General features: G+C 48.4%; 52 protein-coding genes, 2 tRNA genes, 3 rRNA genes and 1 pseudogene (1 of these 58 only partly in view). 21 read left to right on the top strand and 37 right to left on the bottom strand.

The window, feature by feature from the left end:
- Positions 1-480 precede the first annotated feature (480 nt).
- Entirely contained in the window at positions 481-1062 is a 582-nt protein-coding gene (locus tag O3276_RS16585) for a hypothetical protein (RefSeq protein ID WP_269672322.1), read from the top strand.
- Between the two features lie 320 nt (positions 1063-1382).
- Complete coding sequence (locus O3276_RS16580; RefSeq protein ID WP_269672321.1) at positions 1383-1682, top strand: group II intron maturase-specific domain-containing protein; 300 nt, start codon at positions 1383-1385, stop codon at positions 1680-1682.
- Between the two features lie 69 nt (positions 1683-1751).
- Here the strand turns inward: O3276_RS16580 and O3276_RS16575 are convergent, their stop codons facing one another.
- Complete coding sequence (locus tag O3276_RS16575; RefSeq protein ID WP_269672320.1) at positions 1752-2507, bottom strand: HNH endonuclease; 756 nt, start codon at positions 2505-2507, stop codon at positions 1752-1754.
- A gap of 103 nt (positions 2508-2610) precedes the next feature.
- On the opposite strand from O3276_RS16575, the gene O3276_RS16570 reads away from it, so the two are divergent.
- Positions 2611-2892, top strand: coding sequence for a hypothetical protein (locus O3276_RS16570; protein WP_269672319.1), 282 nt, complete (start codon positions 2611-2613; stop codon positions 2890-2892).
- 650 nt (positions 2893-3542) lie between these two features.
- Positions 3543-4805: a group II intron reverse transcriptase/maturase gene (gene ltrA / locus O3276_RS16565; RefSeq protein ID WP_269672318.1), complete on the top strand. Its 1263-nt coding sequence runs from the start codon at positions 3543-3545 to the stop codon at positions 4803-4805.
- Here the strand turns inward: ltrA and O3276_RS16560 are convergent.
- Positions 4783-5439 carry a pyridoxamine 5'-phosphate oxidase family protein gene (locus O3276_RS16560; RefSeq protein WP_269672317.1) on the bottom strand — a complete coding sequence of 219 codons (657 nt, stop codon included), beginning with the start codon at positions 5437-5439 and terminating at the stop codon, positions 4783-4785. The genes ltrA and O3276_RS16560 overlap by 23 nt on opposite strands.
- A gap of 331 nt (positions 5440-5770) precedes the next feature.
- Here O3276_RS16560 and O3276_RS16555 point away from each other — a divergent pair, with 331 nt between their 5' ends.
- The gene (locus O3276_RS16555; protein ID WP_269672316.1) at positions 5771-6127 is read left to right on the top strand and encodes a site-specific integrase; all 357 of its coding nucleotides are present in this window, start codon (positions 5771-5773) and stop codon (positions 6125-6127) included.
- A gap of 10 nt (positions 6128-6137) precedes the next feature.
- Positions 6138-6272 (top strand): hypothetical protein, encoded by a 135-nt coding sequence (locus O3276_RS16550; protein WP_269672315.1) that lies wholly within the window; start codon positions 6138-6140, stop codon positions 6270-6272.
- Positions 6273-6481: 209 nt separating this feature from the next.
- Here O3276_RS16550 and O3276_RS16545 read toward each other — a convergent pair whose 3' ends face one another.
- Positions 6482-6646 carry a hypothetical protein gene (locus O3276_RS16545; protein ID WP_269672314.1) on the bottom strand — a complete coding sequence of 55 codons (165 nt, stop codon included), beginning with the start codon at positions 6644-6646 and terminating at the stop codon, positions 6482-6484.
- 95 nt (positions 6647-6741) lie between these two features.
- Between O3276_RS16545 and O3276_RS16540 the strand changes: the two genes are divergently transcribed.
- Positions 6742-7020, top strand: coding sequence for a hypothetical protein (locus O3276_RS16540; RefSeq protein WP_269672313.1), 279 nt, complete (start codon positions 6742-6744; stop codon positions 7018-7020).
- A 275-nt stretch (positions 7021-7295) separates the two neighbouring features.
- Here the strand turns inward: O3276_RS16540 and O3276_RS16535 are convergent, their stop codons facing one another.
- The 7 genes from O3276_RS16535 to O3276_RS16505 all read right to left on the bottom strand — a co-directional run bounded on the left by O3276_RS16535 (position 7296) and on the right by O3276_RS16505 (position 13842).
- Positions 7296-8375 carry a hypothetical protein gene (locus O3276_RS16535; protein ID WP_269672312.1) on the bottom strand — a complete coding sequence of 360 codons (1080 nt, stop codon included), beginning with the start codon at positions 8373-8375 and terminating at the stop codon, positions 7296-7298.
- 335 nt (positions 8376-8710) lie between these two features.
- Complete coding sequence (locus O3276_RS16530; protein WP_269672311.1) at positions 8711-9841, bottom strand: permease; 1131 nt, start codon at positions 9839-9841, stop codon at positions 8711-8713.
- 343 nt (positions 9842-10184) lie between these two features.
- Positions 10185-10577 carry an ArsA-related P-loop ATPase gene (locus tag O3276_RS16525; protein ID WP_269672310.1) on the bottom strand — a complete coding sequence of 131 codons (393 nt, stop codon included), beginning with the start codon at positions 10575-10577 and terminating at the stop codon, positions 10185-10187.
- Positions 10574-11902 carry a TRC40/GET3/ArsA family transport-energizing ATPase gene (locus O3276_RS16520; RefSeq protein WP_269672309.1) on the bottom strand — a complete coding sequence of 443 codons (1329 nt, stop codon included), beginning with the start codon at positions 11900-11902 and terminating at the stop codon, positions 10574-10576. Before O3276_RS16520 ends, O3276_RS16525 begins: the two co-directional genes overlap by 4 nt.
- An 11-nt stretch (positions 11903-11913) precedes the next feature.
- Positions 11914-12282, bottom strand: a complete 369-nt coding sequence (arsD, locus tag O3276_RS16515; protein WP_269672308.1) for an arsenite efflux transporter metallochaperone ArsD — start codon at positions 12280-12282, stop codon at positions 11914-11916.
- Positions 12283-12359: 77 nt separating this feature from the next.
- Positions 12360-13391 (bottom strand): ACR3 family arsenite efflux transporter, encoded by a 1032-nt coding sequence (gene arsB / locus O3276_RS16510; RefSeq protein WP_269672307.1) that lies wholly within the window; start codon positions 13389-13391, stop codon positions 12360-12362.
- 118 nt (positions 13392-13509) lie between these two features.
- Positions 13510-13842, bottom strand: coding sequence for an ArsR/SmtB family transcription factor (locus O3276_RS16505; RefSeq protein ID WP_269672306.1), 333 nt, complete (start codon positions 13840-13842; stop codon positions 13510-13512).
- Positions 13843-14014: 172 nt separating this feature from the next.
- Here O3276_RS16505 and O3276_RS16500 point away from each other — a divergent pair, with 172 nt between their 5' ends.
- The 5 genes from O3276_RS16500 (at position 14015) to O3276_RS16480 (ending at position 22435) form a co-directional block, all read left to right on the top strand.
- On the top strand, positions 14015-14512 hold the full coding sequence (locus tag O3276_RS16500) for a phosphatase domain-containing putative toxin (protein ID WP_269672305.1): 498 nt from the start codon (positions 14015-14017) through the stop codon (positions 14510-14512).
- A gap of 376 nt (positions 14513-14888) precedes the next feature.
- Positions 14889-16253 (top strand): hypothetical protein, encoded by a 1365-nt coding sequence (locus O3276_RS16495; protein ID WP_269672304.1) that lies wholly within the window; start codon positions 14889-14891, stop codon positions 16251-16253.
- Positions 16243-17019: a chromosome partition protein MukE gene (locus tag O3276_RS16490; protein ID WP_269672303.1), complete on the top strand. Its 777-nt coding sequence runs from the start codon at positions 16243-16245 to the stop codon at positions 17017-17019. The genes O3276_RS16495 and O3276_RS16490 overlap by 11 nt, the downstream gene beginning before the upstream one ends.
- Positions 17016-21452, top strand: a complete 4437-nt coding sequence (mukB, locus tag O3276_RS16485; protein WP_269672302.1) for a chromosome partition protein MukB — start codon at positions 17016-17018, stop codon at positions 21450-21452. The genes O3276_RS16490 and mukB overlap by 4 nt, the downstream gene beginning before the upstream one ends.
- Positions 21449-22435: a Wadjet anti-phage system protein JetD domain-containing protein gene (locus O3276_RS16480; RefSeq protein ID WP_269672301.1), complete on the top strand. Its 987-nt coding sequence runs from the start codon at positions 21449-21451 to the stop codon at positions 22433-22435. Before mukB ends, O3276_RS16480 begins: the two co-directional genes overlap by 4 nt.
- Here O3276_RS16480 and O3276_RS16475 read toward each other — a convergent pair.
- The 13 genes from O3276_RS16475 to O3276_RS16415 form a co-directional block, all read right to left on the bottom strand.
- Positions 22424-23608, bottom strand: coding sequence for an iron-containing alcohol dehydrogenase (locus O3276_RS16475; protein WP_269672300.1), 1185 nt, complete (start codon positions 23606-23608; stop codon positions 22424-22426). The two genes, O3276_RS16480 and O3276_RS16475, sit on opposite strands and share 12 nt — an antisense overlap.
- Complete coding sequence (locus O3276_RS16470; protein ID WP_269672299.1) at positions 23605-24141, bottom strand: SCP2 sterol-binding domain-containing protein; 537 nt, start codon at positions 24139-24141, stop codon at positions 23605-23607. The genes O3276_RS16475 and O3276_RS16470 overlap by 4 nt, the downstream gene beginning before the upstream one ends.
- A 174-nt stretch (positions 24142-24315) precedes the next feature.
- Positions 24316-24431: ribosomal RNA gene (gene rrf, locus O3276_RS16465) — 5S ribosomal RNA — on the bottom strand.
- Between the two features lie 141 nt (positions 24432-24572).
- Positions 24573-27699 (bottom strand): 23S ribosomal RNA (locus O3276_RS16460).
- Positions 27700-27993: 294 nt separating this feature from the next.
- Positions 27994-28069: transfer RNA gene (locus tag O3276_RS16455), tRNA-Ala, on the bottom strand.
- A 41-nt stretch (positions 28070-28110) separates the two neighbouring features.
- Positions 28111-28187 (bottom strand) — tRNA-Ile (locus O3276_RS16450).
- 151 nt (positions 28188-28338) lie between these two features.
- A 16S ribosomal RNA gene (locus tag O3276_RS16445) occupies positions 28339-29896 on the bottom strand.
- Together the 16S, 23S and 5S rRNA genes with 2 tRNA genes alongside form the textbook arrangement of a ribosomal RNA operon.
- Positions 29897-30445: 549 nt before the next feature.
- Complete coding sequence (locus O3276_RS16440) at positions 30446-32512, bottom strand: heavy metal translocating P-type ATPase (RefSeq protein ID WP_269672298.1); 2067 nt, start codon at positions 32510-32512, stop codon at positions 30446-30448.
- Positions 32509-32808, bottom strand: a complete 300-nt coding sequence (locus O3276_RS16435; RefSeq protein ID WP_269672297.1) for a YtxH domain-containing protein — start codon at positions 32806-32808, stop codon at positions 32509-32511. The genes O3276_RS16440 and O3276_RS16435 overlap by 4 nt, the downstream gene beginning before the upstream one ends.
- Positions 32795-33106, bottom strand: coding sequence for a magnetosome protein MamC family protein (locus O3276_RS16430; protein ID WP_269672296.1), 312 nt, complete (start codon positions 33104-33106; stop codon positions 32795-32797). The genes O3276_RS16435 and O3276_RS16430 overlap by 14 nt, the downstream gene beginning before the upstream one ends.
- A gap of 5 nt (positions 33107-33111) precedes the next feature.
- Positions 33112-33465: a hypothetical protein gene (locus O3276_RS16425; protein ID WP_269672295.1), complete on the bottom strand. Its 354-nt coding sequence runs from the start codon at positions 33463-33465 to the stop codon at positions 33112-33114.
- Positions 33465-34004, bottom strand: a complete 540-nt coding sequence (locus tag O3276_RS16420) for a hypothetical protein (RefSeq protein ID WP_269672294.1) — start codon at positions 34002-34004, stop codon at positions 33465-33467. Before O3276_RS16420 ends, O3276_RS16425 begins: the two co-directional genes overlap by 1 nt.
- The gene (locus O3276_RS16415) at positions 33997-34332 is read right to left on the bottom strand and encodes an HMA2 domain-containing protein (protein ID WP_269672293.1); all 336 of its coding nucleotides are present in this window, start codon (positions 34330-34332) and stop codon (positions 33997-33999) included. Before O3276_RS16415 ends, O3276_RS16420 begins: the two co-directional genes overlap by 8 nt.
- Before the next feature lie 141 nt (positions 34333-34473).
- Here O3276_RS16415 and O3276_RS16410 point away from each other — a divergent pair, with 141 nt between their 5' ends.
- Complete coding sequence (locus O3276_RS16410; protein ID WP_269672292.1) at positions 34474-34833, top strand: HMA2 domain-containing protein; 360 nt, start codon at positions 34474-34476, stop codon at positions 34831-34833.
- On the opposite strand, the gene O3276_RS16405 is transcribed toward O3276_RS16410, so the two are convergent.
- The 7 genes from O3276_RS16405 to O3276_RS16375 all read right to left on the bottom strand — a co-directional run bounded on the left by O3276_RS16405 (position 34820) and on the right by O3276_RS16375 (position 39801).
- The gene (locus O3276_RS16405; protein WP_269672291.1) at positions 34820-35242 is read right to left on the bottom strand and encodes a hypothetical protein; all 423 of its coding nucleotides are present in this window, start codon (positions 35240-35242) and stop codon (positions 34820-34822) included. The two genes, O3276_RS16410 and O3276_RS16405, sit on opposite strands and share 14 nt — an antisense overlap.
- Positions 35243-35325: 83 nt before the next feature.
- The gene (locus tag O3276_RS16400; RefSeq protein WP_269672290.1) at positions 35326-35913 is read right to left on the bottom strand and encodes a protein-methionine-sulfoxide reductase heme-binding subunit MsrQ; all 588 of its coding nucleotides are present in this window, start codon (positions 35911-35913) and stop codon (positions 35326-35328) included.
- A 20-nt stretch (positions 35914-35933) separates the two neighbouring features.
- Positions 35934-36971 (bottom strand): protein-methionine-sulfoxide reductase catalytic subunit MsrP, encoded by a 1038-nt coding sequence (gene msrP / locus O3276_RS16395; protein WP_269672289.1) that lies wholly within the window; start codon positions 36969-36971, stop codon positions 35934-35936.
- 166 nt (positions 36972-37137) lie between these two features.
- Positions 37138-37350 carry a CDP-alcohol phosphatidyltransferase family protein gene (locus tag O3276_RS16390; protein WP_269672288.1) on the bottom strand — a complete coding sequence of 71 codons (213 nt, stop codon included), beginning with the start codon at positions 37348-37350 and terminating at the stop codon, positions 37138-37140.
- On the bottom strand, positions 37310-37966 hold the full coding sequence (gene pssA, locus O3276_RS16385) for a CDP-diacylglycerol--serine O-phosphatidyltransferase (RefSeq protein WP_269672287.1): 657 nt from the start codon (positions 37964-37966) through the stop codon (positions 37310-37312). Before pssA ends, O3276_RS16390 begins: the two co-directional genes overlap by 41 nt.
- A gap of 82 nt (positions 37967-38048) precedes the next feature.
- Positions 38049-38972 (bottom strand): LysR family transcriptional regulator, encoded by a 924-nt coding sequence (locus O3276_RS16380; RefSeq protein ID WP_269672286.1) that lies wholly within the window; start codon positions 38970-38972, stop codon positions 38049-38051.
- 109 nt (positions 38973-39081) lie between these two features.
- Positions 39082-39801: a cysteate racemase gene (locus O3276_RS16375; protein ID WP_269672285.1), complete on the bottom strand. Its 720-nt coding sequence runs from the start codon at positions 39799-39801 to the stop codon at positions 39082-39084.
- Positions 39802-39950: 149 nt separating this feature from the next.
- Between O3276_RS16375 and O3276_RS16370 the strand changes: the two genes are divergently transcribed.
- Positions 39951-40151: a YqaE/Pmp3 family membrane protein gene (locus O3276_RS16370; protein ID WP_269672284.1), complete on the top strand. Its 201-nt coding sequence runs from the start codon at positions 39951-39953 to the stop codon at positions 40149-40151.
- The gene (locus O3276_RS16365; RefSeq protein WP_269672283.1) at positions 40148-40801 is read left to right on the top strand and encodes a DUF2959 domain-containing protein; all 654 of its coding nucleotides are present in this window, start codon (positions 40148-40150) and stop codon (positions 40799-40801) included. The genes O3276_RS16370 and O3276_RS16365 overlap by 4 nt, the downstream gene beginning before the upstream one ends.
- Before the next feature lie 86 nt (positions 40802-40887).
- On the opposite strand, the gene ilvC is transcribed toward O3276_RS16365, so the two are convergent.
- Positions 40888-41904: a ketol-acid reductoisomerase gene (gene ilvC, locus O3276_RS16360; protein ID WP_101749131.1), complete on the bottom strand. Its 1017-nt coding sequence runs from the start codon at positions 41902-41904 to the stop codon at positions 40888-40890.
- Positions 41905-42098: 194 nt separating this feature from the next.
- Here ilvC and ilvY point away from each other — a divergent pair, with 194 nt between their 5' ends.
- A complete protein-coding gene (ilvY, locus tag O3276_RS16355; RefSeq protein ID WP_269676004.1) occupies positions 42099-42983 on the top strand; it encodes an HTH-type transcriptional activator IlvY in 885 nt (294 codons plus the stop codon).
- 227 nt (positions 42984-43210) lie between these two features.
- Here ilvY and O3276_RS16350 read toward each other — a convergent pair whose 3' ends face one another.
- Both O3276_RS16350 and O3276_RS16345 read right to left on the bottom strand, forming a co-directional pair.
- Positions 43211-43486, bottom strand: a complete 276-nt coding sequence (locus O3276_RS16350) for a hypothetical protein (protein WP_269672282.1) — start codon at positions 43484-43486, stop codon at positions 43211-43213.
- A 148-nt stretch (positions 43487-43634) separates the two neighbouring features.
- Positions 43635-44969, bottom strand: coding sequence for a hypothetical protein (locus O3276_RS16345; protein ID WP_269672281.1), 1335 nt, complete (start codon positions 44967-44969; stop codon positions 43635-43637).
- Positions 44970-45099: 130 nt separating this feature from the next.
- Here O3276_RS16345 and O3276_RS16340 point away from each other — a divergent pair, with 130 nt between their 5' ends.
- The 3 genes from O3276_RS16340 to O3276_RS16330 all read left to right on the top strand — a co-directional run bounded on the left by O3276_RS16340 (position 45100) and on the right by O3276_RS16330 (position 50593).
- Positions 45100-45294: a hypothetical protein gene (locus O3276_RS16340; protein ID WP_269672280.1), complete on the top strand. Its 195-nt coding sequence runs from the start codon at positions 45100-45102 to the stop codon at positions 45292-45294.
- A gap of 775 nt (positions 45295-46069) precedes the next feature.
- Positions 46070-48097, top strand: coding sequence for a hypothetical protein (locus tag O3276_RS16335; protein ID WP_269672279.1), 2028 nt, complete (start codon positions 46070-46072; stop codon positions 48095-48097).
- A gap of 471 nt (positions 48098-48568) precedes the next feature.
- On the top strand, positions 48569-50593 hold the full coding sequence (locus tag O3276_RS16330; RefSeq protein WP_269672278.1) for a hypothetical protein: 2025 nt from the start codon (positions 48569-48571) through the stop codon (positions 50591-50593).
- 96 nt (positions 50594-50689) lie between these two features.
- Here O3276_RS16330 and ilvN read toward each other — a convergent pair whose 3' ends face one another.
- Together ilvN and O3276_RS16320 are read right to left on the bottom strand one after the other, a co-directional pair.
- The gene (gene ilvN, locus O3276_RS16325; RefSeq protein ID WP_101748023.1) at positions 50690-51181 is read right to left on the bottom strand and encodes an acetolactate synthase small subunit; all 492 of its coding nucleotides are present in this window, start codon (positions 51179-51181) and stop codon (positions 50690-50692) included.
- Positions 51181-52912, bottom strand: a pseudogene (locus O3276_RS16320) (acetolactate synthase 3 large subunit). The gene ilvN and the pseudogene O3276_RS16320 overlap by 1 nt, the downstream one beginning before the upstream one ends.
- A 1078-nt stretch (positions 52913-53990) precedes the next feature.
- On the opposite strand from O3276_RS16320, the gene O3276_RS16315 reads away from it, so the two are divergent.
- Complete coding sequence (locus tag O3276_RS16315) at positions 53991-56474, top strand: YobI family P-loop NTPase (protein ID WP_269672277.1); 2484 nt, start codon at positions 53991-53993, stop codon at positions 56472-56474.
- A gap of 184 nt (positions 56475-56658) precedes the next feature.
- The gene (locus tag O3276_RS16310; RefSeq protein WP_269672276.1) at positions 56659-57165 is read left to right on the top strand and encodes a hypothetical protein; all 507 of its coding nucleotides are present in this window, start codon (positions 56659-56661) and stop codon (positions 57163-57165) included.
- 51 nt (positions 57166-57216) lie between these two features.
- Here O3276_RS16310 and O3276_RS16305 read toward each other — a convergent pair whose 3' ends face one another.
- Positions 57217-57528, bottom strand: a complete 312-nt coding sequence (locus O3276_RS16305) for a YqcC family protein (RefSeq protein ID WP_101748028.1) — start codon at positions 57526-57528, stop codon at positions 57217-57219.
- Between the two features lies 1 nt (position 57529).
- A protein-coding gene (locus O3276_RS16300) for a tetratricopeptide repeat protein (RefSeq protein WP_269672275.1) crosses the window boundary here: on the bottom strand, positions 57530-57671 show its final stretch. Its footprint extends 281 nt past the window's final position; 142 of the gene's 423 nt are visible here — the last part of the coding sequence; its start codon lies off the right edge, out of view; the stop codon is at positions 57530-57532.

Raw genomic sequence — 57671 nt, 5'->3', positions numbered from 1 at the left:
TGAGTTTTACCCGTATCAACTTTGCAATCCCGATTGTGTAGGCAAAGGAAATCATTGCTATACTGTCTCCCGAGCAGCAGCTCATTGCTATACAGAGAAGCCCGGTAGGAGCCGCTAACTCCGACGATCCGGGTTTTTTCTTGTGTGCGGGAAACCTAGACCACATACAGGAGATTGCAAGACAAATAGACCTTATTAGTTTCGACCCCAAAACATAGTGGTGAAACTAATACAAACAAGATAAAGAACAGTATCAAAAAACAAGTTGTGCGCTGCGGGCTGCATGGGTAAACATAACAGTCGTTTACACGGATCAATAGTCAGCAAGCCAAAAAATGGGACACCAAAGCAGTCTTACAACGCTGGACGCAGCTTTTTTCAGGCCCGCACCTGGTTCAGCGTTTTCTTGTCGGCGATCAGCTGGGCAAAGCAGAGCTGCTACGTGTCGAAGAATATGCCCAGGAGTACCGAGGTCGCTTAATGGATATCAGCTGGTTCATGCGCTGTCTCAACGAATATTTAGCCCGGCTGGCCAATAAAGAGGATGAGTGCAAAGGGCGCTTTTGGGAAGGTCGTTACAAAAGTCAGGCTCTGTTAGATGAGGCAGCATTGCTGACTTGCATGGCCTATGTCGACTTAAACCCCATCCGGGCAAAAATTGCCGCAACGCTGGAAACCTCAGAACATACTTCTATTAAAGAGCGCATTGAGTCATACGACAGCGCAAACGGAAAAAAACAAAAGGCACACTTGAAACCGTTAAAAGCTCAGGGTCAAAACCCGGAACAGGCGATTCCATACCCACTCAGTAGCTACTTTGAACTGGTTGACTGGTCTGGCCGAATTATCCGCAAAGGCAAACGTGGTCGTATAACTGACGATGTATCGCCTATCCTGGAGCGCCTGGGTATTGCCCCAAATGAATGGCTGCTGACTATGCGCTGGCATAATCGTTTTCACCGCGCAGTCGGCAAGCTGGCTTCACTAAAGGCTTATGCAGAAAGCACCGGAAAATGCTGGGTTCATGGGATGTCTGTGAGTAGTGCTCTCTATCCTGCCTGATCAACGTATTTTCATTGACTTTAATGTGGCCAGAATTTTCTGAATGCTCTTTCTTATATTGCTTTCTTATATTGTCTTGATAGTGTCTTCTATCTGGCTGTTACTGAGTGCTTTTTATACGCTTCCTGCTTGGTATTAATGATAATTTCTTAAAACGATCAATACTATCATTTAAAAAAAATGAATAAATGACGTACTCTCTTCACTTTTTAAAAAGTGGGTGTCCTTTTTATTTATAGGTGTCCTTTTTATTTGGTCGTCGCTGGGGTGTCTCAATGCTACATCGGTTACACAAACTGGCGCAATATATCCGGGGTTAGATGGGTTATTTCCGGTTATCGGAATATTACCGACCAATTCCCCTGCTGGATCAATGGATACATCGGCGAATCCGTTGCTGTTTTCTGAAGCAATGGCGCAAGCCGAAAACTCGTTTTAAGAATCTGGTCAGGTTAGGCGTTGATAAAGTGAACGCCGCCAAGATCGCAGCCAGCAGCAAAGGGTATTACCGTCTGAGTAAAACTTATGCGGTACAACAGGCACTGAATAACAATTACCTCGCGAAAATTGGGCTTGTTTCATTGAAAGACTTATGGATCAGGTTTCACCATCATCGTTGAACCGCCCGGTGCGGACCCGCATGCCGGGTGCTGTGGGGAGGGTTGGAGAAAGACCAGCCCTTACCCGATTTAGCCGTTGATTAGCACATTCTCTCGATGAAATGAGAGATACTCACGGTGTTTATCTGTAAGTAGTTTTTGTTTGATTTTCAGCTTTGGAGTAATACGCAGCGAATATGAATCAACAGCCTTGAAAGCACTTGATATAATTATTTTACCTTTTGAATCAAAGGAAATGTAACCAGAATCAAATGCCATATCTAAATTGGGCGCTAATAGAAAACCATTATACAGGTCTAATCTTTCCTGGTCGTTTGAATCTCTCCATGGCTTTATATGCGATGCTATTAGCATAGGAGCAAAACAACAATCTGTTACAGCACAACCTTTCCAATATTCAATCAAGGATTTTCTAAAAACCCCCTGACCAATTCTACTATTTACTATATCGTTCCTTTCTGTGCTTTGTATTAACTCTGCACTTTGAAGATCGTCAAGCAGTGATGGTGGCTCGATATGAGTTGAGTTTGCTATTTCATTTTTTAGTTCTTCAGGGATAACAAATAAACTATCGTATCCGTTTTTACCGAACTGACTATCTTTTAACTCATCTTCAAGACCTATTTCTGCAAGATCTGAAGTGATACTAATATATGCTCCCAAACCAGTTGCGCGAATAACTCTATAAATTTCTCCTTGTAGGTTTTGTACTCCAATAACCATTGTCTTTCCGCCACCATCAATTTGATAATTATCAATAGCTAACGATACTCTCACATCAAAAACTGGAATTTCTTTTCCTTGGAGATACTTTGATCTTATCATTTTTTTGTATGACCTCTGATTAAACGGCTAACCCCCGCTTCAACGGCGTAGTCCGTTGAAAGCTGTTGTTAGATTCACGATTACATGGAGCTGGAGAAGCAGAATGCCAAAATACAAAAAGAAACCTATTGTCGTTGAGGCTTTCAAATTTGAAGGTACGGCAGAACAGCACACGCCAGATCGGTTTTCAGAAGCGGAACAAAACCAAACCGTTCGTGTTCATTGGGCCTCCCCTAGTGGGTATCTGGACAGCGAGTGTGTTATTAAAACACTGGAGGGCACAATGACTGCTTATGAAGGGGATTACATCATCAAAGGTGTGAAGGGTGAACTTTACCCTTGCAAGCCTGACATTTTTGAAGCCACGTATGAACTCGCTGAGTGAATCTAACGCCAAATTCAGGGGCACCGTAGGCGTCCCCTGGAATTTCTTGGTACGCCCGGCATGGGCATGAACTGATGGGGTGAAAGTCCCCTGTGGGAGAACCTACATCTGACTGGCGGTAAAGACGCCTGCTGATGACAACCACTAGCTTAAGGCAAGTGCAGTCCCGCGAGGGGCTGTGCGGAGGCAGTCTGAGTGCAAAGGTGCGAGCCGACGTACAGAAATCGCATACAAGGCTGAGTCTCTGGGCGAGTGAGCCAAGGATCACAAAGCCCTCTGGTTCGTGAGACACGGTAAATGCGGCGGTTGTGCACTGAAAGTCCATGTTCTTATCCGGGGAGATCTGTTCAACATGCGATTGGTAAGTTCCCAGTTCTCAGCCACTGGTTACAACAGGCTCGGCGAACAGTGACTCATCATCCTGTTCGAGCAAACCCGATGGCAACCAATAGCGCCAGCAGAGGTAACCCTGCGTGGTGATTGGACAGAAGTCAGCAGAGGCCATAGTAGCTGTACGACAAAAGTCATTAATGGACGGGAAGTCGTCAGCGAAGGGCCGAACATCGATGACAAAGAGGAGACTGATTCCCTCAGGGCGATGCAGCCGTCCGGCGACTCACCGTACCTGGCGACAGAATCTTTGACCAGCTTTGAACCATGATCTACTAAATTGCGTACTTGAACCGGCTAATCTGGCAAGCGCATGGAAACAGGTCAGAAGCAACAAGGGTGCTCCGGGTATCGATGGAGTCACCATTGAAGCTTATCCAGACTTTGCCAAACAGCATTGGCCTTCAGTGCGTCAAGCCTTATTGGACGGAACCTATCAGCCGTCACCCGTGCGCCGGCATGTAATAGAAAAGCCGGACGGCGGTGAACGCTTGCTGGGAATCCCAACCGTGATCGACAGGGTCATACAGCAGGCCATTGTGCAGGTGCTGACGCCTGTCTTTGACCCGGGATTTTCCCCAAACAGCTTTGGCTACCGACCGGGACGGTCAGCACACGACGGAGTCCGTCAGGTTAAGCAGTTGATCAACGGGGGGCTACATTACGCCGTTGACGTTGATCTGAGTAAATTCTTTGATACGGTTAATCACGACGTTTTGATGTCGAGGGTCTCCCGTAAGGTCCGCGACAAACGCCTTCTGAAACTGATTGGTCGCTACCTGCGCTCCGGAGTCATGATTGAGGGCAATGTCTACCCGACCAGGGTTGGCATGCCACAGGGTGGGCCTTTATCACCCTTGCTGTCTAATGTGGTCCTCGACGAACTCGACAAGGAGCTTGAATATCGGGGTCATTGCTTTGCAAGATACTGTGATGATTTTGTGATTCTCGTCAAAAGTCAGCGTGCAGGGGATCGGGTGATGCACAGCATTACCCAATTCATTGAACGCAAATTGAAACTGAAGATTAACTCCCGGAAAAGTAAAGTTGTGAAAGCAACAGAAAGCGAATTCCTGAGTTTCACCTTCACAGGGAAGAAAGTTCGCTGGGCCCAGAAGTGTCTGGACCGATTCAAATACCGGATACTCAAGTTGACCAGTCGTCGCTGGGGTGTCTCAATGCAACATCGGTTACGCAAACTGGCGCAATATATCCGGGGTTGGATGGGGTATTTTCGGTTATCGGAATATTACCGACCAATTCCCCTGCTGGATCAATGGATACGTCGGCGAATCCGTTGCTGTTTTCTGAAGCAATGGCGCAAGCCAAAAACCCGTTTCAAGAATCTGGTCAGGTTAGGCGTTGATAAAGTGAACGCCGCCAAGATCGCAGCCAGCAGCAAAGGGTATTACCGTCTGAGTAAAACTTATGCGGTACAACAGGCACTGAATAACAATTACCTCGCGAAAATTGGGCTTGTTTCATTGAAAGACTTATGGATCAGGTTTCACCATCATCGTTGAACCGCCCGGTGCGGACCCGCATGCCGGGTGCTGTGGGGAGGGCTGGAGAAAGACCAGCCCTTACCCGATTTATGCCTGTTGAAGTTTTACTCAATTCTTTAATGTTTGTTGGTTTCCCGTCAAGGCTAGTTTGATTTCTATCATTCCAATATTCTTCAATGCCTTCTTGACCTTTATTCTTCGCCCACTTTAAAAGTGTTTTTCTATCTTGTTGATATTCATAAAGTGGTACAGAAAAACCACAAGATGATTGAACTAACTCTATGTTGAGAATGAAAAGTTGTCTTGCACCAATCGGTGAAGAGAATAGCTCAAGATATTCAGACCATTTCGAATTACCTTTGTGCAGGACTTCTGCTTTCCCATAAAGCCTCAGAATCTCAGGTTTTCCTGTGAACGCACAAAACATGATTGTCATTCTCGGGAGTTCTTGCACATGAGCAGAAGTTTCATTTCCACTCCCAGTCAAGTTCAACCACAAGACAGTTTTTTCATCGAGAACACGAAAAGAATCCATCCCTTTTGGTGAGATATTCACTTTTCCAGTACTTGCCGCTGTGCCAACAAAAAACATCTTTTGATCTGATATAAATTTTTTCTGTTCAATTGACAACTTTTCAAATTGCTTTCCCATAATTAATACCGATCAATTTTGAATATATTTTGATGTGTGCACCAAGGGCATAACAGTCGTTTACACGAATCAGTTTCACATAACATACTGTAGATTCGCTATACGCACCAGCCGATACCCCCATACAGCGTGACTTACATAGCGTTCTGCATTTTAAAGGCTATATCTTCTAATTCGCATTTAGTAATTCGTATATTTTTCGGTCAAGCAACCCGTGTGATTACAGACTGCTTTATTTTCATTCGAAACAACAGGTTAACCATTCAGTTGATTTTCTGCATATACGAACCAGCTTTTTCTGTATAAAAATACAGTAACAAGCAGGACTTATATGAGATTACAAGAACGTTTTCAAATTGCCATTCGCTCTGCCGGTTATTCTCTGTCTACCGAGCGCAGCTACTGGGACTGGATTAAACGCTTTATAAAATTTTATAAAATGCACCATCCCGATTTACTGGCTGGCGATGATGTCCGTGATTTTCTCACTTATCTGGTGATGAAAAAGCACGTTGCTGTCAGTACCCAGCAGCAGGCATTGAGTGCCCTGGTCTTTTTGTACAAACAAGTGCTGAGGCGTGACAGTTTCACGATCAATGACTGGCAAAAATCCAAACGCACCAAAAAACTTCCTGTTGTGTTTTCGGTGACTGAAGGAAGCTCTGCGTCTCAGAGTTCAGGATGTTGATTTTGGGCGCATGGAAATTACCGTTCGCCATGGCAAGGACGGTAAAGACAGAATGACTCTGTTGCCCAAAGCGTCTGTTGAAGCATTACAGACCCATGTACTCAATCGCGGTGGTAAAGCGGTTTTAAGCCCGGTTGATCGCTGATAAAAAATGATAAAACATTCCTGAAAGCACTCACACTACCGCCCCTCTATGCCATTTCCTTGAGTATTAAGGCAGTTGTACTTTACACGACAATTTGAAAATAGTTGTATAGGAGTAAAATGTTACCATCGAACTGTTTATCAAAATACCTTTTTAAATCAGGCCACCAGCGGTGACACCGAGTACAATTACCGGTTATCAAACAGTAATTAAACGACGAACGGCAACTTCATCCATGGCGTCGCCGGTTCCTGCCAGGGCAACCTCGCCTTGGTCCAGTATCCGCTGGCAAACTCAAAGAACGGCTCAACCAGCAGAATAGCCGTCTCACCCCGGTCACGGCCCAGACCAATGACCGACCCCTGCCCTGCCACAGGATTGTGCCAGAGGCGGGTGTTAGGTGTCTCTGTGCCAGTCTTTATTGTTTGCTATGCTCATGTCTCAAACAATAAACGTAATGGTATGCAGTATGTCATTGGAAGCCAGAGTGGAGAAACTTGAATCCCATTTTGATTCGCTGGACAGTGCAGTTCGTAATCTCTTCAAAATCACTGGTGATACCCATCAGGAGATACTGGCGACACGACAGGAGATGCGTACACGGTTTGCCCAACAAGATCGTGAGCTTGCGGGTGTTAAAGCCGATGTTTCTGCTTTGGCTGAAGCCATGCTTGCAGGTTTTAAGCGTACCGATGGAAAAATAGACCGGCTAGAACTTCTCATTCGTCAACACCATTTCGCCCCATAACGTTCGTCACCTGTCCCTTATGCACGGCAATGGATACCGACTTCAGGGCCTGGCTGGGCTGGCAGGAAAATGCACGGAGACCGGTGGCGTGAAGGTTTATCAGAAGAAGAAAGCACAGGGCCTGTTGAGCAGAAGAGCATCAGAGCCGAATTTCTCTGATGCTCTCAAACACGGTCTTACTCAGCTATCTCATCAGTTCCTGAGTTAACGGCTACAGGCGAACAGCAATATCATTAAACTCAACCAACGTGATCTGCTTCAATGCATGGGAGAACTCAAAGTGATTCTGAGTTTAAGCGTTTCAGCTCTACTTCCATTAAATCACTCCATTCACTGAGTACTTGCAATCTATTTTCATTACTGGCAATACGAACACCAGTATGGCCCACCCATAAAGACTCCTGTATGTCCTCTTTACTCATTGTCACTTTTTCTTCTTCAAACTTTTTGAGTTCAAGCCGGTCTTCTTTTAATGACTGGCTTACTGCTTGTTTCTCGTTTTCGATGAGAGTCCGATAATCCTGGTAACTTTCTATGGTTGTTTTGATAGCAACGTCAGGATTTTGCCCTGATGCTGAAGCAATATGGGCCAACGTAGTCTGGTAGAGCGGATCGGATGATGGTACCCCTTTTTCCTCCATTGTCTTTTTCAATATTTCCAGCTCCGAAGCTGGTAAATTTGCCACCATTACTACCCTTTGCAAATAGTCAGGTAAAACCTGTCTTATATGCTGAAAATACTCATGATCGTCAAATGACGGCTTGCCCATGCTGGAATCCGGTGTGCTCAGAACTTCCTGCACAACTTTTTCACACGCAGGGGTATTGTCCAAAAGTTTCATTTTCTGACTTATCAACCACTGATCAGCCAGAGTTCTGGCGGCTTCAGAGGAGTCAGGTATTTCTTCAATCAAGCGATTGACTTTGCCAAGAGGGTCAACCGAAGGTTCAGATTGATTTGATATTTTTTGTTCCAGATAATCGTTGAAAATTATTTTACCGATATCTGTTTCAAGCTTTAACTGGTCTGAATTCACACATTCAATAAATTCTTTATCTGATGCTGGCGACTGAAGTAACAGCAAGGCTTGTCCTACCGTGATTTCTCTTGCACTCAATGATTTATTAGAATATTTATTGATCAACTCAACCGCTTTTTCTCTCTGCTGACCTTCGCTAGAGACTGTTTTCTGAGGCGTTAATGATTGGACCTTGCGGCTCATCCAGTTCACTTTTGGTGAATCTGTTTTCAGTTGATGACTGCCACTCAGGCGGACTGGCTGATTAATGCCCCCTGTATTGGCAAGGTTTTGAAGCGTCTGACACACTTGATCCCTGGAAGGCAAAGAACGCATGGTAGATCCCCTGTGAATTCTGAAAAATCCGGTCAGAGAGTATCTTCGACAATGCTCCTGCCTTTTTTAGCAGGTGCTTTAAGGTAATGAGGGGCGACACCCCCAGACTGGCCGACTTCATCTTGATATTCTCAGGAAAGATCGGCAGCTGGGAGGCTGACCGAGAATAGACTGCCCTACTGCGGTGGCAGCAAATTGGTCTAAAAATCCGCTTTTGTTCGGCAAATAGCCCCGCTATTCACCTCACAAAACCGAATTTTTATCCTCAATTTTCTGCCATCCTCGTTACGGGCGCTATTCTCGGTCAGCCTCCCAGGGGAAATATTCAACAAGTGTCAGATAATGGTCATCACCAGACCCGCAGAGATCGCCATGGTGAAAATCACCACCAGGAAGGCAACAATCATCGGGTTACGGAACAGGCTCTTAAGCAGAATGACTTCTGTCAGGCTGGCTCCGGCACTGCCGATAATCAACGCCATCAGAGCCCCCATTCCCATGCCTTTAGCCGCCAGGGCAGACGCCAGGGGAATCACCGCTTCAGCCCGAATATACAGGGGCACACCAATAACCGCAGCAAATGGAATCGCCAGTGGGTTGTCCGGACCTGCATACTGGGCAATAAAGTCCGCAGGAATAAACCCATAAGTAAAGGCACCAATACCCACACCCAGCATCAGGATCGGGAAGATCTGCTTGAACTGACTCCAGGTTTCACCCCAGATGCGGCCCCAGCGATCATCACTTTTGGGCTTGCTGTCGCCACAGGCGGTTGCACAACCAGTAGACGTCACCGGAGCTGGTTTGGCATCACAGCAGCTGGTCTTCGGTGCTGGTTTGCTGTCACAACAGCTGCTGTTGTTATTCACAGATGGCGCGGTATCACAACAGCTGGTCTTGGGCGCAGGTTTGCTGCCACAGCAGCTGGCCGCTGCGGTTTCACCATAGACCACCTCTTTGCGTACAAAACGTTCAAAGCCCATTTTCTCCAGAATGTAACCACCGGCTACGGAAACGGTCAGGGCAATGGTGAAGTAAATGACCGTCACTTTCATACCAAAGGTTGCCAGCAACAGACCGACAATAATCGGGTTCATCAGTGGCGAGGTGAACAGGAAGGTAATGGTCGGACCAAACCCTGCCCTGGCTTTCAGAAGACCGGTCAACATCGGAATGGTAGAGCAGCTGCAAAAAGGTGTCAGCGCCCCCAGAAGGCCTGCGGAAACATAACCTTTGCCGCCCTTGGAACCGAGGATCTTCTGAATTTTTTCTGCTGGCATATATTCCAGGATCACACCAATAATAAAGCTGACAATCAGGAACAGAATGGTCAGTTCACCGGCCAGAAAGATAAAGGTACCCAGTGTATCCACCAGATTCCCGGCCATATCAGCGCCCACGCTGGATTCCAGTGCCGGTTTTATGATTGGCTCGATAGCATCGGTTATCCGCTGTTGTATGCTCATATCAATAATTCCAGAAAAGTAGAAATATATATTTAAAAAAAATCCTCTTGCTGATCTGCCTGATCGGTTATGAATATAAGATCAGTGTCCGCTTCCTCTTATGCGATCATCAGCATGCAGCTTGTTGGTGGGCGTATATTAGGTGAATAAAAAAACAGCTGCAACTATTATTCTAAAATTATAGAAATATTTATTACGGCTTTTATGGAAGAATGAGCTTAACCGGGTATCGATATAACACTGGAGTACCGATGGGAGGATTGCAATGGTTTCAATGGGCTTTGGGGTTGGCCGTGCAAGGCTGGAGCCACCGCCATATTTCTGCGATGGCCCCGGTTATTAATTAATGCAGCCCACCTTCCTGCCACGGAAGCAGATACATGACGTCACTGTGCCTGGCGGTAATCTCATTAAGGTAACCCGCCTCCCTCTTCCGACGGGATACCAACAGTGGATCCGTTACCTCCAGGGGCGTTAGTGACTGGTTGACCACCCAGCCGGCCGGTTGGATGCCGGCCCTGGCCAGATCTTCCTGAAGGTCAGCGGCCTCATGCACCGGTGTCGCTTCCGGTAACGTACAGATCAGCAGCCTGGCAAACTCAGGATCCCGCAATCGTGGCAGCAGCCCGGTCACCTCTTCTGAATGGGCATCGCCACGCTTCAACACTTCCCGGTGGTAGCTCTGGGCGGCATCCAGCAGCAAGATCGTATGCCCGGTGGGAGCGGTATCAATCACGGTAATGCGGTTATCGGCCTTAAACACGGTACGGGCAAAGGCCGAAAGACCGCAATCTCCTCAATACAGGGGGATCTCAGGTCCTCTTCCAGCAATGCACGTCCATCATCGTCAAGATGAGCAGCGTCGGCCAACACTTCGGTACGGTAACGTTCAATCTCTTCAACAGGGTTGATACGCTCAACCACCAGATTATCCGTCACCTGCCCTACAGCATCGTGCACATGGGCTGCCGGGTCCGTTGTCGTCAGTGTGACCGGCAAACCCTGTTCAGCCAGCCTTCGGGCGATCATAACGGCGATGGAGGTTTTGCCAACACCGCCTTTACCCAGGGTCATCACAATGCCACGGCCACTTTCTGCCAGTCCATCAATAAACCGGTTCAGATCGGCACTTTCCGACGTTGTGTCGAATCCTTCCTGTTCCGCTGTTGCCTTACCGGGGCTCTGATCAAAAAACGTTTTCAGCCCTTCAAGACCAATAGGAGGATTGGCCGACATGGCAATGGTCGACACCGGCAGATGACGCAACTGCCCTGGCATATCACTCAAGGCATTTCTGCCACGGGTCTGCAGGGCAATGGCAACGGGGTCATTGGCATCGGTGGCTGTGAATACGCCGTTCACCACCAGATGCTGATTGGTGATACCCAACTCCAGCAACTCGCCACTGGTGCGTGCGGCTTCTTTCAGGGCCGCGCCATCAGGGCGGGTGATTAACACCAACCGGGTCTGGCTCTCATCGGCCAGAATCTCCACGGCCCGGGCGTACAACGCTGTCTGTTTTTCCAGAGCCGCCAGGGGGCCAAGACAAGATTCACCTGTCGTACTGTCCTGCACAAAACCGGTCCATGCCTTGGGCAGAGAAAGTAACCGCAGGGTGTGGCCGGTGGGTGCCGTATCAAAAATGACCCGGTCAAACGCTGCGGTGACCTGCTCATCGGCCAGCAGTTCGGTAAAGGCATCAAAAGCAGCAACCTCAAGGGTACAGGCCCCGGACAGCTGCTCCTCCATATTCTCAAGGACCGCATCCGGCAGCACACCCCGGTATGGATCAATCGCCTTTGCCCAATAGGCGGCAGCGGCCGCCCGAGGGTCAATATTCAGGGCAAACAGGTTGTTAACCTGGTTTACTGCGGTCGGTTCACCACTTAACCGGGTTTCCAGTACCTCATCCACATTGGATGCAGGATCGGTACTCACCAGCAATACTTTTTCCCCGGCACTGGCCTGGCGGACAGCAGTAGCACAAGCGGTGCTGGTTTTTCCTACGCCGCCCTTGCCGGTAAAGAACAACACCCGTGGCATATTTTCCAGGAATTTCATCGCGTCTCTCCTTAACAGGCACCACTGCAACCACAACCACCGGCAGTTACCGGCTCAGCATCCGCTGTGGCAACCGGTTCACCAGCCGCCATGGCAACCAGTTGTTCACGGGTTGGGTAAGTTCCGTAGCTGACCATTTCGCCATCGCGCATAATGATGGGCAGCGCTTGTGTTTGATGGGCTTCCAGCAGGGCCCTGACCGTCAGGTTGGCGGCAAATGCAGCCGCTTCCTGCGCCAGGTTATGACGGATCACCCGGTGTCCCAGCGTTTCCAGGTAGCTCAGATCAGCAGAAAAAACAGACAGCTTCTGGTCCGGCTTTGGACCACAAACGCCAGAAGAGCAGCACATGGTAGGATCAAACACAGTAATAGACGACATCGTTTTGTCCTTATCTCTTTATATATTTTCAGGATGACTACCGAAACCTGTCGGTAGTCGAGTCAACGGGAAGATAATTAACTGGCGTGTGCAACCGGAAAACGATCGCGGGTACGATTGGCGTAAGCCACCAGCGCCAGCATGATCGGCACTTCAACCAATACACCGACCACTGTCGCCAGTGCAGCGCCGGAGTTCAGACCAAACAGACTGATCGCAACGGCCACTGCCAGCTCAAAGAAGTTGGAGGCACCAATCATCCCACCGGGGGCAGCAACACTGTGTGGTTCTTTCCACTTGTACATCCAGTAGTAAGCAATGGCGAAAATGAGCACTGTTTGAATAATCAATGGAATGGCGATCAGTACAATATCCACTGGATTGGCCAGGATACGAGGTGCCTGAAAACCAAACAGCAGCACCACGGTCAGAATCAAACCGAGCACTGACAACGGTTTCACCCGGTGACCAAAGGTCTGTAACGCCTGTTCAGAGCGCAGAACTTTTCGGGTGATCAGCCCGGCCAGTAACGGAATAACGATAAATAATACGACGGACAGAAAGAGCGTACTCCAGGGTACGATCACATCGGTAACCCCCAGCAGAAACGCAGCAATCGGCGCAAAAGCCACCACCATCACCAGATCATTCACCGCCACCTGAACCAGTGTGTAATTGGCATCACCTCGGGTCAGCTGACTCCAGACAAAGACCATAGCCGTGCAGGGCGCAACGCCCAACAGGATCATGCCAGCAATGTATTCGTCACCAAACTCTGGTGAAATAAGACCGGTAAAACTACCGAAAAAATAGCGAATAAACAGAATTGCCAGAAGCGCCATGGTAAATGGCTTAATCAACCAGTTGACGGTCAGCGTGACAATCAGGCCTTTTGGACGACGATGGATGTTTTTTACCGCAGTAAAATCGATCTGCATCATCATCGGATAGATCATCAGCCAGATCAGCACTGCAATCACAAAATTAATGCTGGCGTATTCCCAGCCTCCCAGGGTGGCAAACAGTGATGGAAAGAGTGTTCCACCGACCAGCCCTGCCACCATGGCCAGAGCCACCCAGACACTTAAATAACGTTCAAAAATACCCATGATTTGAACCTCTCCATACTATCGACAATCGTCGAAAAACGATAATAAAGCACCAAAAAAATCAACTTTCTTTCCTTGTTCCCACGTTGAACATGGGAACGGGGCCAACCAATTCGTATTAGCTGAAGCGGTTGAAAACGCCATCTATATCCGCCAGTAACTGCTGAACCCGTTGGATGGCCTCCGGACGAAGGCTGAAGCAGGTTTTGGGGTGCTTTACCTCGGCATGCACCAGTCCGGCCTCCCGCAGAATGCGAAGATGTTCTGAAACCGTGGACTGAGCAAGACCAAGCTGCCCCACCAAATCAGAACCCAGACACACCCGCCCCGCCAGTATCCGTAACAGCCTGACCCGTGCCGGATGCCCAATGGCTTTGGCATAAGCGGCCAACTCCTTCTCTTCAGACTCGTTAAATTGAAAGTCAGCGAGACTTTGCAGGCAATCCGTCATTGAGCTACCCAATTACAACTTAATCGTTAAATCACGATGAACGATACGCCTGTATTTTTCTCCTTGCAAGTACCCATAACAAAAAAATAAAAATACGACCGTATGATTAATACACCTGTTAATATACCGCCCCTAATATATCCCCAGTGTTTCTGCAACATAGAGCATTCACATGTCCCATCATCCTTTTGATATTCTGCCATTGCCCAATGGCTCAACCTTTATTTTTACACCTTGCCCGGGTACAAAAGCACAAAATCTTGCTGATTCGCTGAGTACGCTGAAAAAGGCAGGAGCTGACGCAGTTGTTACTATGCTGCCAGATACCGAAATCGCCCTTCTTGATGTTGCCCGTCTTGGTCAAGAGACTGAACATGCCGGAATGCAGTGGTTTCAACTCCCGGTAGAAGATGACTGTGCACCGGAAGCAGTATTTGCCGTTGCTTTTCAACAGGCCAAAGACTCCCTGCTCGCCCTGATTGCAAAAAAGGCGACAATTGCTATTCACTGTAAAGGCGGCTCTGGACGTACAGGGCTGATGGCAGCAGTACTGCTACTGGAAAGTGGCATGCAATGGAACGATGTAAAAACACTGGTTCAATCTATTCGACCAAATGCCTTAACCCTGCCCGTACATCTTGAGTATTTGCAGAAGCACTATGTTCTCTGAACGCAGATAGGAAGGTTGTTGCAAAGCCCGTAAAAAAGTCTCTCCACACAGGTCGGCTCGCTTGTGAACCGACCGACATCAAAGCGTAATCAGTTTATTGCTTTACGCTATTACCAGTTTTTCTCATAATAAATCTGGCTTAAATTCTAAGCTATAAGTAGCTGGCCATATGGAATCACATATTTCTGGCTACTTGGGCAGGTGCTATGCAAGGCACAACGGAGGGAGCATAGCCGTAGCTATGTGACCGGAGTTGTAACGAAGCAGAGTGCCTGAACAAGGAGTCAGAAATATATGATTTCATATGGTTAGCTACTTAACAGGGTTCTGCCCCACGTTCCCCCAATACAGCACCTTATGACTGATGGAGTAGTGATTGCCAGCATCAAAAAACATCCCGTCACTGATCAGCACCATCCTGACTCAGGGTATCAGCCTTAAACTGCAACCTGCTGATCTCGCCTACCTGGCAGCACTGCGCTATTGGAAAGAAACGGAATCACAACCGGAATTCAGTGAAGAAGAGCTGCATGTGGTATTCCAAAACGTGGAAAAAGCACGACTGGACGATAACAGTGAGGATTCTTCAAAACGCTGTAACGACGTGATCCGTCGTCTCCTTCAGCAGCATCTGTTGATCTGCCTGGAAGGCGGTGGGCATCGACATCACGCTTATCTGATCACACCGCTGTCCGAACAGATTGTCGATTCGGTGTGTGTCGGTATGGAAGCGTCAAAAGAAGCACTGAGTACCCTGTTTATGACGGTTGCCACGCACCTCAGAGAGATCAGGGATTCTGCGGAACAGGGGGGCAACGAACCGTTCTGGAAGCTTCAGGTAGAAGCACCACTGAACATTACCGTCAACCAGCTGGTCACCTCCATTGACCATCGTCAGCGTCAGCTGGACCAGGAAGCCATCAACACCCGCAAAGAAGTGGTGGAACTGCTGAAGCAGGACTGGCAAAACAGCATCAACCAGTGCGAACAGTTGCTGACCAGCACCCAGAATCATCTTCAGGATTTACAGCAACTGCTATTGGCCTCGTGCCACGAACTTCGCTCACTGCTGGACGCCATTTCCCGCTATTGTGAACAGGCCAGTCGACACGATGCCATCAACAGTGTTATCCGGCTGGAGCAACATCTTGACCGTATCGAGCACTGGAGCAGCGAACGCATGAACCACTGGGAAGGTTTCCACCACCGGGTTCATCAATACCTGCGACAGTTTGTCACCATGGATGAGCGTAAGGCGCTGATGGAGCGGGTGCGGGAAGGCATCCGAAGTTATCAGGCATTGCCCTGGTATCTGCGCTACGCCAATGAAGAATCGCTGGCCCGATTGCGGGATATTGAACCACCCCGGCCGAAAGAAAATCTGGCACGGGTAATCCATGATGAAGGTGAACTGACGGCCATCGAAGACTTTGATGCCCTGAAGCAACAGGTTAAGGAATGGCTGGTCAGGCAGGAGCAACAGTCCGGAATACTGCCATCCTACGAACAGGCACTGGAACAGCTGGCCAGCCAGTGGCCTATGGAAAAACTGAACATGGTCGCAGGCTGGCTGTTCAGCGCCCTGACTGAAATGGGCCACCAGCAAAACCGACAGAACATTGCAGATCATCAGTGGCATGCGGTTCTCCCGGCCATCGCTCCCGAGTTTTACGTGGAACGCCTGAGTCTGACCCCTAACACACTCCGCCTGGAAAGAGAGAAACCGATTGTTGACCGATAACCCCTACCAGCAGATCGCCGATCTGATCAATGATGAATGCTTCCCGGAACTGGATACCCGGCTGCGTCGGGGTGAACATATCGACGCTCGCCATCACCGGATTTTCAATATTATCCAGGACGGTTTTTCCCTGCTGGTCGAACACTACCTCCGCTATGGTATTGACCTTGTTCAGGCACCGGAAGCGTATTACTACCTCCGCCCCGGCACTGCCGGTAAAAGCCTGATTCGTGCCAGAAAACTGGATGAACTGACCATGGTCGTTGGTCAGGTGCTGGCCATGTTCCATCTCGACCCCGAGCAACTGGAAGGCAGTGGATGGATATCCGCCGATGCAATCTACGAGCGGCTGCGACTGCTGCTGGACAATGAATACCTTTGCCAACTGCTGGAACGAAAAAAAATCGAGACCCAGGCAGACCGTGAAAAAGCCATGGAAACCCTGCGTAAGGCCATCCGGCAGCTGGCCAGGCTGGGCATGGTAAGGCTGGAAGGCAACCAGGCCAGCCGTCTGCAGACCCAGGCACCGTTGCTGCGATTTATTGATCCTGTCCGCTCAACGGCTTCGTCACCAGAAGCCGCCAGGGCAGCCATGGCGCAGCTGGTTCGTGACGGTTATATCAGCCTGAATGACGATGAAGAACCTGTGATGCAGGAAACTTCTGATCCGGAAGATAATCTGGAAAATGCCCCACAAGAAAAGCGTCACGGTGAAGACGACACCGTTATATCTGAACAGGCCCTTGAACAAGAGCAGGAAGCATGAGCCAGAAAAGAACCCAGATCCGCAGCCTGACCCTGGTTAACTTCCGGGGTGTCTTCTTCAAGACTCTGGACATGCACCCATTAATGAGCAACCTCATCGGCCATAACGGAGCCGGTAAGACCACCATTATGGGTGCCTTGCTGATAAACCGGGTTCCCGACAATCGTCTGGTTCGCCTGCGTAACAATTCCGACAGCGGACAGGATCGCAGTGATAATGGTATCTGGGGACGCATCAGTGCCGGTACCTGTTACAGCCTGGTGGATTACGAACTTTACGACGGCAGGCGGGCAATAGCGGGGGTCCAGATTCGTCGTCTGAGCCAGCCAAAAGTCGAGCTGAAACTGTTTGCCATTACCGGTGTCGATGATGATGTTCCGGTGCGTGATCTGGTGATGAGGCCGGTGCCCGGCGAAAATGGCTTATACGAACCTCTGGATGGCAAAGCCCTGAGAAATCAGGTCACTATGATGGGCGGTGAACTGCAAAGCTTCAACACCACCGCCCAGTATATGAACTGGCAGTTTGAGCAGCGGATTATTCCCCGCCGAATGGAAAACAGCCAGGATCGCCAGCGTTATTACCGCATGCTGGAAACCAGTCTCTACGGCGGCTTGTCGTCTGAGCTGCAAAAAGGACTGAGGGATTATCTGCTGCCAGCGGATGATCAGGTGCGCCAGTCCATTGGCTCCATGCAAAGTGCCTTGCAACAGACCCAGCGAACCCGTCGCCAGATAGAAAGCACCCGAAGTGACCGGAAAGTCATCCGGGAGATTCTGGAGTCCAGCTATGCCCTTGGCGAACATGTTCTGGCATGGTCAGAAAAACAACAGGCCAAACTTCAGGCTGAGCTGAAAGATAAACGCCAGCAGGAGCACCAGGCACAACTGGAGCTGGAAACCAAAAAACAACAGCTGTCAGCCATTGAAGCACGATTACTGACCCTGGATACCCTGGACAGTGAACTGGCAAGCCGTGAAGAAGATGCTGACGAGCGTCTGGATCATGCCAAAAACCTTGAACGACTGCATACCGATCTGCACAGACTGGAAAATGAGCAGAACAACCATAACCAGCAGCTGGAAGAGCTGAGCGAACAGAACGCATTACTGGAAAGCCAGTATGCAGAAGAGTCCGCTGAGCTTAAGCGCCTGCAGGATGATATTGCACAACTGGTAAAACAGCTGACCAGTGTCGAGCAGGCCTATTCTGAAGAAGCCCGAAAAGCCGGATTATACCTTGCCGCCCTCAGGGCGTTGAATGAAGTACGTGACAGCTTTAACCAGCCAGACCTGCCGGCAGATGCACTCACTCCGTTAATGGGAACGTTGCTGCAGGCTGAAAAGGACGTTTCCGGCCGCTATTACAGCCAGAAGCCACTACTGGATGAGGCGGAAACCATTCGCGGGCATTTCGAGGCAACCCTGTCTCTGCTGGCGACGTTTGGTGATACCGATATTGACCTGAAACAGGCAGCCAGCCGCAGCGACCACTGGCGACATCACCATGAGCAACAAACAACACTGGCTACACAGATACCGGTATTGATCAGACAGCAGCAACAGCGCCAGAAAGAAGAAGAACAACTGAAGAAGCTGCAACAGGCCGTTGCGATGCTTCCCGAAGAATGGCGCAACCGGATTCAGGATGAAGCCAGCTGGAACACCAGCCTGAACACCGCCACTCATGAGCAACAATTCCAGCAACAGAAAATAGATACCCTTGGCGGACAAATCCAGCAATCCAGACAGACAATGGTACAAATCCAGGGCAGCCTTACCCAGGCCCGTCAGGATAATATTCACTGGCTGGATGCTCGCAGACTGGGTCAGGCGATTCAAGCCATCCGCCCGGCTGCCCTGATGGAGAGCCACAATGACTTTATCACCCTGCGCCAGCAAATCAGCCAGGAACAGCAGGAAAACCTGCAGGCCAATGTGCAGCTCGGCAAACATCTGGAAGAGCTGCGCTCCCGCATGGCACAGCTGGAAATCAAGGCATCAAAAGAGCTGCAACAACTGCAAAAGCTGGCAGAGATGACCGGCGGAGTGGTGATCAGTGACTATTTTGATAACGATGATATCTCCCTGGAAGAGGCGGCCTGGCTGGAGGCCAAGTTTGGCCCGTTACGCCACGCCATCCAGGTTCGGGACATCAGCAAAGCTGCCGCTATTATCCGCGAAGAAAGCGATCGCCCGGATCATGTCTGGCTACTGGGTGGCACACCGGGAGCGTCTTTTTCGGAAGAAGAGTATCTCCATACCCCCCTTGAGCAGAAAGAAGACGGCAGTGTACTGGTAGAAATCGCCAGCAATGTTGCCCGTTTAAGCCGGGAACCTGAGTTCCCGACCATTGGCCGACTGGCCCGGGAGAAAGAGCAGGAAAGACTGCGGCAGCAGGAAGAACAGCTGCTGGATCAGCTGCAGGAACTGGCCATTAGCAAACGACAGTTGGAGAAATGCCAGCAACTTCTCGATCAGCTGTCCGCCAAAAGCCAGTGGCTTGGCGTTCAGGAACCGCCGGTTCATGAGCTTACCGGGCAACTGGAGCAGCTGGAAGCCCAGGTCGAATCACTGACGGTTGATCTGGCCGATGCTGGGCAGCAGAAAACCAGTCTGAATAGTGTTGTTCGTTGTCTTGAACAGTGGCAAACCAGTGCCTGGCTATTGAATGACGACCCAGATCGTCAATCATTAGAGGCTCTCCTTGAGCAACTGCAAAGTGCCACTGACGCTAAAGCCTGGGTGGACAAACATCAGCCGACGATTCGGCAGCTCAATGACCATCGCCTCTATATTCAGCAGCCACCGGTAGAGAATCTGGATGCCCTGCGAGCAGAGCAGGAACAGCTGAAGCAGCAGTTAAGCCATTACCACCAGCAGAAAGACCTTCTGAGGTCGGCCATGGACAAAGCCCCTAATCTGCGCTTTGCAGAGTCCATTGCACGGCAGGAAGAAAAAGAGAACCTGCAAAATCAACTCAGGAATGAGTACGAGACTAAGCAACAGCAGGAACAAAAACACAGCAAGTATACGACACAACTTCGTGATCAGTGCCACTCACTTGAGAAAAGCATCGACTCTATCAATGCTCTCCTGAGTCAAAATAGTTATCAGCAATCAGAGCTCAAACGACAAATTTCTGATATCCCCCTGACCTGGAAAGTGGGTCTGAAGGAAGAGTGTGCTGCACAGTTAACCCGCATAAAGGCAGAAAAGTCTGAACTTATTCAGGAAATCAAACAGCAAAACATCGCACAAAGTACTGTTGCAGCAGAACGGAAAAAAGTCGAGGAGCGACTCAGTGATACCATAGCGGATATTCATCAGCTGGCACCAAAAGTACAACACGCCAGCACCAGCCATGAACGGATTGTGCAACAGGCAGAACAGTCCGGGTTACGACATAGACTGCATATTCATCACCTGCTGAATCAGGACAGTGACGCGTTACGTGACGGTTTGGCGACGGCAAGGGTCGCATTGGCAAAGGCTCTCGAAAATGAACAGAAGAATGAACAGAAAAATGGCCAGGACAGTCTTTATCAACAAATAGAGAAAGGCAGCAGCACGGATTTGCCAGCAGTGTTCCAATGCTTTATTGATTCACAAACGTATCTTGCCCAGCGCATGGATAAAACGTTATATCAATCGGATGACCCAAGGCAAAACCTGGAGTTGCTGGAAGAGCGGCTGACTCGTCTGGAAACCCTGTTAAAAGATGCAGAGAAACGCTTCCTCGCCGAATCGGACAGCCTCGGGCAGAACATTCAGCGCAAGATCAACAAAGAGCGCAAACAGATTCATCAGCTGAACGCTGCCCTGTCCAGTGTGCATTTTGGTACTATCCGGGCGATCAAAATTGAGCTGGAAGTGATCGACAGTTTCCAGAAAATACTGGATGCCTTGCAGCAGGAATTTTACGCAGACCTGTTCCGCAAACCCGATATCACCGTGGAGGCGGCGCTGGAATACCTCTTTAAGAAGGAAACCGGGGGGACCATTGTTGGTGATAAACTGCTGGATTATCGTGAGTACATTCGCCTGAATATTCTGATTCAGCGGGCTGGCAGCAACCAGTATGAACCGGCCAACCCGACCAACCTTTCCACTGGTGAAGCCATTGGTACCGGTCTGGCCATTCTCACTATGGTGCTGCATTCATGGGAAGTCGCTACCAATAACCGCGATGGCAAAGGACACGCCGCCAGTCGTCTGTTATTTCTGGATGAAGCGGCACGGCTTGATGCGAGGGCACTGGCCACCCTGGAAGAGCTCTGTGACCATCAATCCCTGCAACTGCTGGTTGGTGCGCCGGATAATGTGCTGCCCAAAAATGGCATTACTTATCGGATGGTGCGCCTGATGGAACCTTACGAGCATGTTATTTTCTCTGGCGTAAAAGGCAGGCTGCCCCAGGGGGCTGAATCGTGACATTCCAGCCAGAGGATGCCATACCGATTGCATTAGACTTGTTAGCAGACAGCTATCGTCAGAGAGGTCGGCAAATGTCGGCCTTTCTGACACACCTCATAAAGGTGGGCTGGGTCGAGCAGTGCAGCTTTCGCCAAAGAAACAATGATTTTGCCCTGAGAACCGCCCATGACCGCCAGAGTTTTCTGGAGTATATGGAAAGGCAGTTCGGCAACAACTGGCAAACGTCACTGGAGCAGGGTGAAACAAGGGAAGCATTTCTCACCCAACATCTGATATCACCGTTACCAGGGCATATCCATAGCCGTGTAGTTAATGCTATTTGGGGTGAACACTCCAAGAAACAGGCGGCAACACCTTCCGGGATAGCAACAAGAGACAGCGAACTGATTCAACTGCGCACCCGAATGGAATGTCAGCTGAATTTTGCTGGAAAGATTATTAATTGTCGGAATGAAATGGCCTTTTCAGATGCGGTCATCATCAATGAAACTGCACTGGGCAAGCTGCAAAGTATACAGTGTGAAGCGCCAATAAATATTATCACGGTGGAAAATGCCGGTGCCTGGCAACACCTGCCCTTACCGGAAAATGTCATTGCCCTGTTCGTTCCGGGGAATAATCAAAAGCTGGCGTTAAAGCTACTGTCGTTTTTCCCAGACTACCAATGGTGCCACTTTGGCGACCTGGATCAGAAGGGACTTGATATTGCCTCATCACTGGCCCGGGCTCAGAATAAACCACTGAAGTTATTAATTCCTGACTGGTGGAACCAGTATCAGCCCCATTTCCAGCTGGGAATAAAACAGGGGAAAATTGCCTGGCGGAAAGATATCTGTCCTCAATCCAGAAAGTACGCACAACACCCCTTTATCAATGCGCTTGCCGATGATGCAAAATGGATGGAGCAGGAGGCCATCGTACTGGACTCCCGCCTGTTGGATGAGATCCGACGTCTTTTTGATAGCGACCTACCAGGCTGACTTCAACAGCCCCAGTACCTGCTCATAACTGGCATCGACCCGGTTATAGAGCAGTGCACCATCATCAATACTCATACGAGCAATATCTTCCAGTTGCGACTCATGCACCTTGCCACTTTCTGACAATGTTCTTGGCAGCCCTGTTTGCTCAAAGAGCTCATCCCGCATGGCACGAATATAGATAATGGTTTCAGCCGCCCGCCGCTCTTCGGGTACTTTGCTGTAAAAATCGGCACCGGCCAGGGGAAGCAACAGTTCACCGATTGCCTGTTCACACCGGGGCAGGTTGTATTCCAGAACATAAGGCAACATCAGACTCATACAGACGCCGTGGGGAAGATGGGTTATCGCCCCAAGGGAATGCCCGATGGCATGAACCAGCCCAACCATGGAGTTGGAAAAGGCAATGCCCGCCATGGTGGCTGATTCTGCCAGCTTAAGCCGGAGATCCCGGCTATCCGGTGAGGCAAGCACCCGAAGCAGGTTTTCCCGTATGCCTTTGATAGCAGCAACGGCATAGGCATCACTGAGTGGATTTTTAGCCGTACCCATAAACGCTTCAATGGCATGGGTCATGGCATCCATGGCAGTGGCGGCGGTAATATGCGGAGGCAATGTCAATGTCATCCGTGGATCAAGAACCGCCACATCAGGCATCAGGAATGAAGAGCCAAAAGGCACTTTACGACCACTGGCATCATCGCGAATAACCGCAACTTTGGTCACTTCTGAACCGGTACCTGCCGTCGTTGGCAGGATAAATAACGGCTTCAGTCGTTTAGTCAGCGCACCAGAGCCGCTGTAAGCCAGAAGGTCATCACCACCTTCAGACACGAGAATATTGACCGCCTTCGATGTATCAATCACCGATCCACCACCAATGGCAATAATGCCATCCGCGCCATGCTCACGATAAAGCCGGGTGATGGCAGAGACGACACTGGTGGATGAGTCTGGCGGTACATCACTATAGACACCCGCCATCGAAATCCCGTCAACCACCAGAGCACGCTTGACGGGCTCAATTAAACCGGCGTTGAGCACCCCGCCATCGGTAATAATCAATGGTTTCTTTACCCCAAGGCTGGCCAGTTCGAATGGGATATGCTCCAGGGCTTCATTGCCTGAAACGATTTTGACGGGATTAAAGAATTCATAATAACTGCGGCTCATTTGGCAAACACCCCCATAACAAAACCGGCAAACACGCCCAGATAGATTTGAACTGCCCCCATCAGCTTTTCCGTTAAGGAAATATCCGGGTAATGACGCATGATTTTCCGACCTATAAACCGGGGCAGTGCGATCGCTTCCAGTCGCTCAAAGCAACGGACCAGTTTCATGGAAGCGGAAAGGTCGCCATCTACCACCATTCGTTCCCTGGCAAAGGCTTCGGTTGTGCCTTCCTGAAAAGTGAGCGTACTAAAAGCATGGGCGAGATGTTTGAATTGAATATCCACATCGGGCTTGGTTTCACTGTTTTTACGACCCGGTTTTATTCGCCCGTCACTTTTCTTCATATACAAACACGGGCCACGGGGCATAACACTCATGGAAAAGGTAAAACCATCGGGCAATGATTCGATTTCCTGCTGAATCCGCTTGTCAGTCCGACCAGCCTTAGCCAGCCCATGACCAATAAAAGCCAGCATAAAACGGACATACAAACGCTTTATGCGCCAGATAACGGGAAGGGATGGGGTCACCTGAAGCTCCTGCCAGCGAACCGCCGGGCAATAATTATTGTTGTTATTTCCGGGTGATATTATCCACAATCAGAACATGGTCGGCTATATAGGGAGTGTTATTCAGGACAATGAAATAGATTTAACACATAAAAAAAGCCCAGTTGATTGTTCAACTGGGCTTTTCTGTTGGGTGCCTGGCGATGACCTACTCTCACATGGGGAGACCCCACACTACCATCGGCGATCGGTCATTTCACTGCTGAGTTCGGGATGGGATCAGGTGGTTCTAACCTTCTATGGTCGCCAGGCTAATTAGATACTAGAGACTACAAACCAGTCTCTAGATGGAATCCTTTAATTAAGCTGTTTTCTTGCTTCACACTCTATGCGTATGGCTTCTTGATACTTGTCTCTTGACACTTGTATCCAGCAAATCGCTTTGGCGTTATATGGTCAAGCCGCACGAGTCATTAGTATTGGTTAGCTCAATGCCTCACAGCACTTACACACCCAACCTATCAACGTCATAGTCTTTAACGGCTCTTCAGGACTCTCTGGGAGTCAGGGAAGTCTCATCTTGAAGGGGGCTTCCCGCTTAGATGCTTTCAGCGGTTATCCCGTCCGAACATAGCTACCGGGCAATGCGTCTGGCGACACAACCCGAACACCAGTGGTCCGTCCACTCCGGTCCTCTCGTACTAGGAGCAGCTCTTCTCAAACTTCCAACGTCCACGGCAGATAGGGACCGAACTGTCTCACGACGTTCTAAACCCAGCTCGCGTACCACTTTAAATGGCGAACAGCCATACCCTTGGGACCGGCTTCAGCCCCAGGATGTGATGAGCCGACATCGAGGTGCCAAACACCGCCGTCGATGTGAACTCTTGGGCGGTATCAGCCTGTTATCCCCGGAGTACCTTTTATCCGTTGAGCGATGGCCCTTCCATGCAGAACCACCGGATCACTAAGACCTACTTTCGTACCTGCTCGAGATGTACCTCTCGCAGTCAAGCGTGCTTGTGCCTTTACACTAACCGTACGATGTCCGACCGTACTTAGCACACCTTCGTGCTCCTCCGTTACTCTTTGGGAGGAGACCGCCCCAGTCAAACTACCCACCACACAATGTCCCCGATCCCGTTTCGGGACCCGGGTTAGAACCTCAATATTGCCAGGGTGGTATTTCAAGGATGGCTCCACGATGACTGGCGTCACCGCTTCAAAGCCTCCCACCTATCCTACACAAGCAACATCAAGATCCACTGTGAAGCTGTAGTAAAGGTTCACGGGGTCTTTCCGTCTAGCCGCGGATACGCTGCATCTTAACAGCGATTTCAATTTCACTGAGTCTCGGGTGGAGACAGCGTGGCCATCGTTACGCCATTCGTGCAGGTCGGAACTTACCCGACAAGGAATTTCGCTACCTTAGGACCGTTATAGTTACGGCCGCCGTTTACCGGGGCTTCGATCAAGAGCTTCTCTCACCACCACATTGCTCTTGCTGACTGCGTTAAATGATTCCGCTCGCTCAGTCATTTACTCTTTTGTAAACTCCTTCGCTCGCTCCATCATTTGCCTTGCAGCAAAAGCAATCTGGAGGTGAGATAACCCCATCAATTAACCTTCCGGCACCGGGCAGGCGTCACACCGTATACGTCCACTTTCGTGTTTGCACAGTGCTGTGTTTTTAATAAACAGTCGCAGCCACCTGGTATCTTCGACCAGCCTCAGCTTACGGAGCAAGTCCGATCACCAAAGCTGGCGCACCTTCTCCCGAAGTTACGGTGCCATTTTGCCTAGTTCCTTCACCCGAGTTCTCTCAAGCGCCTTGGTATTCTCTACCTGACCACCTGTGTCGGTTTGGGGTACGGTCCCTTATGACCTGAAGCTTAGAAGTTTTTCCTGGAAGCATGGCATCAATCACTTCAGTTCCGTAGAACCTCGTCATCAATTCTCGGCCTTGAGGATCCGGATTTGCCTGGATCCCCGGCCTACGATCTTAAACGCAGACAACCAACGCTGCGCTGACCTAGCCTTCTCCGTCACTCCATCGCAGTCACAAGGGGTACAGGAATATTGACCTGTTTCCCATCGATTACGTCTTTCGACCTCACCTTAGGGGCCGACTCACCCTGCGCCGATTAGCGTTGCGCAGGAACCCTTGGTCTTCCGGCGGGGGAGCTTCTCACTCCCCTTGTCGTTACTCATGTCAGCATTCGCACTTCTGATACCTCCAGCACACCTCCCGATGCACCTTCAACGGCTTACAGAACGCTCCTCTACCACCTAGAGACTAGTTTCTAGATACAAGTATCAAGTTAAAAGACAGAAGCTGAGTATTAACTCTGTACTTCTTTTTCTTGTCACTTGTTTCTAGAAACTAGTCTCTAGATCCGTAGCTTCGGTGTCTAGTTTGAGCCCCGTTAAATCTTCCGCGCGAGCCGACTCGACCAGTGAGCTATTACGCTTTCTTTAAAGGGTGGCTGCTTCTAAGCCAACCTCCTGGCTGTCTGGGCCTTCTCACATCGTTTCCCACTTAACTAGAACTTTGGGACCTTAGCTGACGGTCTGGGTTGTTTCCCTTTCCACGACGGACGTTAGCACCCGCCGTGTGTCTCCCGTGATTGCACTCATCGGTATTCGGAGTTTGCATGGGGTTGGTAAGTCGGGATGACCCCCTAGCCCAAACAGTGCTCTACCCCCGATGGTGAGACACGAGGCGCTACCTAAATAGCTTTCGAGGAGAACCAGCTATCTCCGGGCTTGATTAGCCTTTCACTCCTATCCACAGGTCATCCGCTAGCTTTTCAACGATAGTCGGTTCGGTCCTCCAGTTGATGTTACTCAACCTTCAACCTGCCCATGGATAGATCGCCCGGTTTCGGGTCTACTCCCAGCGACTGTTGTTCCTAAGAACACGCCCTATTAAGACTCGGTTTCCCTACGGCTCCCCTATGCGGTTAACCTTGCCACTGAAAGTAAGTCGCTGACCCATTATACAAAAGGTACGCAGTCACCCCTCTGCCCTTAAAAAAGAGTAAGTAGGCTCCCACTGCTTGTACGTACACGGATTCAGGTTCTATTTCACTCCCCTCAACGGGGTTCTTTTCGCCTTTCCCTCACGGTACTGGTTCACTATCGGTCAGTCAGGAGTATTTAGCCTTGGAGGATGGTCCCCCCATGTTCAAACAGGATTTCACGTGTCCCGTCCTACTCGATTTCACAATGATTGGCCTTTCGTGTACGGGGCTATCACCCACTATGGCGACACTTTCCAGAGTCTTCCACTAAACCAAAAATTGCTTAAGGGCTGGTCCCCGTTCGCTCGCCGCTACTGGGGGAATCTCAATTGATTTCTTTTCCTCCGGGTACTTAGATGTTTCAGTTCCCCGGGTTCGCCTTCCAGACCCTATGTATTCAGGTAAGGAATAACGGCTTATGCCGTTGGGTTTCCCCATTCGGAAATTCCTGGATCACAGCTTGTTTATCAGCTCCCCAAGACTTATCGCAGATTACCACGTCCTTCATCGCCTCTGACTGCCAAGGCATCCACCGTGTACGCTTAGTCACTTGACCATATAACCCGAAACGATTTACTTTCGTAAATCATTAGAGGTCAGTCAATACAACTACCTTATAACGATCAAATGAATTTCTTTCGAAATTCATCGCCATACACATTAGCTATTACCTTTCGGTAATTAACTTGAGAGTGTCTCAGCAAGAATTTTCATTAAACAACCGAAGTTGTCTAAATCAATTCAGCTTAATTTGGATTCCACATTGTTAAAGAACATTCTTTCATTAAGAAAGAACAGCAAAATATGCTTAATGAATCAGTTTTCTGCTGTCTCTTGCAAGACAAGAAATTGGTGGAGCTATGCGGGATCGAACCGCAGACCTCCTGCGTGCAAAGCAGGCGCTCTCCCAGCTGAGCTATAGCCCCCTATTCTTTCCGTTGATCCAGGCTTTCATCTCTTGAAAGCTTGGTGGGTCTGGGCAGATTCGAACTGCCGACCTCACCCTTATCAGGGGTGCGCTCTAACCGACTGAGCTACAGACCCGGCATCTTAATCAAGATAACGGATTCATTAAACACACTTTTAAAGAACTTCACAGCCTCAGAACAGGACTGGCTTAACAATTAATAAAACCGCGCATGCAGTTTTATCATCAAACAATTCGTGTGAACGCTTATGGACGTCGGTTTTCGTTTAAGGAGGTGATCCAGCCCCAGGTTCCCCTAGGGCTACCTTGTTACGACTTCACCCCAGTCATGAATCACTCCGTGGTAATCGTCCTCCTTGCGGTTAGACTAACTACTTCTGGAGCAACCCACTCCCATGGTGTGACGGGCGGTGTGTACAAGGCCCGGGAACGTATTCACCGTGACATTCTGATTCACGATTACTAGCGATTCCGACTTCATGGAGTCGAGTTGCAGACTCCAATCCGGACTACGATGCACTTTCTCAGATTAGCTCCACCTCGCGGCTTGGCAACCGTCTGTATGCACCATTGTAGCACGTGTGTAGCCCTGGCCGTAAGGGCCATGATGACTTGACGTCGTCCCCCACCTTCCTCCGGTTTGTCACCGGCAGTCTCCCCAGAGTGCCCACCATCACGTGCTGGTAACTGAGGACAAGGGTTGCGCTCGTTGCGGGACTTAACCCAACATCTCACGACACGAGCTGACGACAGCCATGCAGCACCTGTCTCTGCGTTCCCGAAGGCACCCTTCTATCTCTAGAAAGTTCGCAGGATGTCAAGGCCAGGTAAGGTTCTTCGCGTTGCTTCGAATTAAACCACATGCTCCACCGCTTGTGCGGGCCCCCGTCAATTCATTTGAGTTTTAACCTTGCGGCCGTACTCCCCAGGCGGTCTACTTATCGCGTTAGCTGCGTTACCCGTCGTACAAGACAACCGACAACTAGTAGACATCGTTTACGGCGTGGACTACCAGGGTATCTAATCCTGTTTGCTCCCCACGCTTTCGTACCTCAGCGTCAGTATCAGGCCAGAGTGTCGCCTTCGCCACTGGTGTTCCTTCCTATATCTACGCATTTCACCGCTACACAGGAAATTCCACACTCCTCTCCCGTACTCTAGCCACCCAGTTTTGGATGCAGTTCCCAGGTTGAGCCCGGGGCTTTCACATCCAACTTAGGTGGCCGCCTACGCACGCTTTACGCCCAGTAATTCCGATTAACGCTCGCACCCTCCGTATTACCGCGGCTGCTGGCACGGAGTTAGCCGGTGCTTCTTCTGTGGGTAACGTCACAGCTGAAGGGTATTAACCTTCAACCTTTCCTCCCCACTGAAAGTGCTTTACAACCCTAGGGCCTTCTTCACACACGCGGCATGGCTGCATCAGGCTTTCGCCCATTGTGCAATATTCCCCACTGCTGCCTCCCGTAGGAGTCTGGGCCGTGTCTCAGTCCCAGTGTGGCTGATCATCCTCTCAGACCAGCTACGGATCGTCGCCTTGGTAGGCCTTTACCCCACCAACAAGCTAATCCGACGCAGGCTCATCTGATAGCGAAAGGCTCGCTTCTTATAAAAGAAACGGGTCCCCTCCTTTCCCTCGTAAGGCGTATGCGGTATTAATCCGGATTTCTCCGGGCTATCCCCCACTACCAGGCAGATTCCTACGTGTTACGCACCCGTCCGCCGCTCGTCAGCGAAGTGCAAGCACTTCCTGCTACCGCTCGACTTGCATGTGTTAGGCCTGCCGCCAGCGTTCAATCTGAGCCATGATCAAACTCTTCAGTTTAAATTTTTCATGCGAAAAATTTATATGCTCAATAGAACTTACTGCAAATTAACGAGTATGTTCGCTTAAGCGTCGCATTTAACTATTAGCAAAAGGTATTAACCTTTTGTAACCGATGCAATCGCACAAGCGCCCACACGAATTGTCTGATATCTTGTTAAAGAACTGATTAAATCGTGGTGATTTAATCGCTGATTCAGCAGTCAGTGCCGATCAGCAAGGCCGCCTATCTTACCGTGGCGGCTTTCGTTGTCAAGCATTCGTTTTCAGAAGAAGAAAGAAGCTTTCCAACTCACTGACGTTGCCCGAAGCCCTGTCAGCGGAGGCGCATATTACCGCGCCAGTTTGATTTGTCAACCGGTTGTTTTTCATTCAATCCAAACAACCCATTTTCAAACCGCACTTCCCGGTCAGCGATGATAATTCATTCTGCCGATCCGTGGATAACCGTTTGGGCCAGTCCGTGGAAGTGGGGCGCATTATACGCAATTGAATGACCGTGCCAACCCTCGGTTAGCACGTATACGACATTTCACTATTATGCAGTCGTTATCGGGGCCTCTTTAAAGCGACTGAGCGTCCAAGCACTGCCAGCGTTGTACCATTATGCAGTAACGCACTGACTGCCGGACTCAGCCAGCCCATAGCCGCCGCCAGCATGATGCCACTATTAATATACTCAGCCAGTTTGATATTACTTTGAATGGTCGACATCGCCAGCTGAGCCAGTTGCCGGGTTTCAGCAACGCCATAAAGTTTATCTTTCAACAGAACGACATCCGCAGCCTGTCTTGCCAGTTCAGTACCTTCACACATGGCTATACCAACATCAGCCATCGTCAACGCCGGTGCGTCATTAACACCATCCCCTACAAACATCACTTTTCGACCAGCTGCTTTTAACTGCTCGACAATGGCTGATTTGCTGTCGGGCGTTACCTCTGCATATACCTGGTTCAGCTGTAATTCATCACCCAGCACCTGTGCTTTGGCAACACGATCACCGGTAATCATGATCAGCTCATGAATACCGAGGTTACGCAGTTCATTCAGTGTCGCAACCGCATCTTCCCGAAGGTGATCCTTTAACCCGATCATGCCAATCAGCTTTTTATCATGAGAAATAAAGATCAGATGCCGCCCCATTTCCTCATACTTGATGATTTCATCTTCATAGGGCGTAAAATCTACGGACTCATGCTCTTCAAGAAAGTGGCGGCTGCCCATCATAAGACAGTAATCGTCCATAGTGCTTTTGAGACCATGAGCTATAACATACTCAACTTCACCATGTTCAATATGTGGTAGATCGTGATGCTTGGCAGCATTGACAATAGCCTTGGATAACGGGTGACTGCTGTGCTCCTCAACGGAAGCTGCAATAGCCAGCAGATCACGGCCTGTGTTGTTATTGCACAGAGGAACAATGTCCGTTACTTCCATATCGCTGTAAGTCAGTGTTCCTGTTTTATCAAATACACAGGTATCCACGGTCACCAGCTTTTCAATAGCACTTCCGCCTTTCAACAAAATGCCATTTTGAGCCGCACGGTACATGATGGATTTGAACGTTACCGGCGTGCTGAGCCTGAGAGCACAGGAATAATCCACCAGGAATACCGAGGCAACCCGATTAATATCCTGAGTGAGGGCAAACACGGCTGCTCCCATGGCCAGGGTAATGTTCACCCGGCGATCGGCCATATCCTGGGTAACTTGCTGGATTTCGCTTTTTTCACTGAGTGATTCATAAATCAGTTGGGCAATCCGGGCTGTGGTCGCCTCACTCCCTACCTTCTCAACCCGGACTGAAACCGTGCCATCGTGGACAGTGGTACCCGCATAAACCAGCGCACCTTCTTCGCGGCGGACAGGCACATTCTCTCCGGTCAACGTCGATTGATTAATAAACGCAGCACCGGATATCACAATGCCATCAGCCGGTATTGCTGAGCCCGGCTGCAGCTCAATCAGGTCGCCAACCTGCAATGCACCTGACTGAATCAACTCCCGGTGACCATCACCATTGATCCGCCATACCTCACTATCCTGCGGACGCATCAGATCTGCCAGCAGCTGATCACTGTTACGGCTGGTTTTCTGCTCCATATATTCGCCAAGGCTGATCAGGCTCTGGGTCATCATGGCGGTTTTATAATCACCCCGCCAGAAAGAGAGCCCAATAGCAATGGCATCAAGCACCTCAACGGAAACCCTGCGCTCTGCGAGGTCTGATAAACCTTCCATCATGGCCGGTGCAATCAGCACAGCCGTTGACAGCCCACCCCATTTATTGGGGAGTAATGCGGCCACCAGCGTTCCAAGGATATTCAGGGCGATATCACCACGGGTAAACTCATGCTCACTTTCTTCCTGCTCAGCTTCATCCAGACCAAGCTGAGATAAGCGGGCACTGATTATCTTTGCATCCAGCAGCTGTGTATCGTAGTGAACGACGATTGAACAGGCCGCTTCATTAATACGGATATCATGCAGTCCCTGAATACTCAACAACGCTTGCTTGATCCATGCACCGGTATCCGGGTATTCCTGCAATACGGCGATTTTGAAGCGAATGCGTCCTGGCAAGTGATGCTTAACCTGCAAAACAGTCATTTGTCGCCTTTGTGGAGATTGCGGTAATACTCAAGTTCAGCCTGAGTATCTTCCAGACGCTCTTTCAACTCTTCAACTTCTCCACGAACAGCAGACCAGGCTTTTTCTCCCGTGGTCGCCATACCCTCTCTGAATTTTTTATTCGAGAGCAGATAGGCAACAGCAGCCCCAGCCGCCAGCCCCATAACAAAGTGGGTTTTACTGTTCTGCTGACGGTAAGCTGGCTCCCGACTTACGTCACCTGACTGAGAGTGGCCGTAGGCGTTATAGCCGTAGTAAGGGTTATGACCGGTCATGCTTTTTACTGTCCAACAATTGATCCATTAAATAGAGGCCAGCGGTGCCTGCGGCAACCAGAGTCAGCATTGACAGGACCGGGCGGCCTGCCATCTTTTCCGCCGCATAAGTTGTCACGCCACTGACAGCGCCCGCCTGCAGGGCGGCTTTGACCGCCCCCCTGGCCAGCTCATGGGTATCCACGTCGCCCGCCTTATAGGTATTCCAGCGACTGATCACCGATGCTCCGCCACCCACCATGGCACCGGCAATCATGGCCCGGCTGGCGGTGCTGAGTTTCTTGTTTGCATTGCTCATCAGGATCACTCCGGTTGAGCGGGTTTCTCGTTGGCAGAGGCTTCTACCTCAACGATTTCAATCACCGGTTCAACATCTGGCTGCTCTTTTGGCGATTGATGTTTTTTTACCGACGCCTGAAAGCCCTGTTTACTCGCCGCATAGGTATCACGGAAAATTTCACCACCGGTGGTTACATTTTCCCGGACGGAATCAACCGTGTGACTGGCTTTTTCCTTAACAGCAGAACCGCTATTTTTGACCATATTGCCAGCGCCAGTCACCAAATCGACCAGCTTTCCACGCACCTTGTCATTGGTCAGCAAAAATGTGGCTGCGGCACCAATCAGGGCCCCCTGCCAGAAGCGTTTATCATTCATTATCGGACTTCCTCTGAGTTATTGTTTGCAGCTGACTTCGATGCTTCAGCTTCTGCCCCTTTGAGCATACTGCCGGCACTTGCCAGCATTTCCAGCAATTTCCCACGGACATTTTCATTACCCAGCAGCAACGCTGCAGCGGCACCGATCATCGCCCCCTTCCAGAATTCCCGATCATTAATGCCCAGAGTGCCCAGTAACTCTTTAAACATCCCGGCGTCTTCTCCCAGGGCATTCTCCACCATGGCCTGAGCCTGCTCAGCCAGTGGATGAGCGGGTTGATGCGCATTTTGTGCTGGCATATCGGGCTGGTAGCCAGGCCAGTATGGTGGTGGTGGGGGCATCATGGCCGGATGATGGTAACCCGGGTGTCCATAATAAGGTGGAGGCGGCGGATAAGGCATATGCCCCATGCACGCGGCATAAGGGTTATAGCCGGGGTGTCCGTAGGCACCGTTGGGCGGCATTCCATTGGGCGGCATATTGTCATAGTGTCCGAAGGCTGACTCTTCTGCAGCCTTCTTTGCATCGTTACTCATGGCGACTTTTATCCAGTTCCAGACACCTGGCTATCCGATAACAGGCTTGTTCAGCATCAGCTTCAGACTCACAAAATAGTGCATCAACCCATTGTGGGTTAATAGTCTCTGCATCGTAATCAATCACTACACTATTAGTGGCACTGTTAAGTTTGTAATTCTTGAAAGCGGGGATATCAGAAAGCACCGTTTCGATATCCGCCACCTTAAAACCGACCAGTTTTGTCAAGATACCCAGCTTGTACTTAAGACGAATTCTCCCGGGAAAATGATGGCCGATTGCCACCCAGCGCCTGAGCATCAGGGCTTGTTTGATGTGTTTATGCATGGGCCGGAATATAGCACTAATACAGGGAAAACAAGTCTGAGGTCATTGCACGACGGAAAATATCTATTCTTCTTTTGATTTACATCAACTGTAATGATAGTGTCGCAAATGATAATAATTATCAGTAGCGCTGAAGCACTTATGAATACTTACATTCATCAAACAAATAAAAGAGTTCGAATTCGATCTGATTATATTCGCCAGAATCCTGAAAAGGTCAGCAGGCTTATTACCAAACTTGGCAAGATCAACGCCATACAGCATGTGACCCATAAACGACATGCAGGCTCAGTGGCCATTCAATTTGATAACAACGAACTGGACAGTAAAAGCCTGCTGGATATTCTGGACAGTAATGGCTGGCTGCAATCGGATGGACGCCCCTCTTTTATTGAAAATGCCGTTGTTTCCGGCACCAAGACCTTTGCCAGAGGTATGGTTGGCCTGGCCTTAACGCGTCTGGTGGGCCCCTCAGTCAGCCGGGTTATTATGAGCCTATAGCCCCAAACTTTTTAGCGGCACATTTACAGAGGCCGCTGGCTTTTGCCGGACATTGTTTACAGGGTGGGCTTTTCAGGGGAATGTGCAGTATGGACTGTTCATGTCGGGATTTTTCCACTACCGACTGTAGAGAATCAGAAGAGACGCCGACTGAAGCGAATGGTGCATCGTTGCCTTCCTGAAACCAGGATATCAATGGATTGCATGGCGCAGCCAGTTCTCTGGCAGCGCTGACGACAGCATCCTGAACAATGGATTTTACCTCAGGTGAGAACACCTGAACCTTTTCTGCAACACCAACACTTTGTCTTCCAGCCAATGCCTGCAGTTGCATCCATGATCTGGTTTGCAGTTTGGCTGACTTTTTACCGAGCTTTTTTAGTTTTTTTAATGCACTACTCGAACTCATGTTTCAGTCTCCCGATACAGCAGACCGAACACTACCATAATGCAAATAAAAATGAATCTTATTTACAACACTTGAAAATATAGCTAATGCTTTCTGCCAAAAGAAAACACCCGGGTCCTCAGCAGCAGCAGGATCGCCAGAAAAGCGCCATAAATGACAGGTTCCGTATAATCACTTTTAACCAGCCAGAGAAAATGAATAACCGCAAGAACAGCAGCAACGTAGACCAGTCGATGCAATTGAATCCACTGCTTACCCAGCCGCTTCATCATTTTTTTTGTTGAAGTCACGCCCAGCGCAACCAGAATCGATAGTGAAAAAGCACCGACAATAATATAAGAACGCTTATAAAGGTCTTCTAACAGTGTCTGCCATTCCCAGGACAGCATAAACGCCAGGTAAGCCAATAGATGCAAAACCGCATAGAATAAGGCGAATAAACCCAGCATCCGCCGGAACCGGATCAGTTTTCCTATACCCGTCAGTCGTCGTGCTGGTGAGACAGCCAGCGATAAGAGCAAAAATATTAATGCCCACTCTCCCAGCCCGTGGGTGAGAGCGCTGGCAGGGTCTGGCCCCAGATTGTTTTCCAGAGCCTTTATGATCAGATCGGCTAATGGAAAAAGGCTGAGAGGAAATACAGCAAGCTTGATGTTGGCAACCCGATCCATAGCCCTATCCTTTATACAACTCAGTAAAAGCGTGTTAAATCCATGCCCTTGTATAAGTCAGCCACTTCTTCGCCATAGCCATTAAAAGGCTGAGTCTCAATCCGGTTAGGTGCCAGCAGTGTACTTGGCAACCGTCGTTCATGTTTCTGGCTCCAGCGAGGGTGATCAACCGCCGGGTTTACATTGGCATAGAACCCGTACTCCTGAGGTGCTGAGGTTTCCCAGGTGGTTTTCGGCTGCTGTTCGGTCAGACGAATTTTCACTATGGATTTGATGCTTTTGAAACCATACTTCCAGGGCACCACCAGCCGGAACGGCGCACCATTCTGATTGGGCAAGATATCGCCGTATAGCCCGGTCGCCATCAGGGTTAGCGGGTTCATGGCTTCATCGATTCTCAGCCCTTCAACATAAGGCCAGTCCAGGGAGCCAAAGGATGCCTTCTGCCCCGGCATCTGCTCAGGTTCATGCAGTGTGGTGAATTCGACAAAACGGGCTTTGGACGTCGGCTCAAACTGCTTAAGGATATTGGCCAGCGGGATACCAATCCAGGGGATCACCATGGACCAGGCTTCAACACATCGCAGCCGATAGATGCGCTCTTCCATCGCATGAGGCTTGAGAATATCTTCCAGATGGTATCGACCGGGCCTGGCAACCTCACCTTCCACCACCACTGACCATGGATCGGTTTTCAGAGAATGAGCATTCCTGACCGGATCACCTTTCCCTGTGCCAAACTCGTAAAAGTTATTGTAGGAAGTAACCACTTGATGTGGTGTCAATGCTTCAGTTGTCGTGTAAACATCAGGGTTAAATGCAAGAACCTGCTTTTTTAGCCATTCGGGACCCGGCTGAGAAGGAAGAACATCGTCTTGTGCTTTTTTACTGATGGCTTTGGCTTCGCCTTCCTGGGAGCACCCTGCCAACATCAACCCCAGCCCGGCCAGGGCAAAACGCCCGGACTGCTGCATAAAACGTCGTCGGTCATGATAGATATGCTCGGGTGTAATTTCACTACTGCCGATATCTGAACGTTTTTTTATTTTCAGTAGCATGATATCTCCTTACCAAACACTGCTGTTATTACGGTCATTCTGGCGAGGCGATCACATGAAAGGCCGCATTTCCACATAATGCCAAGGGATATTGCCGAGCTCAAGCATCCATCTCTCGCAGGTATAAAAAAAGCCAGCAATGCCGGCTTTAAGAAGCTAAGAGAAACTAAACAGTTTGATCACTCTTGTTGTCACCAAGCCGCCAGATCGCGGTAATCGGGCCAGAGCAGGCATAAGCGAGAAAGATCATCAGCAGTGTACGGGGCGGGTCCATAAATACCACGGCAAAGGCCAGAACCATCGCCAACAGGAACACAAAGTGTACCCGACCTCTCAGATCAATCTTCTTGAAACTCTGATAGCGAATATTGCTGACCATAAGGACACCAGCCCCCCCCGGTAATCAGCGCACCAAGTATGGCAATAAAGGTGGACTCACCATCCAGGCCAAAGTCACTTAGTGCCCATACCATGCCAATCACTACCGCTGCTGCCGCCGGACTGGCCAGGCCGGTAAAGTAGCGACTGTCAGTGACTTCAATCTGGGCATTAAACCGGGCCAGCCGCAGGGCTGCACAAGCCGCATAGACAAACGCAATCATCCAGCCAAACTTGCCAAGGTCCTGCAGCGCCCAGCTGAAAACCACCATGGCCGGGGCAACACCAAAGGTGACCATATCTGCCAGGCTGTCATACTGCTCACCAAACTTGCTCATGGTGTTGGTCATCCTGGCGACACGACCATCCAGACCATCCAGAATCATGGCGACAAATACGGCAATACAGGCCAGGGAAAAATGCCCCGCCTGCGCAGCGATAACGGCGTAAAAACCACAAAACAGGTTGCCGGTGGTGAAAAGATTGGGTAACAGGTAGATCCCTTTGCGACGAATCGCCTGTCCTTCTTCAATCACTTCTTCTTCGTGCTCGTCTACAGGAAAAAAACCGTCGACGGCATCTTTATTACTCTCCGGCTTTTCCATTTTCTCAGTCATTGGTGCATCTGCTCATCATTACAGAATCAGCGTGAGACTGTATCACGAATACGCTTTTTGAGGGACACCGTCAGATCAAACATTAGGTCAGTAACCACCCTTGCTGACATCGTTTACCAAGTGCCGACCAGAACCGCTCAGCACCAGCGTGCAGACGAACATCATTTCGGTAAAGCTTGATTTCAATAGAGCCCCAATACTTCTCCCGCTGATCCAGACCGACAAAGTCCACCAGCTGGCCACTGGCCAGCTCATCAACAATGGCATAACCCGGCAGCCAGGCAATGCCCGCACCTTTGAGAGCCATCACTTTGAGCAGGTTGGTCAGGGACGATTCCATCACCGGCTGAAAACGGGGCAGGTTGTCGATCTTTCTCAGCAGACCGTTCACCTGACGCCCCATAAAGGCCCCGGGACTGTAACCCAGCAGCGGAGTCGGCCCGGACTGACCATTCAGTCGAAACAGTGGTTGGCCCAGCGCATCCGGTGCACAAACCGGACGCATTTCAGTGCTGCCAAGGGAGAGGCTGAGAAAAGGCGGTTGCAGCAACGCTTCGATATCGAAAGCCAGCAGGAAATCACAGCGCCCTTCCTGCAGTGCTTCCACCGCACGGTCCACATCAATGCTTTCCACCCGACTGCGCAAAACCAGCCCTTCGCTCATGGTTGCAATCAACTCCGGCAACAAAGAGACGGAGAGCGAATGGGCTGCGGCAAAATCCAACGGTTGCGGCCCAATGCCATTCTGGCCTTTGAGTTGTTGTACGCCGTCGTCCATCTGGCGCAACAGATTGCGCGCCGTGGTATGAAACAGCCGACCTTCGGGGGTCAGTGCCAGGGGTGTTGTGGTGCGGTCGATGAGTTCCACCCCCAGGACGTGCTCAAGGCTGCGAATGCGACGGCTGAAAGCGGGCTGAGTGACATTACGATGCTGCGCCGCACGGGAAAAATTCCGCAGCTCGGCCAAAGCCAGAAAATCTTCCAGCCATTTAGTTTCCAGATTCATCCTGTTTCAACTTGCTGAATGGTCGGCGGCGAGTCTGACACAAAACAGGGAACAAGAAATACAGGCAGAAGACAGCAACTTAATAAACGCTGCCTTTTTGCTCTGCGGGTTACGCCGCCTGTTTTTCGCCCAGGTAATGATTGTCGTGACCGGAGTAATACCAATCGACACAGGCTCTGGCTAACAGCTCGGTGGCGTCAATGCACCGCTCAGGTTGCTGTTGTGCAATGTTTGCCAACCCAATGGGAATTTCTGTGCAACCGAGGATAACGGCTTCGGCACCACCAGCAAGCAGGCCATCAAACACCATTTGCATACCCCGGGAGCCTTGCTCCGGGCGACCGGCTTTAATGTCGTAAATCGCAGTCATTAGCTGTTGCTGGGCGAGATCGTCCGGCACTTGGCACTCTCCACCCAAAGCACCGACACGCTGTTTATAAATCCCCGCCGCCACGGTGGCGTTGGTTGCCATCAGGCCCACATTGGTGATGCCGCGCCGGACCAGCTCCTGACACACAACATCGATAATGCTGATCATTTTTACCGTGCTGTGCGCTTGCAGGGCACCAAACCAGTAATGCGCAGTATTGCAGGGAATCACGATGCACATTGCACCAGCGTTTTCCAGCCGCTTTAAGCCCTGCAACAAGGATGGCAGAGGGTCTTTGCCGCCCTGCAAAATGCAGGCACTTCGATCAGGTATTTGCGGTACGTTATGTACCAGCATCGGCAAATGCTCCTGATCGCTGTTCGCCAGACTCAGGGCAATCACTTTCTGCATAAAATCCACGGTAGCCAGCGGCCCCATTCCCCCAAGGATACCCAGCATTGCTATGCTCCCAACCATAACGGGTTATTGAGCACAGTGTTTGCCAAAACACCATGGGTTGTGAAATGCTGAAAATGGCCGGTTTATGCCGAAAAAGCATTGTGATACAAAATCGGGCAATAGTTAATTAGTGAACAGGTTGACAGGTTATGCGCTATTTTCTGCCCATTATTTTACCGCCGCTGGCTGTGCTACTCTGCGGTAAGCCATTTCAAGTGATCTTGAATATCATCCTTACCTTATGTGCCTGGTTGCCGGGTGTTATCCATGCGTTGTTTGTGGTGAATAGCCATTTGGCCGACAAACGCAACAAAGAACTGATCGACGCCATTGAGAAGAATCACCGATGAAAATTGCAACACTGAAGACAGCCACCCTGTTCGTAGCGACACTCCTGCTGGCCGGTTGCCAGAGCACTTATTACAGCGCCATGGAAAAAGTAGGCATCCATAAGCGCGATATTATGGTGGATCGCATTGAAGATACCCAAACTGCACAGGAGCAGGCACAGGTGCAATTCCAAAGTGCACTGGAGCAGTTCCAGAGTGTTATCAACTTTGAGGGTGGCGACCTGGAAGCCGCCTACAATGACCTGAACTCAGAATACCAGGACAGCCTGACCGCTGCAGAGCGAGTAAGAGACCGCATTGCCAGCGTTCAGAGTGTGTCTGATGCATTGTTTGACGAATGGGAAGACGAACTCAATCTCTACAAGAGCGATAGTCTGCGCAGAGCCAGTGCCCAGAAGCTGAAAGACACCCGACGTCAGTATCAGCGTATGATGGTCAGTCTGGAAAAATCTGAACAACGGATGCAGCCGGTGCTGGATGCCTTTCAGGATCAGGTGCTTTATCTAAAGCATAACCTGAATGCCCGGGCCATCAGTGCATTGAAAGGGGAGTTCAACACCATCAAGGCGGATATTGATCGCCTGATCAGTGATATGCAGGTTTCCATTGACCAGTCACGGCAGTTTATTCAAGCGCTCAAGCAGCCCTGATTTTCGGCTCTTTATCTTCAACGAAAAACAGGATATTTCTTGCGAAATATCCTGTTTTTTCAAGCGACAACTCTAACTACCCAGTATTAGTTTTTCTCTTTATCAACCAGCTTGTTCGCGGTGATCCAGGGCATCATTTCCCGCAGTTGGGCACCCACTTTCTCAATCGGGTGGGCCGCATTGTTGCGACGATAGGCGGTCATGGATGGATAATTCAGAGCACCTTCAGAGATAAACTTCTTGGCATACTCACCGTTCTGAATATCTTTCAGCGCTTCACGCATTGCCTTGCGTGACTCGTCGTTGATCACCCGTGGACCGGTCACATACTCACCGTACTCCGCATTGTTGGAGATGGAGTAGTTCATATTGGCGATACCGCCTTCGTACATCAGGTCAACAATCAGCTTGAGTTCGTGGAGACACTCAAAGTAAGCCATTTCCGGTGCATAGCCGGCTTCCGTCAGGGTTTCAAAACCGGCTTTGACCAGCTCAACAGCACCGCCACAAAGCACGGCCTGTTCACCAAAAAGGTCGGTTTCCGTTTCATCTTTAAACGTCGTTTCGATGATACCGGTACGACCACCGCCGACACCTGACGCGTAGGAGAGCGCAACGTCTTTGGCCTGGCCGGAAGCGTCCTGGAAAATAGCAATCAGGTCTGGGATGCCGCCGCCTTTAACGAACTCTGAGCGTACAGTATGGCCCGGTGCCTTGGGGGCAATCATGATGACATCAAGATCAGCACGGGGTACTACCTGATTGTAGTGGATGGCGAAACCATGGGCAAAAGCCAGGGTCGCTCCCTGCTTCAGGTTCGGTTCAATCACCTCCCGGTAAAGCTGGGACTGGAACTCGTCCGGTGTCAGAATCATAACCACATCAGCCTGGGCAACAGCCTGGGGTACTTCTGCCACCAGGAGACCCGCTGCTTCCGCCTTGGCCCAGGAAGAGGAGCCCTTACGCAGGCCAACCGTTACTTCAACACCAGAGTCTTTCAGGTTATTAGCGTGGGCATGACCCTGAGAGCCATAGCCAATGATAGAGACTTTTTTGCCACGGATAATGGAGAGGTCACAATCTTTATCGTAATAAACTTTCATCGAATAACTCCTGAAAGAAAACACCAGTCCGGTGGATTTAGGCTTGTTATTTACACAGCGGCTTCCCATAGTCGCCGCTCTTCCAACGTGGGGTACACCATAACTGATAGGTGATTCTGCGTATAGTTGCATTTAGTGATATATTTGCAACTTAAAATTGCAAAATATGTAATAACCCTGATTTTCTTATGGCTATAGACCTTCGCCCTCTGAAACAGTTCCTCGCACTGGCGGAATCCCTGCATTTCAACAGGGCCAGCCTTATTTGCCATGTCAGCCCGTCAACCCTGAGTCGCAACATCAAACAGCTGGAAGATCAGCTGGGGGTGACACTGTTTGAAAGGAACAATCGAAGTGTCTCGCTCACACAAAAAGGCAAACGATTTCAGGCTTATGCACGTGAAGCGCTCTCGCAATGGGACATAATTCATCATGAACTGGTGGCTGGTGCCGGGGAACTTCACGGCTCATTGAGCATGTATTGCTCAGTCACTGCCAGTTATAGCTTTCTCTATGAGATTCTCAGCCAGTTTCGACCAAGATACCCGGGCATTGAAATCAAACTGCACACCGGTGATCCTGAGCCAGCGATTCAACGGGTATTAACCGAACAGGAAGACCTGGCCATTGCCGCCAGGCCTGACAACCTACCTGCCGGACTGGCATTTCAGCAAATAGCCGTTTCACCGCTACGGTTTATTGCCCCTGTTGAATCCCGGCTGGCAGAAACCCTTAACGCCAAATCCCTGCTGGCTGATGACTTTGAAGGCATTCCCATGATTTTGCAGGAACAGGGAATAGCAAGGCAAAGACTGGATGCCTGGTTTCAGGCTAATGGCAGACACCCACAAATCTATGCCCAGGTGGCTGGCAATGAGGCCATTGTCAGTATGGTCAGCCTTGGTTTTGGTGTTGGCGTGGTTCCTGAGATTGTCTTGAATAACAGCCCGCTGGCCGGAAAGGTTCAGGTATTAACCGTCAGTCCGGAACTTAAGCCTTATCAAGTGGGGCTGTGTGTACTGGAAAAGAAGTTAAAGAATCCACTGATTGCCGCATTCTGGCAGCAGCTATCCGAGTAAACGGGTTTGCACGTCACTGAATGAGTTGTCTTTTTATAAAGGTCAAACGGCTTTATTTGGAAAATCCAAAAACAGGGGATGTTGCTGTCTGCAAGGGTGACTCGATTCTGGTTGTAGACGGAAGAGTTCTTCCATGCAGACCGTCTACGTTTGATGAACATTACGAACAGGCTGAGTCTTTGCGTAAGGCGCACTGATTCCCTTGATGCTGTTCGTTAGGTGACGTGTTACTTGCTGGCAAGGTGGTTGACGATTTGAATGAGCAACTCTTCGGTTTTGTCGAAACGGCGATCAATCGCATCCAAACGGTGATCAACCGCGTCGAAACGGCGATCAACCGCGTCCAAACGATGATCAACCGCATCCAAACGGCGATCAACCTCCTTGAACTTATCACGTTGTTCATTGAGGATCAGGGATACAACTCCCTGAGTCGCTTCAAGGATTTTGTTGTTTTCCTGGAACGCATAGTCGAGAGCGTTTACCTTGGCTTCCAGTGACATAGGTACTACCTGTTTTTATTGAATGAGCCATGAACATAGCAGACTTTGGGAGATGGCACAGAGACACATGACAATGTACTTATACGAACTCGTTTCGCATCAGCAACATATCCATTTGTGAAGCCATATTTGATTGCTACCTCTATCCTTAATGATGCCGTTCCGATGCATCAGAGCCAGGAGAGGGGTCCTCCAGTTTAATCGTTATATGCAGAGAGTCATTTTGCACAATTTCAGGATTGCTCAGATCATTCAGCGCCAGGAATTTAGAAAAGCCCCATCCGCTATTTACCCGCTTTTGCGGTTTTTGGAAGCCTGGCTTCTCCTCAGAGGCAAACATTCCCCCTGCACGTTTGGCAGGGTCATTTTGATCAATCAGACACAGCGAGATCATCTTATTCATTGGCCAGCGAATCTGCTCATCGTATTGACCTTTCCATACAGCAATATAGACCCCGAGATAACCTCTTGCACTGGCTTGTTCATAGGAAGAAAGTTGTCCGGACACACAGTAGCGGTCTGTTGTATAGACTGCAGGACAATAATGACACTGATCTTTCCTTGTTGCGGCATCTGCCAGCCATGACTGAACCCCATCTATTCGCCATAAAAAAACGTCAACACATCTACCTGTATTATCAGACGACTCCATAGGAGCCAAACTTCCAGCCGTTACGTAAGATCGCTGCAGGTTAGTCAGGTATCTTTGCTCGGCGGCTAAACTCTCGACAGCTGATTGCCGGGCACTTCGGAAAACAAAACTATTGAACTGTCGCTCCATGTTACCAGTGCGTTCCTCCAATCGATCAAGCCGCGTTCGCAATCTGTCGATGTTCTGATTCGCATTGCCTAAGCAGAGAACAGCTCTAGTCAATAATGGCAGCAGATTCTCTGCATCTCGTTTCAATATCTGAAGCGTTCCTTGATCCAGCGCTTCATATTTCTGAGTCAGAGATTGTATCCTCGCACTTTGTTTTTTCTCTGAATTCATGAGTTGTGCTTGCAGCTCTTTTAGCTGCTTACCCTGCATCATTAATTTGGTGCTGTCGGGAATTCCATTACATTCATCCAGGTGAGATTTGACCTCCCGGTAAGGGCCTTTCCAGGTGCAGGCCGATTCATGGCGAGGTTCAAATGTGGTAGCAGAAGGGCATGGTATCTCTGTGTGCCCGAAACTGCGGGTTTCGGCAATGTCATCCACGACATCGGAGCCGTCAAGTGGACATTTGGGCATTTGAGTCAGGGTTCCAGGGCTGGAGGTCAACTGACAATCCCGGCACAAAAGATGCCCTTCTCCCAGACACTGCGCTATCGATGTTATTAAATGGTTTTCACCGCTGCATTGTATTTTTTTCGAAGGAAGATTCATTGAAAAACAAACGTTTCGATGAGAAAAAGTGGCCGTTTGGGATTTTTTCGGAACATCGGCAGGACCACTGATATTAGCAGTGGCAATTGAAGCCTGGGCTGAAATCGGTGTCATTATGATTTCCTCTTTAACTGCCGGAATGTTTGACGACTGTTTTCAATATCACCCGTTGACTTACAGCATGAGCAGTCTAGATCTTATCTGAGGTAGATCAAGTGTCTATTCAACATCCTGGCATAGCCCGATGATTGAGCTCACATATCTCTTTTCAATTGAACGAGAAAAAGATACCCGGAATATTGCTAATGACCATGCCAGCTCGGAAACCCACAATACAAAAAAAATCTTTGAGAATGATATTTGTACAACATCTGTCGTAAACCAGGCAAACAAATTTGAAAATACGCTGGAAAAATTATTGCCTGATACAAAAGGATAAACAATAGATATCTTTTCTAGAGAATTTTTTCAAGAAGGCACCGATTCAGGCCTCATCTATGCATAGGATCAACTCTTTACAAACTAAAGCTGGAAAAGTTGAAGAAATTGTTTTCCTGATAGAAAATCACTCAAATAATCATGGCTATGGTAATTTAAACCTGTATATAGAATTTTTAAGGAATTTTGTCAGACTTGCTCCTGGCACTTTAAATCTGATTCGCTTTTCTGGCTGTGAACACACTCTCAGCACTAAATTACCCAATCTTATTTTTGGTTTACCTGACCGTGATATTGATAATTCGATCATTCACGGGAATCACAGATTCTCCTCACCGAAGACAAGACCCGATAAGATCTTTGGAATTCCATTCATAGTACAACGTAGAATACCAACCGACGTCTTATCAAAAAACACACTGCAAATTGATTACCCGAGTTTTGCCAATTCGTCTGTGATAAATTCAATGAGATATTGCTCGATTATATGTCACGAACGACTACGCCAGGAGATGACTTTTACGAACTGGTCAGAGAATTACAACAAAAGGCATTGCATCCTGATAACATGATGCTGGAAGTATTGTAAAGACATCTTCCGAATAACTGACATTCGGCTAAGTCAAAAATAGACCTTCAAGGTGTTATTCTAAGTAACTGACCGGTTAGTAATTTATGGAAAAGCAAAGTGTTTACTAAATTAACCCAACAACTGTGAAACCAAGGTATTAAAACTTTCTCAGCTCATTAACGGAAATTCGGTTAGGAGATACATCATGATGATTAACAATAATGTTACAGCCCAGCCTCATCTTACCAATGAACCGCCCAATGAACTGCTAAAACAAAAAGAAAAAATTGAACAAGAAAAAGATGAACAGAATTTAAAAAAATCCTTTCGGAATAATATTTGTGCAACTTTTATCATAAACCAGGTAAACAAACCGGAAAATACTTCAGAAAAATTATCTGCTGAAACTCAGTCCAAACTAGAGCATTATTCTGCTTCAACTCATAAAGGAATTACATGGTATGATCGAAAAAGTAAAGCTTATGAAAGTTCCACAACAGAGGTACTTCCAGCAAATGCAAAAAACAGTAAAGAGCCTTCTATTATCAAAAGTACTGATCTTCAACGTGTTGGCTGCCTGATAACAAAGGACAAACAATGGCTGTCTTTTCTTCAGGATTTTTTCAAGCAAATGCCGATTCAAGCATCATCTATAGATAGAATCACCGCTTTACAAAATAAAGCTGCAAAAGTTAAAGAAATCGTTTTTCTTGTAGAACATAAGTCGTTCAATCGGGGTTATGGAAATTTAAACCTCTATATAGAATTCTTGAGAAACTTTGTCAGACTCTCTCCTGGCACTTTAAGTATAATTCGCTTTTCTGGGTGTAAAGACACTCTAAGCAGCAAACTACCAAATCTTCTTTCTGGCTTACCTGACCGAGACATTGATGAATTTAACATTCATGGAGTTCACAGGTTATCATTACCAAAAATATGCTATGATAAGGTGTTTGGTATTCCATACGTAATACAAGATAGAATACCAAACCTTTTTTTATCAAAAGACACACTGCAAATTTACACCGTCAGAGACCCATCTTTTGAAATATCACAAAAACATCCATCAATTCAAATAACTAACTATAGATGGTTCCCTGGGAATGTAAGGAAAAACCTACCAAAAAATCAAGAAAATCATCTGCCGATTTATCCGTACGAGGCAAGTAAAAATACGTCAACGCCAGAGTTAATGAAAAGGGAGATAGCTAACAGCTTACAAAATCCAGCAACACATGGTTATGATGCTGAAAAATCAGCTCAATTTTTTACCGAATTATTTCAATTGGCCGAAGAAAAAGAAATATATGTAGCCCTTGCTTATCATGCTTCCGGGATGACAAAACCGAGGTATTACAATTACACAAATGCCGCTAAATCGTGTTTTAGAGATAAGCCTATCATCATTATTGCACCACACAGCGAGAAAAAGCGCCTGTCTGAAAAAGAACGAAAAGAGCTAAGTGGTACTGGTAATATACAGTTTTCAACTAATTATTCCTTAGACTTTACCACTGAGAAATCACTTAAAGATAATGTCACCGTATTTGAATTTGATTTTTTACCGAAACGTTTGTTTGAGTTGGTTTGTTACTTTTCCAATATTCCCATTTATGCACCGGGAGCCAGCACCGCTAATATTGCTCAGTGCTTAAATAAACCCTATCTGGCGGAAGTTGGTGGTCATGAAATGCCAACAATAGGTAATCCGGAATTCTTAGGTGGCTGGAAGGTAGCAAATGATGCATTTGATTTGGATTCATTCAGCATGCAGGAGGTCAAATCGGCCTTGTTAACAATGAGCAAAGAGCAAATTAAGTTATGTGACAGACATAAATACAAGCTATGGAGCAATCCTGAGAATGCCCATTTAGAATTCCATAAAATATGTGAGGAAATCACCGACCATATCCTAAAACACCATGGGCTAATTGCAACACTGATTCCACATTTTTTTAATGGTACGGATACCTCAAAAATCCATGAGTTTACCGAACTCTCAGCTGATGATCGGCAAAGTTACTTTATGCGGTTAGTAGACGAAGGCAGATTACCTGAGTTTTGCCAGTATGTCTGTGATAAATCCCATGAGATACTGGTCGATTATATGTCACGAGCGACTACACCAGGAGAAAGTTTTTATGAACTGGCCAGAGAATTACAACAAAAGGCATTGCATCCTGACAACAACATGATGCTGGAAGTATTGGAAAAAAATCTTCCGGATCACTGACCTCCTGCTAAGCCAAAAATAGCCCATTCAAGGGGGGGGGGGGGGGTTAATAACCCCAGGACCTAGGAGGCTGTCCGAGAATAGCGCCCGTAGCGAGGATGGCAGAAAATTGAGGTTAAAAAGTCGGAAATTTTTAGTGAATAGTGGTTCTATTTGCTAAAAATTTCCGACTTTTTAGACCAATTTGCTGCCACCGCAGTAGGGCAGTCTATTCTCGGTCAGCCTCCTAGGAGGCTTATGATGATTGATCCCACACATTTCTTTTCAATTCTGGAAATGGAAAAATTCTTGTAAGCCCTTATAAAACCTCGTGAGCTCCTACAAGGTGTTATAATACCTGACTCATCAGTTAGTGACTTAGGGAATACTATTTTGTTTAATACCTAACGTTATTAACTCACCCGATTGCTGTGCAATACACAAATGAACGTTTTCTCAGCCAGTAAGGGAAAATTGGATAGGAGATACATCATGATTAACAATAATTTTCCAGATCAACCTCAACTTACTAATGAACAGTTTAAAGAAAAAGATACTCATAATATTACTGAGGGTTTTGCTTGCCAGGAAAACCCTAAAATAAATGAATGCCTGAAGAAGGGTATTTGCATAACGACTGTCGCAAATCAAGTAAACCCTCCAGAGTATACGACACAAAAATCACCTGCTTCCAAACTACAACATTATTCTGTTTCAACTAATGAAGGAATGATACGGCCTGATCCAAAAAGCACAGCTTGTGAAAGTTCCGCAGCTGAAGTAGTACTTCCAGAAAATATGGAAAACAGTAAAGAGCCTTCTATTATCAAAATTGCTACACGTCAGTCCGTTGATGGCCTGATATCAAAAGATAAGCAATGGCTATCTTTTCTTCAGGATTTTTACAAGCAGACGCCGGTTCAAGTTTCATCTATCGATAGAATTACTAATTTACAAAAAAAAGCTGAAAAAATCGAAGAAATCATTTTTCTGTTAGAAAATAAAGAAAAGAATAAGGGTTATGGTAATTTAAACCTGTTTATAGAATTTTTAAGAAATTTTGTCAGACTTTCTCCTGGTACTTTACAAAGAATTCGCTTTTCTGGCTGTGAACACACTCTTGCCAATAAATTACCAAATCTTATTTCTGGTTTACCTGACCGTGACATTGATGATGCAGCCATACATAGAGATACAACGCACAGATTATCATCACCAGAAACAGAACCCAAAAAGATATTTGGTATTCCGTACATAGTAGAACCTGGACAACCAAAAGAGTTTATATCAAAAAATACATTGCAAATTTATACTTATTGGGACTCTTTTGAAGTATCAACAGAAGCTCCATTATTTCAAATAACCAACTATAGATGGTTCCCTATGTTAGGTATAGAGGATCTCAACCTGAAAAATTGGGAAAATCATCTGCCTATTTATCCATACGTGGTAAACGAAAATACCTCTACACCAGAGTTAATGAAAATGGAGATAATGAATAGTTTACAAAAATTGAATCCGGCAATACAGGGTTATGATCTTGATAAGTTAGCTCAATTTTTTACAGTACTGTTCCAATCAGCCAAGGAAAGTAAAATATATTTAGCCCTTTCTTATCATCGTTGTGGCATGTCGAAATCTCAGTATCTTCATTACGTAAACGCTGTTAAAGCATGCTTCAGTGATAAGCCTATCGTTATGATTGCACCAAATAATGAGAAAAATTTCCTGTCTGAAAAAGAACGAAAAGAACTCAGTGACACCATTAAGCTACAGTTTTCAACGGATTACTCCTTAGATTTTACCAACGACAAATCACTTAAAGATAATGTCACCGTCTTTGAATTTGATTTTTTACCGAAGCGATTATTTGAGTTGGTTTGTTACTTTTCCAACATCCCCATTTATGCACCAGGAGCCAGCACCGCTAATATGGCGCAGTGCCTGAATAAACCGTATCTGGGACTTGATGGTCATAGTTTGCCAAAAACAGGCAACCAGGAGACCTTAGACCACTGGAAGGTAGTCAATGATGCATTTTATTTGAATTCATACGATATGCAGGAGGTTAAATCGGCTCTGAAAACCATGAGCAAAGAGGAAATTAAGTTAAGTAAATTAAGCAACATGAATTTATGGAATAGACCTGAGCATGCCCATTTAGATCTCTTCAAGATATATTTCACAATCACCAAATTTATCTTGGAAGATTCTGAAGGTCTGTTCCTGACCATAATGCCGTATTTTTTTAATGAAACAAATACTTCAAACGTTCATGAAAACTCCGCTGATTATCGGCAACGTTTCTTTGAGAGGGTAGTAGACGCAGGCAGGTTACCCGAGTTTTGCCAGTACGTCTGTGATAAATCCCATGAGATACTGGTCGATTATATGTCACGAGCGACTACACCAGGAGAAAGTTTTTATGAACTGGCCAGGGAATTACAACAAAAGGCATTGCATCCTGACAACAACATGATGCTGGAAGTATTAGAAACCAATCTTCCCAGTGACTGACATCCGGCTAAGCCAAAAATACCCGGTTCAAAGGGCTTGAATAAACTACCCCGCAACAAGCTGCGGGGTATATGACCAAAAATTAACCGACAGTGCTTAAAGAGATAGCACTTTTTCCCCACGGGAAATACCGGTGACCCCACTTCGCACAACTTCCAGCACCTGTGCCTGACCAATGGCTTCAATAAAGGCATCCAGCTTTTCACCGGTTCCGGTCAGCTGGATGGTGTAGACAGAGCTGGTCACATCGACGATCTGACCACGGAAAATATCCGCTGTCCGTTTTACCTCAGCACGCAGTGGCCCACCGGCACGCACCTTGATCAGCATCATCTCCCGCTCAATATGAGCACCTTCGGTCAGGTCCACCAGTTTTACCACATCCACCAGCTTGTTCAGCTGTTTAGTAATCTGCTCAACGACCTGGGGATTGCCCTCCGTGGTCAGCGTCAGGCGGGACAGTGTTTTGTCCTCCGTTGGTGCAACATTCAATGTCTCAATGTTGTAATTACGCTGGGAGAAAAGCCCGACAATACGCGACAGTGCACCGGGTTCGTTCTCAACCAGAACAGAGATAATCCGTTTCATCAGGTCCTCTCCGTTTTGCTGAGCCACATATCGGCCATATTGCCGTCCTTGATCTGCATAGGGTAAACATGCTCACTGGTATCCACCTGGATATCCATAAAGACCAGTCGGTCTTTCAGCGAGAACGCTTCCTCCATGGCCGACGTCAGCCTGGCCGGATCGGTAATTCTCATGCCCACATGCCCGTAGGACTCCGCCAGTTTGACAAAGTCTGGCAGTGAATCCATGTAAGAATGGGAATAACGACTGTCATACTGCATATCCTGCCACTGTCGTACCATGCCCAGTGCCTGATTATTCAGGTTGATGATTTTCACGTTCAAATCATATTGCAGACAGGTAGAGAGCTCCTGAATATTCATCTGAATACTGCCCTCACCGGTGACACAGGCCACATGGCTGCCCGGGAATGACAGTTTTATTCCCATCGCAGCAGGCAGACCAAAGCCCATGGTTCCCAAGCCTCCGGAGTTAATCCAGCGGTTGGGCTTATCAAATGGATAATACTGGGCAGCAAACATCTGGTGCTGACCAACATCGGACGTGATGTAGGTATCTTCACCCCGGGTTACGTCATACAGTGTTTCTATAACCTGCTGAGGCTTGAGAACAGTGCCGTCACCCTTGTTGTAAGGGAACAGGCCACCACGACCTTCACGCCATTCATTGATCTGACGCCACCAGCTATCGAGCGCTTCCTGACCAATACGGATATCGGTCTCTTTTATCTGACGGATCATGGTGTCCAGTACCGCATCCACTGGCCCGACAATCGGCACATCCGCCGGTATATTTTTAGAGATACTGGCCGGATCAATATCAATATGAATGATCTTGGCATCCGGGCAGAACTTTGCTGTGTTATTAGTCACCCGGTCATCAAAACGGACGCCCACTGCCAGAATCAGGTCCGCATTGTGCATCGCCTGGTTCGCGCAGTAACTGCCATGCATACCGAGCATACCGACAAACTGATGGTCCGAACCAGGGTAGGCACCCAAGCCCATCAGAGTATTAGTCACCGGTACATTCAATGTTTTCGCCAGCGCTGTGAGTTGTTCAGACGCCTTGCCCAAAATAACACCGCCACCGGCATAGATAATGGGTTTTTTAGCCTCTGCCAGCAGTTCAACCGCTTTGCGAATCTGGCCATTGTGACCTTTAACCGGTGGGTTATAGGAACGCAGCCGTACCTTTTGCGGGTAACTGTATTGGTACTTTTTGCCCGGGTCGGTAATATCCTTGGGGATATCAACCACAACAGGCCCCGGGCGACCGGTCTGTGCCAGATGGAAGGCTTTCTTGATGACCTCTGGAATATCTTCAGCCCGCTTGACCAGGAAGCTGTGTTTTACGATGGGTCTGGAAATACCCACCATATCCACTTCCTGAAACATATCACTGCCTATAAAGGCAGACGGCACCTGACCGGAAAGCACCACCATGGGGATCGAGTCCATGTAGGCAGTGGCAATACCGGTAATGGTATTCGTTGCCCCCGGACCAGAGGTTACCAGGGCCACGCCCGGCTTGCCGGTTGCTCTTGCGTAACCGTCTGCCATATGGGTGGCAGCCTGTTCATGACGTACCAGGATATGGGTAATCGCCTTCTGCCGGAAAATAGCGTCATAGACGTGCAGCAGAGCCCCCCCCCGGGTACCCGTATATATACTCGACTCCCTCATCTGCCAGTGATCGGACCACCATGTCCGCGCCGGATAATAGCTCCACTTGCTAACCCTCGGCTTTATTTGGAATGAATTTTTATATCGCCCCGAATTGCTGGCGCTATTAACATCTTCTGTCGCTGAATATCCCGACTCAATGCCAACAGTCCCTGAAACAGAGCGTGTTAGAAATTGGCGAACACGAAAAGGCATCTCTTAACGATCAGCCTTCACCAACAAGTGCAGCTCCGGGCTGCATGAGACTCACAATTCTGGCTTGCAGAAATGCTACATTCCTGTGCGGGTAGGAGCAGTGCACCAACAAATGATCTCAGCACAAGATCGAGAAGTCGGTACACTAAGGAACACTCTTATCTGAGCCGCAGATAAACGGCATCAAATTGTCGCATAATTCCCAACGCAGCTTCTTGGGCGGCTTCAGGAGGTGCCATTTTTGACTTTCAGCAGCCATCCGTCAACATAAATACGGATTTCACCTCGGAGAATACGAGTTTTTTTTGTCACAGAAAGACGATAAATGACTAATGCAACAATGGAGAGTACGAGGTTATCGACGATTCCCGTCGTCGGGAGGAGCTCCTGCATCCGTAGTCGTGCAGGTTTTACCTTGTTTCTGAGTCACCAGGGTTTAACCGGTAAGGCTTTAGAAAATCGCTTAATATTGATAATTTTTCATCGTTGTCACTGCTGCTGCATTCTACGATTTCAGATAGCCTGCTGAGGGTATCACAGTGATATTTAGCAATCCTGTCGGATACATATTTCTGTACATTGACACTTGCGTCAGCTGGCCCATATTTCGACCTGCCTTCGTTGGATATTAAAACATACCTGGCATCCACCAGAGTTTTTCCATGGAGATCATGGATTGGTCGAAACAGGCCAACATCTGCTCACACCCTGCCAGGCCCTGCCGATTTTGAATAATTAATGTGTTGGTGTTGACTGATAAAGGTCCGAAAGAGCGGTCTAATCCGGATATTTCATAAACTGCTCCGAATCTCGCGCTGGACTTTGTCGCTCTAAGGGATTTTGTGAGGGAGCGCCGTACCGGGGAGTACGGTCGACCGAACAAAACTCCCTCAGAGCGGCAAAGGACAAGCGAGAGCGGGAGCACGTTTATGAAATATCCGGGTAAGCTTTCGGCTCACGAACATTGGCCATGGAAGAAAGGCTACAGGGAAATGATGGCATATATTCGATTGATTCGCCGTAAAACCGGGTACCTCAAAGCAATCATGGCTGGCTGGAAAGCAGCAAGGGCAGGTTGGCAAGCAGCCCGGGAAAAGTACTCGCAGCATTATCCTGAGCATGGCAGATCGACCACCGTTCGCAAGGCATCAGGAGGGACATTTTCCCGATATCTGAAACGTCGTGATGGCCAGTCACTTATCAGGCCTCTGAACTCAACGACGATGCCACATGAGCAATTTGAAAAGTACGAAAGGGAGCTACTGGCTGCCCTTGATGCAGAAGAGCAGCCTGAAACCCGAAATATTGCCATTTCCGGAGCCATTGGTGTCGGCAAAAGCGCGTTTATTCATGCATTCACCAAGCGTAACCCACAATTCAAGTACACCCGGATTTTTTTGCCACCGCTAGCCGAAATCAATCCCCCCATTACTCCGGATAGCAATGAAAATGAGAAAGAATTATTAGAGCAACTTCTGTGCAGCATCACAGGCAAATTACCCGATGACATTAAGGCGCTGCAGCATAAACCCAAGGGCTGGAAAAAAGTCATTGGCGCGCTTCTGGCCTTATCGACCAGCTATTCCATTGCAACACTGGGCTATCTCAGCGGTAGTCTGGGCATTGATCAAAGTACAACGGTCAAAGCACTCCATCTGTATTTACCTGACCCGATGCTGGCCTTTGCCAAAAAGTATGCCCCCTTATTGGCTGAACTCTCCTTGTTCCTGGTGGCAACACTGGTCGTACTGTATCTATTTACGGGGTTACTGAAAACAGGCCAGAGAAAGAGGCGAATCCGGCTGGAAAACAGTACAGACAGATCAGATGTCAGTCATTACCTCCATCAAATCAATCATGCCTTTAACCACGGCAGGTATGATGTGGTCATTGTCGAGAACCTGACAAGCCCTTCCCAGCAGACAGCATTGGAAACACTGTATTGTGTCAATGGCTACCTGAATGGCTCAGGCCATATTAAACAACCCGTCTATTTTATCTATCTCCTGGCGGACGAAATACTGACGGCTAGTGAACGTACCCGTTTTTTTGACCTGGTTGTTCCCATTATTCCCGCTCCCAATGCTGAACATACCGGCCCGGAACTGTATAAACAGCTGAAAACCATCAATAGCCGTGGGATGGATAAAGCATTAATTTACAATGTGGCAAGCGCCATTGGCGACATGAAACTGATGACCAATATCGTTAATGAGTTTCATATTTACCTCGATCAGTTATCCACGGATTTTAAAGCGCCGAATAACAACAAGCTGTTTGCCATGGTCGTTATTAAGAATCTTTATCCCAAAGAGCATGCAGAATTAACCGATGGTATGGGGCTCTTTTGGACGGTGTTCCATGACAATAAACTACCTGGTAAAACGGTGGCCGAAACGCTACGGCAAGGCTTTATGGCGGATTCAGTGTTAAGAGCGCTGACTGAAGAACGCTTTGGCCCTTTACTTTACTTACTTATGAATGGGTATTTTGCTGAAGATTACCGGGACTATCTGTTTTATTTCTATCCAGATACTCCTTTCAATGGATATCCCATAGCTTCATGGCAACCGGCCACGCCCCTCCCACAATCCCTTGAGCATCAGGCGAGTAATTTCAGCCAGAAAAGCACTAACCAGAACAGCGGAGAGTATCTCAACGGCTACCTGCCCAATGACTTTCAAGTGGCCACACAGTGGCAAGTAAGCGAAGCTCCGGAAGTCTGGCAACACCGGGAGCTTGAGACGAACAAATACAGTTTACCAGACAGCAACGAAATCCATGATGCAACGTTGAACCAGCTACTCTCGGCATTTACTGACTTTTACCTTGAGCAACTGAACCTCACACATTTATCCCCAAGCCGGATTGAGATCATTATTCAGCATCCCAAGTGTCGGTTCTCATTGAAAAGCCTTGAGTGGCTGGCAAAAAGTGACAACCAGTTTAAGACAGACACCACCTACTACTACCTGCTACGTTTCTGGAACGAATATAAAGCCAATGCCGTGAGTACCGCTCAATTAACGGTTAATACCATTGTCAAATTATTATCCGGCAGCGAAATCAATATTGATGATAAGTTATGGCTCTGCAACCTGTTAAACCATGAAAATGAAATTGATAGCCGTATATTGGCTGCAATGCTTGCACCCATCACCTCACAGCCTGCCGAAAGCTTTACCATGAAAATCAGATTCGGCCGACTTGAAATGCTTATGGCAACCGCCAGAACACTACCGGAAAAGATTCGTTTACTGTCACAGCAGGTAAAATACCTATCCCGACAAGAGGTGTTAACACTGCTTTCACAGTTGGATATTGATGGTACCGGTCAACTTATGAAAGAAAATAACCGGTTCTCACCATCCGGTACCCGGGAGAATATTGAATTAATAAACGCGTTTAAGTGAGATTATCCTGTAGAGGCGGTTTTGTAAAAAAGATAAAAAAATTCAGGCATATATATAAGATAAGGTATGTGTAACCTGAAATTTAGGTGAATTACCTTATCTTCCTGAATTTACATCAACACGGAGAAACTACCAGTGAAAATATTGGTCTATATGGTGCTTTAATGACCTTTTAGAGGTAGCTATGGATTCTTCTGTTACTGGTTCAGTCCCCATCTTATATACACAACAAAGTCAATCAGCTGGTATTCCTTCTGCCGCAAGCTCAGAGCCAGACGTTTCAAGATCACGGGAAACATTACTACCACCTACTGATTCATTTAATTCAGAGCAGGTGCCAGATGACAAAAAAGCAGCTGACCGTACGATTCATCCACAACCGGAAGGGGAAGCCAGACCTCAACTGGCCGAGTTTGATAGTTTGCCCTCCATATTGGATTCGCTTTCTAACATTGCAACAACATTACCAGCGGCAATATCAGCTCATGACCCCAATATCAAGCCAGAGGACAAACCACCAGCCCCGCAAGCCTCTCAGGCAGGACCTTTGCCGGAAGCGTTAGAAGAAATGCTGCCACAAGAGCTTCAACCAGTCAGAGGCCGTGCAGCTGCGATAGCCGACTTTTTTCGCAGCTGTTGTGGTATTCGGGATCGACATGCCAGTCATCCGCCACCAAGGTCTGGCACCTGAAAAACAGCACTTGCCAGCAGATTCCATCAGCCATTGACCTGCGACAGCAGGTCAACTCATTAATCGATCAAACTGCTCAATAATCAGCAGCAGCTTTTCACTTTCCAACCGTTCAAGGGGCAACGCCTCTTCTGCATAGGACTTGATATTTGAACCTTTTGGCAGAGTGCCGCCCCCGTCCATGATAGCCCTGACGCGGGGAACAAATATCCACTGCAACCACTGGCTGAATGCCATGGTATCCATGCAAAAAGGTGTGGTGCTGTTCATGGCTTCAACCGACGGAGGCATGGGAAGCCAGACATCCTGCCTGCGCAGCTCTGACTCCATAGCGTCCAGCAAAACAATAACTTCTTCAGACATATCAGCTATTCAACGCACTTAACAAATGAGTGATTTTTCGTTCCAACATAAAGCCCGGTCCCAGACTTAATGCTCTCTCAGCCAGTTGCCGGGACTGGGCAACACGCCCCTGATCCTGACGCAGCAGGGCCAGCTGGTAATAA

The sequence above is a fragment of the Endozoicomonas sp. GU-1 genome (assembly GCF_027366395.1).
GTDB lineage: Bacteria > Pseudomonadota > Gammaproteobacteria > Pseudomonadales > Endozoicomonadaceae > Endozoicomonas.
Note: the sequence above shows the minus strand (reverse complement) of the source record. Positions and strands in the feature narration are given on the sequence as shown.

Bases quoted from the DNA above. Each gene is read 5' to 3' on its own strand.
- O3276_RS16435 (WP_269672297.1), bottom strand. From the start codon at position 32,808: ATGACCGGTCATAACCCTTACTACGGCTATAACGCCTACGGCCACTCT.
- O3276_RS16340 (WP_269672280.1), top strand. From the start codon at position 45,100: ATGATTGAGCTCACATATCTCTTTTCAATTGAACGAGAAAAAGATACC.
- msrP (WP_269672289.1), bottom strand. From the start codon at position 36,971: ATGCTACTGAAAATAAAAAAACGTTCAGATATCGGCAGTAGTGAAATT.
- O3276_RS16575 (WP_269672320.1), bottom strand. From the start codon at position 2,507: ATGATAAGATCAAAGTATCTCCAAGGAAAAGAAATTCCAGTTTTTGAT.
- O3276_RS16540 (WP_269672313.1), top strand. From the start codon at position 6,742: ATGTCATTGGAAGCCAGAGTGGAGAAACTTGAATCCCATTTTGATTCG.
- O3276_RS16580 (WP_269672321.1), top strand. From the start codon at position 1,383: ATGGGTTATTTCCGGTTATCGGAATATTACCGACCAATTCCCCTGCTG.
- O3276_RS16555 (WP_269672316.1), top strand. From the start codon at position 5,771: ATGAGATTACAAGAACGTTTTCAAATTGCCATTCGCTCTGCCGGTTAT.
- O3276_RS16425 (WP_269672295.1), bottom strand. From the start codon at position 33,465: ATGAATGATAAACGCTTCTGGCAGGGGGCCCTGATTGGTGCCGCAGCC.
- O3276_RS16315 (WP_269672277.1), top strand. From the start codon at position 53,991: ATGAAATATCCGGGTAAGCTTTCGGCTCACGAACATTGGCCATGGAAG.
- pssA (WP_269672287.1), bottom strand. From the start codon at position 37,966: ATGACTGAGAAAATGGAAAAGCCGGAGAGTAATAAAGATGCCGTCGAC.
- O3276_RS16560 (WP_269672317.1), bottom strand. From the start codon at position 5,439: ATGGGAAAGCAATTTGAAAAGTTGTCAATTGAACAGAAAAAATTTATA.
- O3276_RS16570 (WP_269672319.1), top strand. From the start codon at position 2,611: ATGCCAAAATACAAAAAGAAACCTATTGTCGTTGAGGCTTTCAAATTT.
- arsB (WP_269672307.1), bottom strand. From the start codon at position 13,391: ATGGGTATTTTTGAACGTTATTTAAGTGTCTGGGTGGCTCTGGCCATG.
- O3276_RS16535 (WP_269672312.1), bottom strand. From the start codon at position 8,375: ATGCGTTCTTTGCCTTCCAGGGATCAAGTGTGTCAGACGCTTCAAAAC.
- O3276_RS16585 (WP_269672322.1), top strand. From the start codon at position 481: ATGGATATCAGCTGGTTCATGCGCTGTCTCAACGAATATTTAGCCCGG.
- O3276_RS16500 (WP_269672305.1), top strand. From the start codon at position 14,015: ATGTCCCATCATCCTTTTGATATTCTGCCATTGCCCAATGGCTCAACC.
- ilvN (WP_101748023.1), bottom strand. From the start codon at position 51,181: ATGAAACGGATTATCTCTGTTCTGGTTGAGAACGAACCCGGTGCACTG.
- mukB (WP_269672302.1), top strand. From the start codon at position 17,016: ATGAGCCAGAAAAGAACCCAGATCCGCAGCCTGACCCTGGTTAACTTC.
- O3276_RS16405 (WP_269672291.1), bottom strand. From the start codon at position 35,242: ATGAGTTCGAGTAGTGCATTAAAAAAACTAAAAAAGCTCGGTAAAAAG.
- O3276_RS16335 (WP_269672279.1), top strand. From the start codon at position 46,070: ATGATGATTAACAATAATGTTACAGCCCAGCCTCATCTTACCAATGAA.
- O3276_RS16330 (WP_269672278.1), top strand. From the start codon at position 48,569: ATGATTAACAATAATTTTCCAGATCAACCTCAACTTACTAATGAACAG.
- O3276_RS16305 (WP_101748028.1), bottom strand. From the start codon at position 57,528: ATGTCTGAAGAAGTTATTGTTTTGCTGGACGCTATGGAGTCAGAGCTG.
- O3276_RS16440 (WP_269672298.1), bottom strand. From the start codon at position 32,512: ATGACTGTTTTGCAGGTTAAGCATCACTTGCCAGGACGCATTCGCTTC.
- O3276_RS16520 (WP_269672309.1), bottom strand. From the start codon at position 11,902: ATGAAATTCCTGGAAAATATGCCACGGGTGTTGTTCTTTACCGGCAAG.
- O3276_RS16410 (WP_269672292.1), top strand. From the start codon at position 34,474: ATGAATACTTACATTCATCAAACAAATAAAAGAGTTCGAATTCGATCT.
- O3276_RS16370 (WP_269672284.1), top strand. From the start codon at position 39,951: ATGCGCTATTTTCTGCCCATTATTTTACCGCCGCTGGCTGTGCTACTC.
- O3276_RS16430 (WP_269672296.1), bottom strand. From the start codon at position 33,106: ATGAGCAATGCAAACAAGAAACTCAGCACCGCCAGCCGGGCCATGATT.
- O3276_RS16420 (WP_269672294.1), bottom strand. From the start codon at position 34,004: ATGAGTAACGATGCAAAGAAGGCTGCAGAAGAGTCAGCCTTCGGACAC.
- O3276_RS16365 (WP_269672283.1), top strand. From the start codon at position 40,148: ATGAAAATTGCAACACTGAAGACAGCCACCCTGTTCGTAGCGACACTC.
- O3276_RS16350 (WP_269672282.1), bottom strand. From the start codon at position 43,486: ATGTCACTGGAAGCCAAGGTAAACGCTCTCGACTATGCGTTCCAGGAA.
- O3276_RS16505 (WP_269672306.1), bottom strand. From the start codon at position 13,842: ATGACGGATTGCCTGCAAAGTCTCGCTGACTTTCAATTTAACGAGTCT.
- O3276_RS16550 (WP_269672315.1), top strand. From the start codon at position 6,138: ATGGAAATTACCGTTCGCCATGGCAAGGACGGTAAAGACAGAATGACT.
- O3276_RS16375 (WP_269672285.1), bottom strand. From the start codon at position 39,801: ATGCTGGGTATCCTTGGGGGAATGGGGCCGCTGGCTACCGTGGATTTT.
- O3276_RS16380 (WP_269672286.1), bottom strand. From the start codon at position 38,972: ATGAATCTGGAAACTAAATGGCTGGAAGATTTTCTGGCTTTGGCCGAG.
- ilvC (WP_101749131.1), bottom strand. From the start codon at position 41,904: ATGAAAGTTTATTACGATAAAGATTGTGACCTCTCCATTATCCGTGGC.
- arsD (WP_269672308.1), bottom strand. From the start codon at position 12,282: ATGTCGTCTATTACTGTGTTTGATCCTACCATGTGCTGCTCTTCTGGC.
- O3276_RS16345 (WP_269672281.1), bottom strand. From the start codon at position 44,969: ATGACACCGATTTCAGCCCAGGCTTCAATTGCCACTGCTAATATCAGT.
- O3276_RS16530 (WP_269672311.1), bottom strand. From the start codon at position 9,841: ATGAGCATACAACAGCGGATAACCGATGCTATCGAGCCAATCATAAAA.
- O3276_RS16475 (WP_269672300.1), bottom strand. From the start codon at position 23,608: ATGAGCCGCAGTTATTATGAATTCTTTAATCCCGTCAAAATCGTTTCA.
- O3276_RS16310 (WP_269672276.1), top strand. From the start codon at position 56,659: ATGGATTCTTCTGTTACTGGTTCAGTCCCCATCTTATATACACAACAA.
- O3276_RS16400 (WP_269672290.1), bottom strand. From the start codon at position 35,913: ATGGATCGGGTTGCCAACATCAAGCTTGCTGTATTTCCTCTCAGCCTT.
- O3276_RS16415 (WP_269672293.1), bottom strand. From the start codon at position 34,332: ATGCATAAACACATCAAACAAGCCCTGATGCTCAGGCGCTGGGTGGCA.
- O3276_RS16390 (WP_269672288.1), bottom strand. From the start codon at position 37,350: ATGGTCAGCAATATTCGCTATCAGAGTTTCAAGAAGATTGATCTGAGA.